The following is a 56,397-nucleotide window of genomic DNA, read 5'->3' on the forward strand; positions in this document are numbered from 1 at the left end:
TGGCGGTTTCACAATTTGATTTTGGCGGCAAAGGAGCAGGTGATTGCCCAGTATGGGCGGGATTCGGCGCAGGTGCAGGCGTTGGGTTTGCGGCGGAAGTCGGAGTATCGGGGGCGGACACGGCGCAAGGGCAATTCAGCGGCAACGTAGGTGATGTATAGTGATTAACCAGACGGCAACCGGGGGGCGAAGGTGCGTCAACGGCGGCTAGGACAGCCTTTAGACCGGGCGGCGTGGTTGGTGTTGGCAATCTTGGGTATCCTCATCGCCCTGTTGTTGGGTGGGGGGGATCATTCCCGTCCCCGGGTGCAACAGTTTTCCTGGCAGGAACGGGTGGTGGGGGCGCAGGATCAGGCGTTTTTGTTGACGTTTAACCGCCCGATGGATACCCGCACGGTGGAACAGCATTTACGCATTACGCCGGGTCTGCCGGGGAAGGTGAGTTGGGCGGGTCGCCGCTTGGCTTATACCCTGTTGGAGCCGATTCCCTATGGGCGAGAGTACCAGGTTGAACTGACGGAAGCAAAGGATAAGTACGGGCGGGGGGAGCGGATCGAGCCGTTTCAGGGGCGGTTTGCCACCCGGGACCAGGGGTTTATTTATGTGGGCACTCAGGGGGAGGAAACGGGCAGACTGGTACTGCACAATTTCACCCAGGGGACGCATCAGGTGTTGACCCCGGCGGATTTGATCGTTTTGGATGCCCAGCCCTTGCCCCAGGCGGATCGGGTGGTGTTTAGTGCCCAACGGCGGGATGACCCTCTGGCGGGTACGGAATTGTACACGGTGACGACGGGGTTGCAGTACGCTACGCCCAATGGCACGCCTCCCCGACAGGCGGCAGGACGGGTGGAAACTCTGTTGGCGAGTGAGGGGTTTCAGAATTTGAAATTTGACCTGGCTCCCAGCGGGGATAAGTTGGTGGTGGCACGGGCGAGTTTGCACAATTCGGCGCAGTCAGGGCTGTGGCAGGTGGAGTTGGGGGGCAGACGGCAGGCGTTGCATCTGGCGTTGGGTGGGGATTTTCGAGTGACCCCGGATGGGCAAAACCTGGTGATGGCCCAGGGGGAGGGGTTGGCGCTATTGCCCCTGCAACCGGAGGCGAAACCCTTGGATTTTTTGCCGAAGTTTGGGCAGTTGTTGGAGTTTGACCGGCTGGGCACCCGGGCGTTGATGGTGAAATTCAACAGCGATTTTACCCGTTCCCTGTTTTTGGTGGGGGGGGCGGGGGAGCAGGAATTATTGCGCCTGCGGGGTTCTTTGCTGAGTGCCAGTTTTGACCCCCGACGACCGTGGGTGTATGTGATTGCTACCGAGGCGGGGGAGGCGAATAATTACCAGGAACTGCCCTATTTGGCGGCGATTGCCTTGCCCACCAAGCAGGTTCTGCCCCTGGTGCAGTTTGACGACCCGGCTGTCCCCCACATGGCGCTGGCTCCCGATGGGCGGAATTTATTGTTGGAGGTGAATGGGCATCTGTGGCGGTTCCCCTTGGGGGCGAATCCGATTGCCCAACTGCCGGAGGACTTGGGGTTGTGGGGGCGGCAACCCCGCTGGTTACCCTGAGCCTTATGATGGAGGCGGTAATCGGTAATCCTCTGAGGTGGCAAGGCATGGGGCGTTGGTGGCTGGGCATCGGCGGGATTATATGGTTATTAGTCGCCTGTGCGCCGGTGGATTCCTCGTCCCGGTTGGTGGTGGCGGGCTTCAATGTGGAATCCGGGAGTGCTGATGCCAGGGTGATTGCCCAAAAACACATCCAGCCCCACCGCAACCAGGTGGATATTTGGGGGTTTGCCGAGGTGGAGAGCAACGATTGGATGGAGAAATTTCGGCAGGCGATGCAGTCCGGGTGGGGGTCGGATTACCGCTGGTTGCTGGGGCGTTCCGGGGGCAAAGACCGCTTGGGGGTGGTCTATAATGCCCGGCGGTTGACCTATCTGCGCCATGAGGAATTGGATCAGATCAACCTACGGGGGAGGCTCCGTTCCCCCTTGGTGGTGGAGTTTCGGTTTGAACCCACAGGACAACGGTTTTTGTTTATGGTCAATCACCTGCGCCGGGGGGATGCGCAAACTGCCCAAGAGCGGCATCGGCAGGCGCAACTGCTGAATGAATGGGCACGCACCCAGGATTTACCGATCATTGCGGTGGGGGATTACAACCTGGACTGGGATATTGACAGTCGGGGCGGCAAACGGGACCGGGGGTTTGATTTATTGACCCAGGATGATGTGTTTCGCTGGGTGCAACCGGAGGTTTTGGTGGACACCCAATGCAGTCCAGAATTTAATTCGGTTTTGGATTTTGTGTTTGTGGCGGGTGAAGCGAAAAACTGGTCTGCCGCCAGTGACATTCTCTATCCAGAACCGGAATACTGTAGCCCAGCCAACCACCCGACCTATAGCGACCACCGACCGGTGCGGGCGGTGTTTGAACTGGTGGTGGGACAACCCTGAGAAAAATGCCCCCCCCGGCAACCCAGACCCGATTTCTGCGTCTAAACTGGATACTAAGCATACGCCACGACTATGAAAGCTTCCACATTTCTGTTGCCTCTGCTGGGTTTGACGTTGGCTACCGCCACCCCGGTAATCTCAGTTTCCCCCAGTTGGGCGCAAACCCGCTTCCAGGGGGATGAGCAGGTCAGCATCCAGGTGTATCAAAAGGCCAGCCCTGCCGTTGTCACCATTCGGGCGGGGAATGGCAACGGTTCGGGGAGCATCATCAGCCCCGATGGGTTGGTACTGACCGGGGAACACGTCGTCAGCGGCTTTCGCACGGTACAAGTGATCACGCAGACCGGTGTCCGCTACAATGCCCGGGTGATTGCCACCGACCGGCAGAGGGATTTAGCCCTCCTGCGTCTGGAGAATGTCCAAGGCCGTTTACCCACCCTGCCCTTGGCGAGTCGGGAGGGGATTCAGGTGGGGCAGAGAGTATTTGCCATCGGCAGTCCCTTTGGTCTGTCCGGCACCTACACCACCGGCATTCTCAGCCGGATCGCTCCCAATGGGGATTTGCAAACGGATGCGGCGATTAATCCGGGCAACTCCGGCGGTCCCCTGCTCAATTCCCGGGGGGAGTTGATTGGGGTCAATCGGGCGATTTTGAGTCCCGGCAGTGTGGGTGGCAATATCGGCATTGGGTTTGCCACCAGCATCCTGAATGCCCAGGCATTTATCGCCCAAAACCGCAATAATCCCGGCCCGGCGGTGGCCAGCCGACCGGAAGCCCGCCCCAATCTCCCCAATGCCCAGGGGGTGCGCTTGGGGGTGGCTCTGGACCCGGAAACCCTGACCGTGCGGGATGTGGAACCCAACTCTCCGGCAGAGGCGATTGGTCTGCGCCCGGGGGACCGTTTGCTGGCGGTGAATGGCTGGCCCCTGGAGAACCCGGAAGAATTGCGGGCGTTTCTTGATCGCCGACCCAGGGCGATGGTGCTGACCGTGGCCCGGCGGGGACGGGTGGCAAACGTACTGGTGCGGTTTTAGGTGATGCAGGCGACCCCGATCCGGGAACTACTCCACCAGACCGCCCCGGATACCCCGGTGTTGGCTCAGGGCTGGGTGCGTACCCGCCGGGAGTTGAAGGAGCTATGTTTCCTGGAACTCAACGATGGCAGTTGTCTGGCCAATTTACAGATTCTCGTCCCCAGGGAATCGCCCGCCTATGACCTGGCCGCTGGCTTGCACACGGGGGCGGCCATTGGGGTGACAGGGCTGTTGGTCGCTTCTCCCGCCCAAGGGCAACGGGTCGAATTGCAGGCGCAAGCGATTACCCTGTACGGAGATGCGGACCCGGACAGCTATCCCCTGCAAAAGAAACGCCATTCCTTTGAGTTTTTACGCACGATTGCCCATTTGCGCCCCCGCACCAATACTTTTGGGGCCGTCCTGCGGATTCGCAACCACTGTGCGGTCGCCATCCATCGGTTTTTCCAGGAGCGGGGATTTGTGTGGGCGCACACCCCTATTTTGACCGCCAGCGACTGTGAGGGGGCGGGGGAATTGTTTACCGTCACCCAGTTTGACCTGCGTCACCCCAACCGCATTCCCCAAAATCCGCAGGGGGAGGGGGATTTTTCCCAGGACTTTTTTGGTCGTCCGGCCTATCTCACGGTCAGCGGTCAATTGGAGGCGGAAATCCTGGCGACCGCCCTGACCAAGGTTTATACCTTTGGGCCAACCTTTCGGGCGGAAAACTCGAATACATCCCGGCATTTGGCGGAATTTTGGATGATTGAGCCGGAGATGGCTTTTTGCGATTTGCAGGGGGATATGGATTTGGCGGAAGCCTTTTTGCAATATGTATTTCGTTATGTTTTGGAACAGGGGATCAGCGACCTGGAATTTTTCCAACAACGGATTGATAGCACGGTTTTGGACACGGCACAGAATATCATCCAACAACCCTTTGCCCGGTTGAGCTATACGGAAGCGATTGAGCAATTACAAAAATCAGGAAAATCTTTTGAGTATCCGGTAAAATGGGGGATGGATTTACAATCAGAACATGAGCGATATTTGGCGGAAGAATTGTACAAAAAACCGGTGATTGTGTATAACTATCCGATGGAAATCAAAGCCTTTTATATGCGGTTGAATGAGGATGAAAAAACCGTTGCCGCTATGGATGTTTTGGTTCCCAGGGTTGGGGAATTGATTGGGGGTTCCCAACGGGAAGAACGCTACGATGTATTATTAAAACGGTTAGAAAATCAGGGTTTAGACCCCCAGACCTATTGGTGGTATTTGGATTTACGCCGTTATGGTACGGTGCCCCATGCGGGCTTTGGTTTGGGGTTTGAGCGGTTGATTCAATTTATGACGGGGATGGGTAATATTCGGGATGTGATTCCCTTCCCTCGCACGCCGGATGGGATTGATTTTTAGCAGGTTTTTAATTAATCCGTGGTCAAGGCTAAAACGGACACTCGCGCCGCCACCCGCCCCGCCAGTTCCCGCAGAGCCACCGCTGAGGCTAATTCCGGTTGGGCAACCACCACTGGCATTCCCGCATCCCCCCCCGTGCGTACCGGCAGTTCCAGGGGAATTTGCCCCAACAGGGGTACCCCCAAACTTTGTGCCAACTGGGTGCCGCCGCCTTCCCCAAAAATGGCATAGCGTCGCTCCGGGGCATCGGGCGGGATAAAGTAGCTCATGTTTTCCACCACCCCCAGGATGGGTACCCCCAACTGGCGGAACATTTCCAACCCCCGGCGGGCATCGGCGACCGATACGGTTTGGGGTGTCGTGACAATGACTGCCCCCGCCATCGGCACCGCCTGCGCCAAGGTCAACTGGGCATCCCCGGTACCGGGGGGTAAATCCACCAGCAAGTAATCCAATTCCCCCCACTGCACCTGGTAAAGGAATTGGCGAATCACCCCGTTGAGCATCGGTCCCCGCCAAATGATGGGTTGCGCCGGAGTGACCAAAAAAGCCATAGACACCAGCTTGACCCCATGATTTTCCGCCGGGGTGAGTACCTCCCCCTGGGGACTGTCCGCCACCACCAGCCGCTGTTGACTGACGCCCAACATGAGCGGGTCATTGGGACCATAAATATCCGCATCCAATAACCCCACCCTCGCCCCGGTTTGCGCCAAGGCTACCGCCACATTCACCGCCACAGTGCTTTTGCCGACCCCGCCCTTACCGCTGGCAATCGCCACGATATTCCGTACCCCCGGTACCCCCTGGCGCTGGGGAAGGGACTTTTGCTGGGGGGTTTCCGCCGTCGTGACAATTTCCACCTGCTTGATCCCCGGCAAGCTCAAGACTGCCTGACGACAGTCATCCTCGATCAATTGGCGCAGGGGACACGCTGGGGTGGTCAAAACCAGATTAAACGACACCCGCCCCGCCTGTATCTGCACCTGGCGGATCATATTCAGTTCCACCAAACTCCGGCGCAGTTCCGGGTCTTGCACCGGGCGCAACACATCCAACACCTGCTGGGGGGTGACCGTCTGGCTCATAAAGTTCTCTCGTTCTCTCTCCATTGGGCATGGTAACTCACTTATCCCGTCGGTGCAGGCTAAATTGGGCACGGGCTTGTACCACCGGGTCACTATCCTGGGTGAAATGTTGCAGCAGGGCATCCAAACGAGGGCGCAAAGGTGCAGGTACATTCCCCGATTGCCACCACAATTCCACAGCCACAATCACCGCATACCGAATCCCCCAGTCCCCATCCCGGCTCACTGCCTCTAGGGTCTGTAGCACCTGGGTTTGCGCCGCCTCCGGTTGGGGGAGACTATCCCAAACCATGCTCCCCAATCCCCGCAAAGCCGCCCGCCGTACACTGGGGGCAAAATCCGCACGGGCCGCCTCCTCCAGCACATCCAACGCCCGGGGGTCGCCAATCTGCGCCAAAACCCGTATGGCATAGGCTCGTGCCCCGTAGTTGTACCCATCCAACCGTTGCAGCAGCTCCGGCACCGCCCGCCGTCCCGCCCGCAGTAACCCCCCCATCGCCACCTGCGCCACCCTGGGGTTGTTGTACCCCAAGACCCCGATCAGCAGGGGAATCACCTCCGGTTGGTCGCCGTATGCGCTCAACCCCTGCACCGCCGCCAACAGTTCCCCCGGTTCAGCCGCCCGGTTCAGCCGTTGTTTTAACTGTTCTAGGGATTCTGGTTCGGGAACATCCATCGCTGATTGTGCGGTGTCATGGGTATTTTTAGGGATAACCAGGGACTAGATTCTCCCCCAGCCAGGGATGGTTTAAGATCAGCCGTGGGGGTTCGGGAAAATGCAGATGCCAGTGGGAACAACTAATATCTCTATCTTGATTGTGGATGATGACCCCATCACCCTGAATTTGTTACAAAAATATCTTAGCGGGCAGGGGTATCATGTCCGTACCTGTACCGACCCGGAAACTGCCCTGACCGTCCTCGGGGAACAGGTTTGGGACATGGTGCTTCTGGACTGGCTACTGCCCAGCATGACCGGCTTACAACTGTTGCAACGCCTGCGCCAAACCTACCCACCGGGGGTACTACCAGTGATGATGATTACCGCCCGGGAGGACACGGGGGATATGGTCACGGCACTCCAGGCAGGGGCGAACGACTACATCACCAAACCCTTGAATTTGCCAGTCGTGGTGGCACGCATCCAAGCCCAACTCGCCACCGTGCGGAGTCTTGTCCCTCGCACTGCTGACCTGTTGGGGGGGCGTTACCAGTTGCAAGAGGTCCTGGGGGAAGGGGGGTTTGGGCGCACCTATCTTGCCCAGGATTGGCACCGTCCAGGCGCACCCTTGTGTGTGGTGAAAAAACTACTCTCCATTCCGGCGCACGAACCGGAAAAACTCCTGCGGGCGAGGCACCTGTTTCAACGGGAAGCGCAGGCATTGGAAACCCTGGGGCACCACAAACATATCCCCCGGTTATTGGCTTATTTTGAGCAGGACGGGGAATTTTATTTAGTGGAAGAATTTATCCCAGGTCCCTCCCTCAAGGAACAATTTGCCAATGGTCAACCCTGGCGACCGAAAGAGGTATTTAGCTTGCTCAAACATCTGTTGAAAACCCTCAAATTTATCCACCGTCATCTGGTCATTCATCGGGATATTAAACCGGATAATATTATTTTTTCCCCAGTCAGAAAAGACTATATTTTGATTGATTTTGGAGCCGTGCGGGAAGTTCTCCCCCAGGCAGACCCTTTGGTCGCCACCCTCTCCATTGGCACCCGTGGCTATGCGCCCCTGGAACAGTTGATGGGTTATCCCGAATTTAGTAGCGACCTCTACGCCCTGGGCATGGTGGCACTGCAAGCCCTGACCGGCTTACCCCCGACGGAACTGCCCTGGGATCACAACACGGGGGAATTGGATTGTAGCACTTGGCTGACCCCCCAAACCACCCATCTCTTGTCCATCCTCACCGGCATGACCCGTTATTACCCCCAAGACCGCTATCCCTCGGCGGCGGCAGTGTTGAAGGATTTACAAAAACTAGAGCCAGTCATCCTCAGTTTAATAGAGTAGGGCATCCCCATCCAGCGGGTCAGGATTCATAGTAAATTGCCGATTCAGGACGCAGTTTGGGGGGTCGCCGTCGCCTGGTTCACCCACAGCCGCACCCGTTGCGCCACCAGTTCCGGGTACTCCAACATGGCAAAATGACCGCAATTGGGCAATTCCCAGACAATCTCCTCCCCAGCGCGAAACCGGGGATGGAAACTCGCCAAATGCCGCACATACAAACAGGGCATGATCTCATCCCGTTGCCCCCCCACCAGGTACAAAGGTTGGGACAAATTACTGACAATTTGCGGCAAACGATGCACTTCTGCCTCCGTGGTCGAGGTGAGCAAGGTGCCCTGAGCCGCCTGGGGACAAGCATTCAGCCAATCCTGCAAGCGTTGTTTGCCCCACTTTATCTCCAAGGGCTTGACCACACTACTGCGGGCAAAGAGCCAACTCCAAAAGGGCAAAAATTGTAACCACCGGGGACGCAACCGCACCAACTGCACTCCCACCTGGCGAAATCGGTCAAATTCTGGCTGGAGATAAATGCCCCCGCCCGCATTCACCCCAATCACCCCCGCCACCCGATCCGGCAATTGCGCCGCCGCCAGCAGCGCCAAACTCCCCCCCAAGGAATGCCCCACCAACCAACAGTGATTGATCCCCAAATGGGTTAATAATTCTGCCAAATCTTCCACATAGCTATCCAGGGTAAATTCAGCCGTTTTAATGGTGGGTTGGGATGCACCAAAGCCCCGTAAATCATAACTTAAACAAGTAAAATCAGTTTTTAATAAATCAATCAAGGGTTGCCAATAATGACGGCTCAAAAGCCAGCCGTGTAGAAATACCAAAACCGTACCCTCACCCACTAAATCATACTGATGAGGCACGCCTCGAATGCTAATAATTGGCATGGGAACAGGATTTACCAAATTACATTTAGGACAGCTCTGTTTATTCAGAACCAGAGACGAAGGCTCAACCCCTGCAATCTCCTATTCAATGAATAGAGGTGCCCTTTAGTATCATGATCCAGTTTATCCCATAGCAATCGCTTTCAATACTACTGGTGGCGAAACGATTAAGCGAACAAAGATTTAGAAAAACTAAATTTTGAAATTGTGCGCCTGGGATCGCCTATCAATTGATAGATGTACTAACAAAGCTATTGTCCCTAAATCCTACCAACTGGACTTGGTAATCCCAGGGAGCAAGCCCTGATGCGCCATTTCCCGCAGGGCATTCCGGCACAGACCAAAATCCCGGAAATAGCCCCGGGGACGACCGGTTGCCCAACAGCGATTCCGCAGACGGTTGGGGGCACTGTTGCGGGGCAGGCGTTGCAGTTGGCGGTGCAGTTCTAGCCGCTCTTCCCAGGTTTCCGCTACGGTAAACTCAAATTTGAGTTGTTCCCGCCGCTCCCGGTACTTATCTACCAGCTTTTGCCGCCGCTTTTCCCGCTCGACCATGCTTTTTTTTGCCATAACCCCGCCGTTATTATCAAAATCACATTTTTCAATCTTATATAAACTAATTGCTTACCGTCAAGAGTCTGAGTGAGGCGGAAATGGTTGTACCCTAGATTAGAGAGTGGAACGACCTGATTCATGGCGACGTTTCGGACTGGTCAACGGGTGCGGATTGTGCGTTTGCCTGCCTATGTGAAAACGGCGGAACCCATGCCCATGTTGCGTCCACCCAGCGTGATTGCCTTGGGGGAGGAGGGGGTGATTTTGGCGTACAACCCCGGTGGGGATTGGAGTGTGCGGTGTCAGCGGGGTGCCTTTTTGCTGGGAGAAGCCTATCTGGAGGCGGTGGAACCATGAATGCGGGGAAAGACCAAAGCCATCCGCTTTACCATACGGATCGGCAGGTGGTGGATCAATTGCTAATCAGCGAACCCAGCGACCACGCCCTCGCCGAGTGGGCACGCCTGCAAATTCGTTACCAACATTTCCCCGGTGCCCGGGACATTCAGCGGGATTTGACCGCCACTTTGACTCGGTGGGGACTCTCTCAGGAGGAGGTATTTCAACGTACCCGTGCCATTCACCGCCAGGGCAAGGTCTATCGCAGTCGCGTCGTCAGCCAAGAGGACTGGAATTAGGTCCTATGACGTGGGCTTACGTTACCGCCGGGATTCCTGATGATGCCTTCGAGCGACTTCCAGGGATTCCCATGAGCAAACGGGAGTCCCGTGTCCTGATTTTGTCCCAACTTTGTCTGAAAAAAAACTCGATTCTCTGGGACATTGGGGCGGGTACAGGTACGGTGGCGGTGGAGTCAGCATTATTTTGTACAGAAGGTCAAGTCATTGCCATCGAGCGGGATGAGGAGGTGGTGGGCTTAATTCAGCGCAATGGCGAGCGATTTGCGGTCAAGAATATGTCCATTATTGCCGGTCATGCGCCGGACTGTTTGCCAGGGATTATGCCCCGTCCGGATCGGATTTTTTTGGAGGGGGGGCGACCGGTGGAGGTGGTACTGCGAGCCGCTTGGGATTGCCTGCAGGATGGGGGTCGGTTGGTGACGGCGACCAATAGTTTGGAAAATTTTTATGGAATGATCCAAACCTTGGGGGCACTGCAAGCCCGCAAAATTGAGGTGATTCAATCGGCGGTCAATCGGTTAGAAACCCGTGGGATGCAACAGGTTTTGGTGGCACTTGACCCGATTTTTATCCTCAGTGGTGAAAAACCATGAATGGGCGGGATAAAATTCAGGCTCTACTTACAAAAATCAGCCGTCTGCAATACCCGGAACGATACGAGTTAAACACCTGGCAAATCGCCCCTGAAGACCAACCAGGTAATTTGCAAGATATAACAATACCCACAGCTTGGGGCGGCTATGATCAAACCATTTGGTGGTATAAAAAAGTAACTTTGCCACAAACCTGGACGAATCAAAAAATCGCACTCCGTATGGATATACCGGAAGGTTTAGTATTCATCAATAATCGAGCATATCATGGAATTGATATAAATCATCCAGAAATTATTTTACCTACAGAGATTTTCCCGGAATTTACCATCCAAATTCAAGCCTATAGCGGGCGCAAACAGGAGCCAAATTTATGCCAGTTTAGCGAATTGGTCAGAGTCTGTCCAGAAGCTGAAAAAATTTATACCTGGTTAGAACATTTACTTACCATGAGTGATGAGCATACCTGGGTGGAAAAGGGGTTAGAAAATTTAGCCAATTGTAACCCTGAGAAGGAATTAAATCTCTCGGAATTAAGTGCCCAATTATGCCATAATTTACGCATCAATTCAGGACCAGAACCTACACCACAAATTTATTTAATAGGACATTCGCATATTGATATTGTTTGGTTGTGGACGCTCAAAGAAACCCGCCGTAAACTCGCTCGCACCTTCACAACTGCACTGCATCTGATCCAGGAGTTCCCTGATTTTAGTTTCATGCAAGGGCAAGTCCAACTCTATGTTTATCTTAAACAAGATTATCCTGAACTTTATCAACACATTCAAACCCAAGTAAGATTAAAAAAATGGCACATTGAAGGAGCCGTATGGGTTGAACCAGATGGTAATTTAATCAATGGGGAATCTTGGGTCAGACAACTTGTTTATGGTAAAAGATTTTTTCAGCAGGAATTTAATACCAATTGCCAAATTCTTTGGTTGCCCGATACCTTTGGCTATCAGGGTAATTTACCTCAAATACTACAACAAGCGGGAGTAAATTACTTTTTTACAACCAAACTGAATTGGAATGATACGGGTGAATTTCCCTTGGATTCTTTTTGGTGGGAAGGTATTGACGGTACGCAAGTGTTAGCCCATCAACCGCCCGTAGGACTAGAAGGGTTATTGAGTATCAAAGATTTGGATAAAATGGGTCGTCAATATCAACAAAAAAGTGTAGCACCGGTGGTTTTACAAACCTTTGGCTATGGGGATGGCGGTGGCGGTGTCACTCGTAAACATCTGCAAATTTATGAATTAACTCAACCATTAAATCTACCATTTCCCCACCATATTTCTCACCCAATCGAATTTTTTCAGGCATTAGAGCAATATGGGGAGCATTTGCCAATTTGGCGGGGAGAACTATACTTAGAAAAACATCGGGGTACTTATACTACTCATAGTCGAACTAAGCAACTCCACCGGCAAGCTGAACGGGAGTTATATATCACTGAATTACTGGCAACATTAAGCTGGTTGCGTGGTGAACCATATCCTCGTGAATTGCTGGAAGATACTTGGAAATTGCTACTCCTGCAACAGTTCCATGATATTTTGCCTGGTACATTTATCCCAGATGCCTATCCCCAAATTCTTCGGGATTTTGAGCGGATTTTTGAGCAGTTATCATTGATTCGTGAAGAGGTTTGGAAGCACTTAAAAATTCACCCATCCCAACCCAATACATGGACAGTTTTTAATCCCATTCATGCCCAGGAAAATGTTTATGTGATTTTAACCTTACCGGAATCGGATTTAGAACCTATCGTCAATCAAATTTTATTGAAGATCGATGGTCAAGCAATTCCCCATCAACTATTACATGAATCGAGTCCAATTCCCAGTTTATATTCAAAGGGTAATCAAGCTAGAAATATACTATGTTGCCTACCTAGATTAGAGGCGTTTAGCTTTGCAGAAATTAAACTTGAAGTTACCCATCAATTAGCCATTAATCATGGGGAATTACAAGTACAACTGAATAAGCTAGAAAATAATTCCCTAAAATTAGTTTTAGATTCCCAAGGTAATTTGACTGAACTATGGGATAAACGTTTAGAAAAAAATCTTTTATCTCCAGAGCAAACAGGTGGGGAACTAAAGATATTTCTTGACCGACCAAAACAATGGGAAGCCTGGGATATAGATGCGAATTACGCTACCTATCCATCCCCGGATATAAAATTAGTTTCTACCCAAATTATTGAACAAGGTATATTACGCTGTGGCATTGAGTTTAGTTACACAGTTCAGAATGACATAGGTTTATCATGCCAGATTAGCAAATCCATTTATTTATATCACGATTCCCCATTTGTAGAATTTTTTATTGATGTGGATTTAACGAATAACCAATACGCTCCATTTATCATGAAAATTTTATTTCCCTTAGCATTAAACTGCGAACAAGCCAGGTTTGATATTCCCTTTGGACTGATTCAACGTTCGACCAGTAACCCCGTTCAATTTGAAGTTCCCGCACTCAGTTGGGCAGATTTATCTATCAATGACTGGGGGGTGAGTTTACTAAGTCGTGATAAATATGGGTTTAACGTTACTTCTAATACGCTGGGGTTAACCTTACTGCGAGTCGCCCATTATCCTCATCCCATTGAGCCTTGGCATTTAACTGATACCGAGATTACTGATGTGGGCATTCATCAATTTTGTTTCCGTTTGTACCCTCATCCTGGTGGTATTAATACTGCTCAAACGATACATAAAGCTCAAGAATTTCTCTATCCGCCCCTAGTCTTTCCAGGTAGTTTACAGCAAAGCATTCCCCAAATCATTCGCTTTAATGCCCCTAATCTAGTAGTTGGTTGTGTGAAAAAAGCGATGGATTGTGATGGTATGATTATCCGTATTTATGAAGCGTATGGGGAGGCAGTTCGTGCAGAAATTCAACCCCAATTCCGTGTACGAGAAACTTGGGAATGTGACCTACTCGAAAATCGTTTAAATTTGCTACCAAATCCTGAATTATTTACAGTAAATTTCACACCCTTTATGCTCAAGACTTTTTTACTCATTCCCTGAATTTGGCTCAGTTAAAATGGTCAACATTTGGGGGGGCGTGGCATCGGGGGGATAGAGTAAACTCACCTGCACGAGACGTTTCTGCCCCGGAGCGATATTCATGGTTACCAAAGGTTCCGCCTTTTGCCCTCGCTGTAAAACCAAGTGACTATCCCGTACTCTCGGCAGTCCCGTATCGTCAATGTAGCGCACTCGTACTGTACCCCGAAAAAAAATCTGGCGAGCCGGTGGTTGCCAAAACCGTAACCCGCCCTCATTGACATCCGTTTTTAGGGGGGATTCCAACCCCACCACGACCCGTTGGGTTGCTGACTGGCGATTCACCAGCGGCAAGGTTAAACTGTACTGTATAATGTAATTACCATGACTGCGGTAAGCAGTGTCGGGATAGCGCACCAGCATGGGGGCGGTTTGGTCTTGTCCTGTGCCCATACGTCCCCGTACCAGCAAGCTGATCCCATAGGAAATTGCCCTGCCCGGTGCCGGAATTGCCAGGGTATTTTGAGCAGGGTCGGTTAAATTTGCCTGCCAACGGGTGCCCAACGCTACCCCACTCACCCGCCCGTAGCGGAACTGTCCAGGGGGGACATCGAGGGGAGTCGGAGCCAAATCCCGAGGACCAGCCAAATTGCCTTGCCGCAGTATATTTTGCCAACGTTGTAAGCTGGGGGGTGTCTCGGTACCATCCGGCTCAAGGGTGGCGAACAAGCCCAAGCTGGCGGCATAAACTGGTTGATCCGCATACAAACGCAGGACAACGGAGCGGGCATTGCGGGTCACTCCTACCTTTTGGGTGGGAATGGGTTGGTTCAGCAGTACCCGTTCGGTGCCGGGGGGAATGGTCAGGGAGGTCAGCCCCAAATCTTGCCGCCCACCCCGGAGCAGGAAATCCGTCAGACGACTACCGGGACCGCTATACACCCAGCCCAGGGGATTGGGCACCAGGTCGGGGAGGGTGATGAATCCGGCATCGGGACGGGTCAAAAAACTAGCGGCTTGGCGTACCGTTACAGTGGCAGGGCGCTTGCCGGGATTGCCAACGATAAAACCTAAATAAAATGTGCGGTCATCTTTGGCACCGATGGAATCAGCCAAATGGTGCAAAAAAACAGCAAATTCCCCATGAAACTGATAATTCAAATGCGCCTGGGGGTTTTGCATCCCTTGGGGTGGAAATGTGGATAATAAAATACCTTCAGTAAAGACCAATTCCGGGCTATTGCTATTAAATAAAGGCACTTGGTTTAATCGTCCAGGTAAGGGTCGCACTTCCTGGGGACGGAATAATTCCTGTACCGTTGGGGCTTGGGCAATGATCGGCAAAAACAACGCAACCACTCCAGGATGTCTCTATGAATTTAGAATATAACAATCTCAGACGATTTATGTAAATAATGGATACAAGACCCCTCAGAACTAATGCGGGGCAGGGTTCTTTCAAGATTATATAGCAAGCCTAAATGAGAATGGGATAGAGGTCGCAGGGGCACCGCCCCCGTACTTGGTTCTGGGGAATTTTTGTATGTCCACGGAACGCAAGTTAACGTTAATCAAGTAGGATTGCCATAGCCTATTTATGAAATCAAAACAATTTACCTCTGGCTGTCAAGGGATAAAAGCGAACTACGGATAACAACATAGCCCATAAGGTTTGAATTTCGGGAACTTTTACTTCCTGCCATTGATACGGCTGGCAATATAAGTAGGGGATTAACCAGCGCATGGTTGCAATATCCCACTGGGTAAATTTTAGACCTATTTTAGCTCTGCCTTCATGGTCGTGATAAATACGTGTGGGTTTAGCCATGAAGCTGAGACCGGCAATGGGGCTAGGCTGAATAAACTCCAATCTTCCAGAGGAGAAATAACGATAGGGAAAATGCTCTACAAAAATTAAAGCTCCACCTTCAGAAATATTCATCGTCATGCCTAAAAATATTTCATCGTTGATGATTAACCGACAAGGCTCTTGCCGAGGGAAACGAACATGACCTCTTTGGGGAACATCAATAGCTGACATAATACAAATCATTAATAGTATTGAGTTATATGTAACCCAAACAATATTAATCGCTAAACTGTCTGGATTAACATTGGTATCTCTAAAATTCATGATATGTCTAAGCAGACCCAGAACCGATAGAATGATTACGGCTAGAAGAGGACGGATCAAAATCCAGTTAATGCGTATTTTATTGGGATCAGTATTGCCTTTTGGGGTCACCTTGAACGGCTTATTATAGGGATTGATTAAAGTCGTAACAATAGTAATTGCTAAGGGCAGACATATTAAGGTTTCATAGACATCTGACCAGAACACAGACCGGCGATTTTCAGTCAGCCAAGAAAAACACATCACCCCGCTAATCCAGTAGGGTAAATAAAAGAACAAAATTTCATTAATCGTAGCCCGTAGAGGGGCAATATCAAATAATAAGTAAGCTAAAGGGAAAAAGAGAAACATCACCCGGGGGATGGAGAGTAACCAATAGATAATGCCCAGGGAGTGGGAGATTCTTTGCCACCATTTTAGGTTGGGAATTGTAAAAAAATTCCACCGAGAAAATACCAACTGCAAAGTGCCCTGACACCAGCGCAATCTCTGACTAACAAATGCCCCAATTGTTTCAGGAGCTAAACCTGCCGAAAGAGCTTCATTCAAGTACTTTACTTTGTACCCAAGTGCCTGCATTTTCAAACCCGTGAAATAATCCTCGGTAATGCTATCCGTAGGAATGCCACCAATTTCATCCAAAGCAGAGCGACGTACTACAAAGCAACTGCCACAGCAAACCACAGAATCAAGAAAATCTCGACTGGGTTGGATATACCGAAAAAATAAGGTTTGTTCATTGTTGACAATTCCCTCTAAGCCGAGATTGACCGAAATGGGGTCTTCATTAAAAAAATTCTGGGGAGTTTGTAACAAGGCGGTCTTGGGGTCTTGGAAAAAGCCAACAGTGCGTTGTAAAAAATTCGTACAAGGCACAAAATCCGCATCAAATACAGCGACTAGCTCACCATGAACACTCGGAAGTGCATGATTGATATTGCCAGCTTTGGCATGACGATTATCAGGGCGGTCACGATACCCGCAACCTAAATCCTTAGCCAATTGCCGAACCTCTGGTCGCCTGGTATCATCAAGTAAATAAATTTTTTTATTCGGATAATCCATTGCCTGACAACCAATCACGGTTCTTCTTAAAATTTCTACCCCTTCATTATAAGTGGGGATCAATACATCCACTGAAGGTAAATAACGACCTTCTAAAACGGCTTTGCTCCACTGATCGGCTTCCTGGGAGCGGTCAATTTGGAAAATGTTGTGTAGGTAAAAAAAGATGGAATTGAGCAGTGATAAACATTCACCAAAAAATAGAGTAATGGAGAGGGATGTGGTCAGAGCATCATCCAGATTCAAGCTCCCAAAGAATCGCCAGAGTAAGTAACGTAAGCCCCAAAAAGCTGTTACCAAACTAACGATGGCTCTACTGAGAGTATTGGGCTTAGGAAATAGCTCTTTTAATAAAAAAGTAAAAGATAGCCATACTAGAGCGGGCAGTAATAGTGATTCCAAAGCAGAGCTACTTGGACGAAAAATGATCATCCCTCCCTGCCAAATATCAAGCCATTTTGATAAAAGGATATTGAAGTCAAAACTGAAAAGTAATACGGCTACCAGACTGATAAAACCGAGAAGTAGTAAATAACTATCCAACTTATCTAAATTAAAGATATTTTTCATGGTCGCTAAGGGAAAATCACCTCAACACTCTGCCCCACACTACAAAACCTCCCTCCGGCAAGTGCCTCACCATGGTCATCTAAAGTGACTTGTACTTCTAGCTCATTTCTCACGAATTCGTCTGGCGGTACAGCCACATCCGCACCTGCCGTAATCCTGCCGACCCCGCCCCGAATCGAGCGCACCCATCCCCGATAAATCCTATTGGAACCATCCAAAAGTCTTACTTCTGCGGGCTGTCCTAAGCGTAGTTTGCGATTCGCTCGTTCTGAAACCAAGGCAGTTGCCCAAACCTCATGACAATCGAGCAATTGCAAAATAGCCGTTCCCGTATTGACAGGCACGCCCAATTCTCCGGTACGAATATTTACAGACCAAACAACTGCCCTAACTGGGCTTTCCAATTTGGCTGACCGTTGCAAATTTAATTGCAGTTGAGCCTTGCGTAATTCTTGCTCCAAAGTCAGGACAGAAACTTCTAGTTGACGCTTTTCTTGGATTAAATCCGTAATTTCCTGTTGCAGGTCTAATAAGCGAATCTGGGGAAAACTAAACGTGCGGGCGGAATCGAGTTGTAAACCCTGCTGTATTGCGGTGAGGGCACTTAGGCTTCGATCTACCTCAGCTTGGCGACTGGCGACTAGGGCTGAGGCAGCTTTCATTTCGGCAAGGGCTTGATCGGCTCTCTGCTGGGAAACCGCCCCTTCTTCAGCCAGACGGGTAAATCTTTGGGCTTCTTTACGGGCTAGTTCTAAATTAGCCTGCGCTTGCTTTAGTTCACTACGGGCACGCTCTACATTGGCACGAAAAAAATCAATATCTAAGCTGATTTGACTCTGAGTTTTTTTAGTTAAAAAATCAGCAAGTCTTTGGCGGGCGTTCAGGCGCTCATTCACAGATTTCAGTTGATTTTGAGTGAGTCGTAATCTGCTGTTTAAGTTCTCCACATCAATGGCGATTTGGGGATTCCGTTCATTGGTAATTGAGCCAATTAAGAAACCCTTGGGTAGTACACTACCTACATTAATTCGCTCTAAATGGAGGGTGCCAGTAATCGGTGCATAGATGGTAATCAGTTCAGCGTTGATATAACCGACACGACTAATGACTCTGGTTTGTCTCTGCCAGAATAAATAACCGGCAAATATCATCAGTCCTGCACCAAAGAGAATGCGAAACCAACGAAAAAATTTACGCCGTAGATTGTTTTCGACAGCAGTTTCTTGCGGTTTATTCTGAAACAGGGTTGGTGGCATCTGATGTTAATAGTTTTGGAGAGGACACAATCGAAGCGATGAAAACAAAACTCTGGAACTGTGGCTCAGTACAGGACCAAAAATAAGCGAACCGCTGATCAATTTGTTTATACTAGCCCATTTCGCTCAAGGTGACAACCCGTATAGGGATTACAGATGATTCATGTGATTCAAAGGGTTATTAACAACCAGAATAAAGTTATTATTCCCCTAACCAATAACTCCTTAAACATAAAGTTTTTCTCACAATTCATATAAAAATTTAATGACTAACTTGAAGGAAGTATGGCAATTGCATCAATTTCGACCCGGGCATCTTTAGGCAAACGGGCGACCTGCACACAGGCTCTGGCGGGGGCATATCCATCAGAAAAATATTCCCCGTACACTTGATTCACGGCACTAAAATCCCCTAAATCTACTAAATAAATCGTGGTTTTTACCACCTGTTGCCAACCACAACCCGCCGCTTTCAAGACCGCCCCTAAATTTTCCATCACCTGTCGGGTTTGCAGGGTAATCTCATCCCCCACCATTTGCCCCTGGCTATTGAGGGGAATTTGCCCGGATAGAAATACGAATGTTCCCTGGGCTTGAATCGCTTGCCGATAGGGACCAATGGGAAGGGGGGCAGTAGGGGTTTGAATGGGTTGGGGGTTCATGGTTGGGGGGCAATACCGTAGTAACGAAATTGGTAATAATCGTGCAGGATTTGGCTGTGGTCAAAGCAGAGGGGATGGGGTAGTTCCCAGGGTAAAAAAATCCCCACGTTTTTGGCATCGTCTCCCGCTTGGGGCGCACCGGTGGCAGTGGCAATAAATACGGTGGCAATCGTGTGTTGGCGGGGGTCCCGTTGGGGGTCCGAATAGGTGTGAAATTGGCGAACCAACTGCACCGTTAAACCCGTTTCTTCCTGGGCTTCCCGCCGAGCCGCCTGCGCTAGGGTTTCCCCGTAGTCCACAAATCCGCCGGGGATGGCCCAACCCAAGGGTTCGTAGTGTCGTTCCACCAAGACGAGGGGGCGGTGGGGACGGTCCAGCAATTCGATCAGGATGTCCACCGTGGGGGCGGGGTTGCGGGGCGGGGTCACGCCTATTCCTCCTGCATATCCACATAAAGTTGGCGCAGTTGGTCGGTCAATTCTTGCCCCATCTGGTCAATAAATTCCCCGGCTTGGTTTTCGTCCATCCCATACCGTTCGCTCACATCCGGGTCGAGGAGATAGTCCCGCAGGCTTTCTAGCATAATTTCCGCCATTTCCTCCGCAAATTGATCCGCTGTGTTGGTATAGGGTGCCATACAGTAGAAGGAGTAAACATCATCTTTTTATTGTTACCATGCCCCAGCAGTTCCGCCTATCCTTGGATGTGATTAAGTTTAATGAACAGGGCTTGGTGCCAGCGATTATCCAGGACTACTTGGACGGGGTGGTGCTGATGTTTGCCTGGATGAACCGGGAATCTCTGCAAAAAACCCTGGAAACCGGGCGCACTTGGTTCTACAGCCGTTCCCGCCAAGCCCTCTGGCCCAAGGGGGAAACCTCCGGTCACGTCCAATGGGTGCGGTGGTGGCGCTATGACTGTGACCACGATGCCCTGTTAATCGGTGTCGAACAGGTGGGGGATATTGCATGCCACAAGGGGGAACGCAGTTGTTTCCATCTGATTGACGAACCCCATGCGCCTGCCCATCTACCGCCGGGGGATATGGTTGCCCAACTGTACGAGGTGATTTGCCAGCGCCGGGATCAACCCCAGGAGGGTTCCTACACCAGCCATCTGTTCACGGGGGGGGACAACCGGATTTTGAAAAAATTGGGGGAAGAAACCGCCGAATTGATCATGGCGTGTAAAGACCGGGAACCAGAAGCGATTGCCAGTGAATGTGCGGATGTGCTGTACCATACCCTGGTGGCTTTGGCGGCGTATCAGGTGCCCTGGCGGGCGGTTTTGCAGGAGTTGCAGCGGCGCCGTCGGTGATACAGTAGGCAAGTAATTTCCCTTTTTTCTGAGGAGTGTCCCATGTTGCGTCATCTGCTTCCCTTCCTGCCGGTTGTTTTCACGAGTACCGTGGCTGTTGCCCAACCCCGTACCTTCAATGTGCCGGTGCAACGGGGCATCACGGTGAGCCTGACGAATAATACGGGTCAGCCGGTGAGCATCGAGGTGCCTGGGCGGATTGGTGCCCGTACGTTACCAAACCGTGCCGCCCTCACCCTGCTTCTTAAACCCAATGAGAGTGTGCTTTACACAACCACGGGGAATTTCCTGATCCGTGCCGCCGCCAGTTTCAATGCTCCCCGCAACACGTTGAATTTGGTTCTAACCGAAACCCGCTCGATTGGGCAGGACACCCGCAGTGTGTTCATTGACCCCAGGAACCAGATATTGATTTTCTAAATTTGCTAATGGGCGCTTCTAAAAATAGGTCGCAGGGGTGTAGCCCCCGTCGGGTATGCCAGCGAGATAAACTTCAATGGGTGCCAATCAATAGAGGTACCCTTAATCTAATCCCACAACCAACGCCCGGGGTTGAACCGATGCTGGGGGTCTAATTGGTCTTTGACCCGGCGCATTAACGCCAAACTATTGCCCCGCACATCCCAACGGTTGGGAATCGCTGGACCGCACACCACACTCACAAAGCCTTCAGGGTAAACAAATTGCCGGATTTTGGTGACCAGGGCTTCCACATCGGCGGGTAGTGGTGTTAGGACAGCCCACCCCAACCCCACCCCACTGTGCATTTGTACCCAGGCGTGGGGGGCAATCTGCTGGAGATAAGTCACCAGGGCAACGGTACGGGTGGGCAATACGCCAATTTTTAGTAAAAGCTGGGGTTGCGTCCCCGGCAGGCTGAGATGACGGGTTAACTGTTCCCCCGTCGCCGGGTCAAGTTCCTGCACCGCCGCCCCGGTCAACACCTGGGGCAATCGTGCCACCTGTTCCGCCACCGCCACGGCTGTCCCCCGCAGTTCCAACCACAAACCCATCTGCGCCGGATAGCCCAATTGCGCCACCAGAGGGGCGGAGAGCACATCCCAAGCCGTGGGTTGCAACGCCGAGTCCAACAGCCCCTGCCGCCATTGCTCCAAGTCCTCCCCCTGGATGAGAAAACTCCGGGTCACGGGGGGAAGGGGATACAGACGCAAGGTCGCCTGGGTAATACAGCCCAAGGTGCCCCAGGAGCCGGTCAGCAGTTTCATCAGGTCGTAACCCGCCACATTTTTCACCACCTGCCCCCCCGCTTTGGTCTGGGCACCGTCCGGGCGCACCCAGCGAATCCCCAATACCCCATCCCGCACCCCGCCATACCGTTGCCGCCACGCCCCCGCATCCGCCGTCGCCATAATGCCCCCAACCGTCGCCTGGTCTGGGTACAGGGGTTGCACCGCCCAAAACTGCCCCTGCGCCGCCAACACGCTCCGTAAATCTACCCACTTCACCCCCACTTCCACCGTCACGACCAAATCCGCCACCTCGTAATTTAGAATACGATTTAATGCGGCTGTACTAATGGTTATCCCCACCGAATCTCGCTGATTACCCCAATGGGCTTTGCTGTTTTGCCCTGCCAAGTGTACCGCCTGCGCCCCGGATTGCCGCAAAATTTCCCCCAGTTCCGCCCCGCTCGCCGGTCGCATCGTCACACGAATTGTAATAATTTTTCACATTTTGCCCAGGTTATCCCCAGGTTATCCCCAGTTATCCCCAAGTTATCCACAGGTTGTCCCCAGTTATCCACAGGCTCTAGCGTTATTATCCCCATTCCAGCCCCCCCTGTGGATAACTTTTCCCTGTAACGGAATGTAACAAAAATCCGCCTCAAACCCCGTGTTCTCGTTAAGCATTGAGAATTATTACAAAACCGGATGATTGAGCGAATTTGACAGCCTGGCTTGGTTTCGGCTGAAATAGCTTCAGGTAAGAGCCGTCGAATTTGTAAAAAATTTGTAACGTTACGGGGCAAAGAATTATGAGTGGTCGGGTGGTGGTGCGGGCGGAGATTCCGGGGGAATTGCATGAGAGTTTGGAGGGGTATTTAGCCAAGCATCCCGATTGGGATGTGCATCGGGTGTGCAGTGCGGCATTGTCCCTGTTTTTACTTCAGAATGCGGAGAGTGACCGGCGGGTGGCGCGGGTTTATTTGGATACCCTATTTCGGGTGCCCCGGTAGGCGGGGTATAACTGGAGTGGTGTCTGCGGAGCCTAAAGACCATGTTGCGATTTCTGGTATTATCGCCGGGTACGAGCGTTGAGCAGTTGTGGCTGTTTCCCCTGTTACGCAGTTTGAGTCAAACCCCGGCGCAGGTGGATGTGGTGGTGGCTCCGGCGGTCATGTCCCTGTACCAGCTTTGCCCTTGGGTGACCCGGGGGTTGCCCTACGAGTACGGTAGCCGCAACAGTCTCACCGAGTGGGTGAATTTGTTGGGGATGGTGCGGGATGGTTATTACGATGGGGTGGTGCTGACCCGTCCCAGTGCCAATTTGAGTTTTTTGCTGTGGCTGAGTGGGGTGCGGGAGCGGGTGGGGTTTGCCGGGGCGGGACAACGGTGGTTGACCCAGGTGGTGACCCCGAAGCCGGAGCAATATCCCCCGGAGTATTACCACGATTTGACGAGGGGGTTGGGGTTGCAGGTGTCCTGTGGGGAACTGGCGGTACAAATTCCCGGGGCGGCGGTGGCTTGGGCGGAACAGCAACAGCGGCAGTTGGGTATCGAAGCCGGGTATGTCCTGCTGGTGGCGGACTCTGCCTATCCCCATTGGGGGCAGGTGGCGGCGCAGTTGCAACAGCAACAACCGGATTTACCCCTGGTGGCGTTGGGGGGGGCGATGGATATTCCCACCCTGGTGCCAGAGGATGAGAGCCAACAAGCCGCCCTTTTGGCGGGGGCAACCCTGGTGCTGGTCAGCGAAGCCCAACCCCTGCTTTTGCAATTGGCGGTGGCGGTGCAAACCCCGGTGGTGGCTTTGTTATCGGCGGCAACACCCGAGCGGTTTTTGCCAACCTCGGAACTGTGTATTCCCCTGCGGGCGGGCACTTTGGCGGCAATTTCCCCGCAACAGGTGGTGCAGGCGTTGGGATAGATTTTTATAAATCAAAGGGTCCATCCACAATCACCGTCCCATCCCCACAGGCAATTTGCCCCTTGCGGGTGGTGGGGTCCGCCCCGGGACGAAAGACTGGGTCGGCGGGGCGAAAACGCCCTGGGGTGCGGGCTTCACAGACCACCATCGTCATATTGTTGGGACCAGCGGCGGCTTGGTCAATAAAAATGGCACTCACCAGGGGACGGCGGGCTGGGGTCGTGGGAATGCCGTAAATAAACGCCCCCCGCACCGTTGTCCGAATCGCATAGGTGTACCCGGATACCAAGCGCACCCCCGCAATCTGCTCCAGGGGGGAAAACGCCGCCGTAAACCTGCCATTACGCTGGTGATAGGTCTTTTGCGCCCGGGTGATGGCACTCAGGGGTCGCCAAGGGACGGGTTGCGCCTGAACCGCACCAGCAATCACCGCACTGCCCATGATGCCCCACACCACTCCGATTTTCATCAGCCTGTCCCCTTGACCGCTTGCACCCCCAGTAAATCACAGGCAATGCCCCCAACACCAGAAGTCATGTGGCAAAAATGCGCCGCTCATATTAAAAGGTAAATGGCAGGTCACTAAAAATCACGGAGGTAACGGTCATGGCAGCATTGCTCACCCCAGAAGAGATCAATACCCAGGCGGCGGAGTTAACCGGCTGGACCGTCGAAGGCAAGACCCTCAAGTGGGAACATCGGTTTGTGGATTTCTTGGCGGCGATGAAATTTGTCAATTCCCTGGTCGAACCGGCGGAACAAATGGGGCATCACCCCGATATTTTCATCTCCTACAACCGGGTGGTCATCACCCTCACCACCCACGACGCTGGCGGCTTGACCCAAAAAGATTTTGATCTGGCAAAACAAATTAGCCAATTACTTTGAAAGTGGCAAGCTTTTGGCGAAAATGTATCGGATTTTACCATTTTAACCTATTGTCAAGGGGGATAAACTTGTCTTAAACTAATGTCTATGCTGTTCATGCGTTGTTCCGTCCAAGGTTCAGCATTGACCTGTGGTTCATCTATCGTTTGTTCTGGTGTGAGGGTAAACCATGTCTCAGAAATTGCTGTTCAAGTTGTTGGCGACGGGTTCCCTGGCGATGGGGGTTTCTTTAGCGATGGCTGGGGAAGCACAAGCCCAAACCGCCACGAGAAGTTCTCGGGAGTCGATCAATCAAGTCCGGGAGTACATTCGGGAACTCAAGGAAGATAACGAGTTAGGGCAAGTCACTTCGGTTTCCGAGTTTGTGGATGTGAAGCCGACGGATTGGGCGTTTTTGGCGTTGCAATCCTTGGTGGAACGGTATGGCTGTATCGTCGGTCTGCCCACCAATCCCCCCACGTATCAAGGGCGCAGGGCGACGACCCGTTATGAGTTTGCCGCCGGTTTGAATGCCTGCTTAGACCGGATTAATGAATTGATTGCCGCCTCGGTGGAAAACCTGGTCACCAAGGAGGATATGAGGCTCATCCAACGCCTGCAAGAGGAATTTGCCGCCGAACTGGCACTGTTGCGGGGACGGGTGGACACCTTGGAAGCTCGCACAGCCACCTTGGAAGCGCAACAATTTTCCACCACGACCAAGTTGACGGGTCAGGTGATCTTGGCGGCACAAGGAGCCTTTGGGGCGGCGAATCAAGCAGTACCCAAGGGGACACCTCAAGGAACTTTTGGGAACATCCAGGATGCCACCACCTTCGGCTATCGGGTTAACTTGAACTTCAACACCAGCTTTACGGGTAAAGACCTGTTGTTGACCACGATCCAGATGGATGATGTGACCCTGGGGGCGGGGGCGGCGGCGGTGACAGGCACCAATAGTTCCGCTTTGAGCTACAGCTTTTTGAACCGGGCGGGCGGGGGAACTGCGGGTCTCTGGTACCTCAGCTATAGTTTCCCGGTGTTGGCGGACAAGGGCAAAATCTTCATCACGGGCTATGGCGGTGGGGTGAATGATTATGTGGATACCCTCAGCCCCTTGAATGATGACGGTCAGGGTGCCCTGTCTGCCTTTGGTCTGCGCAACCCGTTGTACAACCAAAACTTGGCTTTGGGGGTAGGGGCTGGCTTTGGTTATGACTTCTTTGATGGCAAACTCAATTTCTCCATCGGTTATTTAGCCAATGGTAATGCGGGTTTGGGAGCCTTCACTCCGGCGGCGGGTGGGGGTACCGAGGGGCTGTTTGGTTCCTCCTTCAATGCCTATGCCCAGTTGACCGGTTATCCTCTGGAGAATCTGGGCTTGAGCTTGCTGTACATTCGCAGTGGGAGTGATATAGACTCCGGGTTGCCACTGAACTTCGGCGGTGGTGTTGGTACTGCCTCTGTGGATGCCTTGAATGGGGTAGTAGCTACTGAAGCGGATAACCTCGGTTTTCAATTCAAATGGCAACCCTTCAAAAACTTCATCCTGGGGGGGTGGTTTGGGGTGACTTGGTTCAATGACGTGGTGGCGGGGCTGAATGCTTCCGGTACGGCGTTGAACTATGCCCTGGTGTTTGCTTTCCCGGATGTGGGGACGAAAGGTTCCCAAGCGCAAATTGTGGTGGGTGCGCCCCCCTACTTGAGTAGTAGTACCGGATTGGTGGCAAATGGCTTGACGGGTGCGGCGGCAGATGATGTCCCCATCCTCGTGGAGGCTTCCTACCGGTTCAAATTCACTGAATACCTCTCCATTACTCCTGGCGTGATTGCCATCTTTAACCCGGAAGGTAACAGTGCCAATAATACGGTGTTTGTGGGTGTCATCCGTTCCACCTTTAGCTTTTAACTTCTCAACCTGAACTCCATGTGTCTTTGCCCCTCGTTCTGAGGGGTTTTTTATTGCCTTTGAATTTGACCCATAAACCAAGTGGTAACGGCGGCTTGATGTTCGGTGCGACTCCGTTGCAAAGCCTGTTCCAGTAAATTTAATCCCAATCCGGGCAATACCTGGGAGGTACGAATACGGCGACTACTGCCATCCGGGCTAATGGCAAAACCAAAAATTTGCTGAATTTCCACCGCCACAATCCAATACTCAGGAATCCCCAAATCCTCGTACTGCAAGCGTTTGGCACCCAGGTCATCCCCCAGGGACGTATCGCTGATTTCAATGACTAAATCGGGTAGGGGATAGGTGTCCACATCCACCACCCGTGTCCCCCAGGGAATCCGATTGGCATTTTCCCCCACATAAACGGAAATATCCGGTTGGAATTCATTGCGCCCCGCTTGCCGATAGGAACAGGCATCCTTGACCGTGGCTAATAGGTGCCTTTGCCCGACCCAAAACGTGAGCATAAATAAAAGCAGGGCATGGTCATTGGCATGGTCAGAGCCGGTGGACATGGGTTCAAAACGATAGTGCCCTTGGTAATAATACCCCTTGAGTTTGCTATTTTTGGGGTCGTCACTCATGGACACAAATTCATCCCAATTGGCTCTTTGCCAAGTATTTAAGGGGGTTTGGGTCACACTCAAAGTCATGGGTTTTAGGGGTGATTCAATTGATGTTTTACCTGTTCCATAAACCAAGCAGTAACGGCGGCTTGATGTTCGGTGCGACTCCGTTGCAAAGCCTGTTCCAGTAAATTTAACGCTAATCCGGGCAATACCTGGGAGGTACGAATACGGCGACTACTGCCATCGGGGCTAATGGCAAAACCAAAAATTTGCTGAATTTCCACCGCCACAATCCAATACTCAGGAATCCCCAAATCCTCATACTGCAAGCGTTTGGCGCCCAGGTCATCCCCCAGGGACGTATCGCTGATTTCAATGACTAAATCGGGCAGGGGATAGGTGTCCACATCCACCACCCGTGTCCCCCAGGGAATCCGATTGGCATTTTCCCCCACATAAACGGAAATATCCGGTTGGAATTCATTGCGCCCCAACTGCCGATAGGAACAGGCATCATGGGCATTCATGGCAATACCCCGCAGGGCGGCAAAGAGACCGACCAAAACGCTAATCGTCATGTGGTCTTTAGAATGGTCGGAGCCGGTGGACATGGGTTCAAAACGGTAGTGCCCTTGGTAATAATACCCCTTGAGTTTGCTATTTTTGGAGTCGTCGCTCATGGACACAAATTCATCCCAATTGGCTCTTTGCCAAGTATTTAAGGGGGGTTGGGTCACACTCAAAGTCATGGGAATTATGCCAATCGCTATCGCAATTTTAACCGATGAGCAAACCGCTATTCAAAATAATTAAGGATGGGAACCATATAGCAGTCCTATTTGATTTACAAACAAAAATTTTCCAGAACCAAGGACGGGGGCGGTGCCCCTGCGACCCCTATTCTATTCTCATTTAGGATTGCTATAACAACTGTCATCGAATTGTAGGCACTCCCCTGCGACCGCTAACTTTGAATTGATAGAGGTGCCCTAATGTGACTAATTCTAACGAACGAATTTACTGCTAATTTATTGAGAATGCCGGGGTTGCCAGCCGGGTTGCCAAAGTTCCCGATCCGCCAGTTGCTGGGCATTCAGCCAAAAACGTACCTTGGGGTCACACACCGCCACCAATTCCACAAAGGTAAACTGCGCCTGACGTTTGATATTTTTGACCTGAAAGTGCCGCCACCCCCAGGTAGTCTGCCGGGCTGTCCACTGGGAACCCAGGCGAGGGATTAACCGCTTGGGCATGGGGAACCCCAACCGCTGAGCAGTCGTTCCATGTCCAGGTATTGCGCCATCATCTGTTGCACGTATTGAATTTTCACCGGCTCCCGCAGTCGTACCTGCTCAAAGGTGCGTTCGATGGTTTCCACCGCCGTCAGCGTGTCCATGTCCACCATCAGGATGGGAATTTCCATTTCCTCGGCACGGCTCAAAACCATGGGGCTGGGGGGATTCGGACCAGTTAACACCAGGCATTGGGTCGAGGCTTCCAGGGCGGCGAGTTGAATGTCCGTGCGACCACTGCCGGTGATCACCACCATATTCACCCCCTGGCGGAAGTAATCCAGGGCGGCATTGACGCTCATGGCACCGATGGAGAGATGTTCGACCAGTAAATCCATCCGTTCGGGACAACAGACCACCTGCGCCTGCAAATGGTGCGCCAATTCCCCCACCGGCACACTGCGTAAGAGGCGACTGCGGGGCAAAACCCCCAATACCGGTATCCCCCGTTGTTCCAGCATGGGCACCAGAATTTCCTGCACCGGTTGGTCCGCCGGTACCGCATTCAGCAAAACCCCCCGCAACCGTTCCCCCAGATGCGCCTGCGCCATGAGCAATTCATCCAGCACCAGCAGGGACTGGCACCGCACCACCAGGACAACGCCCGCCTCCAGAACCGCCGCCATGTGCGCCAACCCCAAACCAAACAAATGCCCCTCGGAGAGATTGGCGGGGGCTTCCAAAAGCATCAGGTCGGGAACGGTGAGATTTCTATACGACTCCAATGCCGCCGTCAGGGGGGTCGCCTGGGGCAATAAATCCGGTTGTTTCAGCCAATCTTCCCAAAAAACCAGGGTGGGGGCGAGGCAGTCTGGCGGTAATTTCAACACCTGCGCCGCCAATTGCCCATCCGCATCCAGGGGCACGGGGTCGCTGGTGACCCGCTCGGTGCCTACGGGTTTCCCATAACCAATGCGGTAGTGACGGGCTTGGAGTTGTTGGGCAATCCCCAGGGTGGCGGTGGACTTGCCACTATACGCCTGGGTGGAACCGATAAACAAAAAACGGCTGGTCACTGCCTCACCTGTTGGACGTGGGAAGAAATCCGCCCCATAATTTCATCATACCAGTCCTCCCCTGGCTCTGGGCGCACCCACCCCTGTCCCCGCAGAAAGCCCGTATTGGCACCGGGGCAAAAATAGGTGACCGGGCGTTCCCCCAGCCAGGTTTTGAGCCATGCCATACTGCGTTGTTGCCGCAACCAATGGAAAGTCTTGCGGGTGGCGAGTAGGCTGAGTTTCCCTTGGGGGTTGGGGAGCAAATGCCGCCCGGTGAACAGCACCCCCCCCCACCGTTCCAGGTAGATGCAACTACTGCCGGGGCTATACCCTGGGGTCCAAATCATGGTCACGCCTGGCACCACGGTCAGGGTTTGGGCGAAGGGATGCACCCACACCCCCGGATAGAGGTAGGCTTCCTGTTGCTGGGTGACAATGGGGCAGTCAAATGCTTGTTGCCATTGGGGAATGCGGTCGGCACCGTCCCGGTGGGTCAGGAGTAACTGCTGGATGCCTCCTTGGCTGTGACACCAGGGGTGAAAGTCCCAGGCGGGGCAGTCAATGAGGAGATTCCCCGCCAGCCCCAGGGTCTCCCCTACAATGAAATAGCTGGTACCGCCCAGGGTGTGCCGTTGGGGGGGAAAGGCAAAAATTCCGTCCAGTATGGGTTTCGGGGCTAGGGATGACATGGGTGACGTTGGGGGTATTGGCGTTGACCACCTTTCTTCTAGTGTGGCATCATGCCCGCTATCTGAGCCGCACCCCTTGGTGGTTGCTGTGGTTGGTGCTGATGTTGCCGGGGTTGGTGGTGGGGGTATGGGTGTGGTTCCACGGGGAAGAACAGGCGATGCCTGCGGTGCTGGTGGTGATGCCCTTCCTGTTGAGTGGCGTGTTTTATTTCCTGCTGGTACGGCAAGGGGGGGGCGTACCCCGGCTGTTGACCGAAACTTTACCGGCTCCTCTGACCCCGGCGGAAATGACCCACCTGCACCAATGCTTTCCCTGGGAACTTTATGCCCTGCAAAGGATTGACCAACGGGAAGGGGTGGTGGTCTGTGCGGGTCGGTTACGGGGGAATGCCGCAACAGCCTACCAGGTGGTGGCGCAAAACATCCAGGCCCAATTGGGGCAACGGTTTTGGCTGATCCTGGCACCGAACGCTGACCAAAAACCCTATTTTGCCCTGGTGCCCCGGCGGATGCCTGCCCCCCGTCCCGATGGCTGGGTGATTGGGGTCACCAGTCTGGGGCTGGGGTTGTGGATCACCCGGACGGTCACGGCACCCTACCTGGGCATTGCCCAACCCCTGGGCTGGGGGTATGGGGTGGGGGTGTTGGCGATTCTGCTGGCACGGGAGGTGGGACAACGGTGGGGTCTGCGTTCCTGGGGGGGCAAAAGCGGCTGGCCGTGGCTGATTCCATTGCCCTGCTGGCCGGGGGTCTTGGGCACCTACAGCGGGATCACCGAACCGCTACCGGATCGGCGGGCGTTGGTGGATCGCACCTGGCTCGGTGTGGGGTTGGCCTTGGCGGTGACCCTGGGTCTGTTGCTGTGGGGGTTGGGGCATTCGCCGCTCACCCCTGGGGGATTTTTGCCCCACCATTCCTACCTGCTGTGGGTGGTCAGCCGTTGGGTGTGGGGGGATGCAATGACGGCGGGCATGGGGTTGCACCTGCATCCGGTGGCGTGGGCGGGGGTTGTGGGTTTGGGACTGCTGGGGATACAGTTGACCCCGGTAGGGCGGTTGGATGGGGGATGCCTATTGCACGCCCTGGTGGGACGGCGGGGGGCGCAACGATGGGGCTGGGTGACCAAAGCCCTGGTTCTCCTGCTGGGTTGGCAGGTACAACCCTGGTTGCGGGGGTGGGGGGTTTTGTTGTTGTTCATCCCGACTATGCCGCCGCTGGTGCTGAATGAGGTGACGGAACTGGACTCTAAACGGGATGGGTTGGGACTGCTGGGTTTGGGCTTGTTCCTGGCAATTATCCTGCCCGCACCTGGTTTTTTGCCCAGGGTTGGGTAGTGGTTTGCATGGCCGCTAGGACTGCGGTGGGGGTCACCGGAAAGGGCAAACGGTGGATGTCACTCCCAGGGCGGCAGATCACCTCCGCCAGTTGGGCTAATTCTGCGGCGGGCAATCCCCCCAACCCCAAATCAGCTAGGGTGCAAGGCAAATGAATCTGTTGATACAACGTGAGTAACTGCGCCCGGGCCACTCCCGCCAAGGGATACCCCTGGGCTTCCTCTAAGCGCAACTGCACCAAAATCCCAAACGCCACCTTTTCCCCGTGGAGCCACGCATGGGTCTGGGGCCAATGGGTGAGGCCATTATGCACCGCATGGGCGGCCACCGTCCGGCATTGGGCACCCCCCACCCCACCAATCAACCCCGCCATCAAGACCGTGGCATCCACCACCTCCTGCCAAGTCAGACTCCCCGGTGTCGCCAGGGCTGGTACCGCTTTTTGCAGTAAAATGTCCCGCAAAATTCTGGCCTGTTGCACCGCCATCACCACGGGGGTATCCGTGGATTCACCATTGCTAATAGCGGCTTCGTACCATTTGGCCAAGGCATCCCCAATCCCTGATGCGAGGGTGCGGGGAGGGGCGGTTTGCACCAGGTCATAGTCCAAAAGTAATAATTCCGGGCAGTGGCGCAGGGGTACATCGTACTGAAAGGCCCCCGCCGGGGAATAGATATTGCTCAAGGCCGTCCAAGCGGCACAGGTCGCACCGGTGGTGGGAATGGTGATCACTGGTAACTGGGCATCATGGGCGGCGAGTTTTCCCGCATCCAGGGCTTTGCCTCCCCCACAGGCCAGCACCCCGCCGACCCGGTGGGCACGCATCGCCTCGCTAAGTTCCTGGCGCAGGGCTGTCGTACATTCCCGCAGGGGTACCACCTGCACCGGCTCAATTCCCACCGCCCGCAGTCGGGGCAACACCAAATCACTACTTGTCTGCCCCCCCACCAACAGCCAACGTTGGGTGATGGCGGTCAACCGTTCCGGGTACTGGGAAATTAAATCCCGCCCCCGCAGTACCGACTGGGGGCTAATCACCAACTCGGACATGAACTGAATCACCGGGTTAATTTTTTTCTGAATCAGGGGATGCCCGTTCTAAGCGAGCCAACGCCTGGGAATCCAATTCTACCACCATCCCAGGGTCTTGCCGCTGGCGCAGGGAACGGCGCACCTGTCCCAGATAGAGGGGTTCTGTCACCCCCGGTTCCGGGTGGAGCAACGTGCGGGCCCGTACCGTCAACACCGCATCCCCCGTCGCCAAACGACCATAGGAAAATAAATCATTCGCCGCCTGTTGCAGGGTCGCCGTCAGTTGTTCTGGGGTGAGATGCCCCGACACGGCAATCACCGCCTGGGTGCCCCCCCCATCGTACACGGTGGTATAACGGCTGGCATTGGGCAGAACCGTGCGGGTCACAGGGGTCAATCCCAGGGCAAACAAGCCCCCGGTGAGAACCGCCATAAAGCCGGTAATCCCCACCAACCGGAAGCGGATGCCCCAGCGCCAGCCAAAGCCCACCAGCGTCACCAGGGCACACAGGAGCGTCAAGCCCCCCATCACCCGCGCCGCCTGGGCAAATTCCGCCACACTGGGAACCGCCAGGAAAACGGGGCTGGTCAGGAGTAAATGCGAAACCTCAGGAACAGTCATGCTCATTGCACAAATTGTTGGACCACGGACACCAATTCCTTGGGGGCAAAAGGCTTGGTGATGTAGGCATTTCCCCCCTGGCGCATCGCCCAAAACCGGTCAAATTCTTGATTTTTGGAGGTGCAAAAGACAATCGGTATCTGGCTAAATTCTGGGCGGGCCCGGATCATCCGGCAGAGGTCCAACCCACTTTGCCCCGACATGACAATATCCAACAACACCAACGCCGGGGTATGCTCCAACAACCACGCCCAGGCGGGTTCCACCCCCTCAAAGGCTACCACCTCAAACCCCATCTGGGAGAGCAAACCCGTGATCAATTGTTTTTCGGCTCGCCCATCTTCTACCAAGAGGATCGTCTTTGTGGCGGTCAATTCAGCCATTCCTTGCCCTTTGAAAATTTCCACTACGAGCTTATCCCATTTGCGGAGGGGGAGGGGCGCAATTTCTGCACCGCCTGGGTCAATTGCTCCGGGGCAAAGGGTTTCGTCAGATAGGAATTTGCCCCCACCAACTGCGCCCGCAGGCGGTCAATCAACCCATCTCGCCCGGTCAACATCACAATCGGCACATCCTGCAACTGGCGGGACTGACGCAACATCCGGCACAACTCATACCCATCGATATCCGGCATATTAATATCCAACAAAATCACCTCCGGGCGGCGGCGTACCAGAGTAGTCAAGGCCCGTGCCGGTTCCGTAATCGCCACAATGTCATAACCCTCCAACTCCAGGGTCATCTGCACCTGCCGCTGTACCGCCTTGCTGTCATCAATACAGGCAATCACCGGTTTGGGTTGGGGGGGATGCTCGGGAGCCGCCACCGGCGCCGCAAAGGGTAAACTCACCAACGTGCCCGCCCCCACCAAGCCCCGCACCCGAGTCGCCAATTCCAAAGGGGCAACCCGCACCCGGGACGCAAATTCATAAACACAAAGTTTTTGCCCAAACATCTGAATCCAGGTTGCCAAGGTTTGCCGTCCCCAGAATTTCTCGTACTCCGGCGTGCCCTGAATCTGCTCCCAAAAATCGCAAAACGCCCCCACCTGCCCCATATCCAGGTACAGGCGACTCAGGGGGGACAAACCCTGCCCCCGCACCAACTGCCACCCATACACCTGTTGCCGCACCGCCGCCAGCAAATCCTGCCAAGGGGGCGTGATCAAAATCGGGTCAGGTTGCACATTGCGCTGAAAATGCATCGGAGCCTTGGGAATCGCCACCGCCTGTACCAGGGCTTCCTGGCTCAACCGGGTCACCACCTGGCGCAACTCCCCCAAGGGCAATGCCTGTCTCTGCCACCACTCCCGCAACCACGCCGGTTCCGACTCTAAAGCCCCCAGGGAAGGCCACTCCAAATCCGGGCGCAGACGGGACAAAATGCTGGTGAGCCGTTCCCTCTGTCCTGCAATACTACTGGCATAGTACAGCCGTTGCCCACCCAGATACACGCACCAACCCGCTCCCTCCACCTGGGGGTCATAGATGGTCAGAGAACCGGTTAAATCCCGGGCGGCTAATTCTCGGAGGGCTTTGTAGGGAGAGGCGACTGTTTTCATCACCATTGTTTAACGTCATGTTAATTATGCCCACAACCTCTCCAAACCCAGATGTAGCCTATGTAACCAAAATCCCCCGTTGGGCATCCTGGTGGGGCTAGTAGCGGATTTCCAGCTTCACTTGGGCTTGGACGGTCTGGTCGCCGCCGAGGATGGGGGTACTGGCACGGACTTCCGCCAATGCAAAACTGCGGGGAATTGGGGTACTGCTTCCTAAAATGGTGACCCCCACCACCTCCTTGGGGGTGAGTTGGAGGGCTTGGAGAACTATCTGGGCTTGTTTTTGGGCATCCTGCACCGCCGCTTGCAGTGCTTGTATCCGTCCTTGTTCCAGAGCCGATTCAGTGGCGACAAAACTGAGGCGGTTAATCTGATTTGCCCCTTGGCTGACCAATTGATCCAGCACCGCCCCGGTTTGGCTGATGGGCAGTTGAAACCGCACCGTATTCCGCCCCGTAAACCCGAGCAATTGTTGCCGTTCCCCGTAGATGGGAAAAAGCTGTACCCCAGTGGTGGTGAGTTTTTCGGCGGATTTTTGCCGCAGGGTGCTGATGATTTTATCCAGCCGTTGGGCAATTTCCATCTGTACTTGGTTGGCGTTGTTGCCCCGGATTTCCACCCCAACTTCCACCTCAGCCAATTGGGCGGGTAGGGTAATCACGCCCTGACCAGTGACCTGGAGTACCCGTTCTGACCCCCGTTCTTGGGCAAGGGCAACGGGCATGACTGACCACCAACTGACGACCACCAATACCCCGACCCACCCACGGGCTTTTCGGATTTGACCCATACCGCCTCACACCTCAATTTTCATCAGTTCCCAAGTAAGATGGCACAATTCCCCCAGAGGTTCCCGCATGGGGAGCGTGTTTAACCAGGGCATCCCCACACCAGTTGAGTTAAGGGCATCTCTATTTATTTGAGCCAGTCATAAATCTCATCGTTGGCATACTAAATATTACCCAGAACCAAGGGCGGGGGATACCCCCTGCGACCGCTAACTTTGAATTTATAGAAGTGCCCTTAAATCGTTCCGTAATCATCTAAAATTTTAGTAAAGCCCAGCGCAAAACCTATGGTTTCGATTATTCAGCCCCCCGTTGAACCCGCCGTTCCGGTACCATTACCCCCGGATAACCTGATTTTTGATGATGGAGAACCCTTGGAAAGTAATCGCCATCGCATTGCCATGAATGTGCTGATTCGTTCCGCCCAGCAGGCACTTTCGCACCGCTCGGATGTGTTTATCGGCGGCAATATGTTTGTGTACTTCAGCCGGGAACAGGCGATGAATCGGAATGTGCGTGGCCCCGATGTTCTGATGGTGTTGGGGGTTCCCCCTCGCCCACGGCAAGGTTGGGTGGTCTGGGAGGAAGGGGGGCGGTATCCCGATGTGATTGTAGAATTACTTTCCCCCAGTACGGCGGCTTTTGACCGAGGCGCCAAAAAAGATTTGTATGAGCAGGTTTTTCGCACCCCCTACTATTTTGTGTTTGACCCGTTTGCACCGGAGTCGTTGGCGGGGTGGCGGTTGAACGCCAGTGAGGGTTATCAGCCCTTAGTGGCGAATGAACGGGGGTGGCTGTGGTGCGACTTGTTGGGCTTGTGGTTGGGAGTGTGGGAGGGAGTGATTGACCGCGAAGGTCCCTGCAGTTGGCTAAGGTTGTACACGCCCGCAGGAGATTTGGCACTGTTACCGGAGGAAGCGGCGCAACAACGAGCCGAACAGGAAAAACAACGAGCCGAGCAGGAAAAACAACGGGCTGACCGATTGGCGGCTAAACTGCGGGAGTTAGGTGTGGAGGTAGAAGATTAAATCAGCACCTGATTCAAATTTGCATCTTACCCACCCCGCTCCTGCTAATTTTTTGCCGTTGGGGCATTCTGATTCATTAGTTCTAAATAAATATGTTCTAGGCGCACGGGTTGGCGGGCAATGGAGGTGAGGGAAATCCCGGAAAACAGGTTCATAATTTGGTTTAATTCTAGTGCTTCCGGCACCCAGAATAGTAAATCCTGATTGTAGTTGCGAATCGCCCAACCCAATGTCTGCGCCCGTTGCATTGCGATTTCCGGGGTAGGGGTTTGAATCGTTAAAACTTCCGCCGCCGGAATCAGGGTTTTCAGAGAATCTAAAGTCCCTTCAGCAACTAACCTTCCCTGTTTTAAGATACCAATTCGGTCGCACATCCGTTCCGCCTCTTCCAGTAAATGGGTGGTGAGTAATAGGGTCATGCCCTGCCGTTGACATTGGCGAATCAACTGCCACACTTCAAAGCGAGATTCAATATCCAAACTCGCAGTCGGTTCATCCAAAATTAACAGTTTTGGTTGATGAATTAAGGCAATGGCAATGTTCAACCGCCTTTGCATCCCCCCGCTGAGATTTTCAGCCAGACTATCCGCCCGCAATTCCAATCCCACCAGCCGGAGACATTGCTGGACTCGCTGAGCCAATTCCCGCTCCGCCACCCCATAAATACGCCCAAAAAAATACAGATGTTCCGCACAGGTTAAACTCTGATAGAGTAAATCTTTTTGCGGGGCAACCCCCAGGAGATAACGGTGGCTCGGTCGCCAGGATTGACCAGCAATATATACCTGCCCTTGGTCAGGATTCAAGAGGTGGCAAATGATATTAATTAAAGTGGTTTTACCCGCCCCATTGGGTCCCAGGAGTCCATAAATTTCTCCCGATTTGATCTCTAAATTAATTCCCTGGAGAACCGGGCGGTTGGGATAACTCTTGTATAGCTGTTCAACTTTTAGCACAGGACACGGGGGAAAATGAATTTACATAGCCATCTTAGTGGAATTTAGATGGAATTTAGAAAACCATGATCCCAGCGACATCGCCAACAGATTTACTTTCCTAATCTTGAGGTCGCTTCCTGTTCCAATTCCTGCACCAATTGTTCCAGGTGATTGCGTTGGGCACGAAACACGGAACTACAAAAATGGCAGGTGATTTCCGCCCCGTCATCTTGGTGAATCATGCTTTGCAATTCCCCAACCCCCAACATTTTCAACGCCCCCAAAACCCGGTCAAAATTGCACCCACAATGGAATCGCACCAACTGGGTTTCGGGAAACACCGTTAAATCCATATCCCCCAGCAACTCTTGAAACATATCCCCCAACTGCCGACCTGCCAATAGCAACGGGGTAAACCCGGACAGTGCCGACACCCGAGATTCCAACACGCTGATCAATTCCTCGTCCGCCGCCGCCTTGGGCAAAATCTGTAATAACAAACCACCCGCCGCCTGCACCTGCCCCCCTTCCAGATAAACCCCCAAAGCCAATGCCGATGGGGTCTGTTCCGAAGTGCTCAAGTAATAGGTGATGTCTTCCCCCACCTCCCCGGACACCAGTTCCACTGTACTGGCATAGGGATAGCCGTAACCGTTGTCCCGCAGGACATAGAGATACCCCTGGGAACCCACCGCCTGACTCACATCCAATTTGCCCCGGGCATTGGGCGGCAATTCCACCCCCGGCTGGTCCACATAACCCCGCACGGTGCCGTCCCGTCCCGCATCCACAAATACGGTACCCAAGGGACCATTGCCCTGAAACCGGATATTCACCCGTGCCGATTGGCGTTTCATGTTGGACGCCAGCAGTAACCCAGCACTCATGGTGCGCCCCAAAGCCGCCGTTGCCACATAGGATAACCCGTGCCGCTGTCGAGCCTCCGCCACCAATCGGGTCGTGATCACCCCCACCGCCCGAATCGCTCCACCCGCCGCCGTTGCCCGCACCAACTGGTCCACCATACCCATTTCCCGAACAATATCTCTATGATGGTATCGTGTTTCTCCCAGAACCGATGCCCTCCCCCTTGCCCGACATTGCCACCGTGATTGAACACGCCCTTTTGCAACCGGGGATCACTCCTGATGCCGTCCAACAGGGTTGTTACGAAGCAGACCGGTATCAATTTCCGGTGGTCTGTGTCTATCCAAGCGCAGTACAACAATGCGTGGAACTCCTGCATCAATCTCCCTGTCGGGTCTGTGCCGTGATTGGTTTTCCCAGTGGTGCTACAACTTCAGCAGTGAAATACTACGAAGCGATGGAAGCGGTAGAATCTGGTGCTAAAGAGTTGGATGTGGTCATTAATTTGGGTTGGCTCAAAGGGGGTAAAACCAAAGCAGTCTATGAAGAAATTGCCCAGATTGTCAGTGAAACCAAACAAACCGTTAAAGCCATTTTAGAAATGAATATCCTCACCCAAGAGGAACAGAAATTAGCCGCTGAAATCTGTTTAGATGCGGGTGTACATTATCTCAAAACTGGTACCGGCTGGTTCGGGGGAGCAACGGTAGAACAGGTCAGCTTTTTACAAAAAATTGGCAATAATCGGGTGGGGATCAAAGCCTCCGGTGGAATTAAAACCATCACTCAAGCTCAGGAATTACTGTTAGCCGGAGCCACCCGCATCGGCACTTCCCGAGGGGTAGATTTGGTCAAACAACAGGCGGAATTAAATGCCTAACCCAGGGGATTTTTGGCAGGAATTTCAACCCATTGCTTGGATTGCCACCACACCGGTTAGTCAAAACCGTTTGTTACCCCTCGCCCAAAGTTCCCAGAGCATTTTATGGTGTTCCCCTCACTTAGAAACTCATCCTCATTGCCAAAGATATAACAATTCCTTGCGAGAACATTTAACCGCCATTTGGTCAGATCAAAAAGCACTCATTTTTAGTTTAACTTTGGGGGCAGTGGTACGTTTGATCGCCCCTTTTTTAAGCGATAAATACCGTGACCCAATTGTGCTGTGCATCCCGGAATCAGGGGAATATGTGATTACTGTTTGCGGCGGACATCAGCATCAGGGCGACCGACTTTGTGAACAGATTGCCCATTTATTGGGAATGAAACCGGTGATTACCGATGCCGCTACTGCCCACGAGATGCCTGGGGTAGATACCTGGGGAATGCCCTGGGGTTGGCGCAAAGGGGCGGGGGACTGGACGGGTATAGCGAGTGCGGTGATTCGGGGAGAACCCGTTGCAATTATTCAAGAATCAGGAACTACCCTATGGCGGCAAACCATTACATCAAAAACCAATTTAATTTTCACCGATAAACCGGATGCTCATGCTCAAACCATCTGGATTACCCATCGGGAACTTACACCCTCCCAACCGGGTCAGATTGTTTGGCATCCCCGCACACTTTGGGTAGGCATTGGTTGTGAACGGGGCACTTCTGAAACTAAACTATATGAGGCGATTCAAACGGTTTTTAATGCCCACCAATTATCCTTAAACGCCATCGCCGGGATTGCCAGTTTAGATATTAAAAAAAATGAAATTGGCTTAGTCAATTTAGCCCAATCGCAAGGGTGGCAGTTGGTGACTTTTTCGGCGGAAACTTTGCGGGCAATTCCAGTTCCCAATCCATCCCCGATTGTCGCCCAAACGGTGGGAACCGCCAGCGTTGCCGAAGCCAGTGCCATTCAAGCGTCCCAAGGCACTTTATTAGTTCCCAAACACATCCTGGGTGCCGTGACCGTAGCGGTAGCCCTATCCCCGCAGGAATGGCTGGATCGGTCGGGAACCCTGTACTTGGTGGGCATGGGACCGGGGGATTTAGCCCATCTGACCCCTGCCGCTCGCAATGCCATCAGACAGGCAGATGTGGTCATTGGCTATAATTTATACTTACAACTACTTAACGGGATCAAACATCCCAGTCAGATTTGGGAACCTTACCCGATTGGCGAGGAAACCCGGCGGGCAGAACGGGCGATTGAATTAGCTCGCTGGGGGTTAACCGTAGCGGTGGTATCCTCTGGGGATTGTGGCATTTATGGCATGGCGGGTGTGGTGATGGAACTGTTACAAAAACAAAGTAATATCCACCCAGAATTTAATGTACAAATCATCCCTGGCATTTCCGCTTTGCAGTCTGCCGCGAGTCGGGTGGGAGTGCCCTTGATGCAGGATTTTTGTGCGATTAGTTTAAGTGATTTACACGTGCCTTGGGAGATCATTACCCAACGGGTTACGCACGCCGCCCAAGGGGATTTTGTCACCATTTTTTACAATCCTTGTTCCCAACAACGAACTTGGCAATTGCCCACAGCCCAGGCGATTTTCTTGCAATATCGTGACCCGCAAACCCCGGTAGCAATTGTGCGGCAAGCCTACCGTAAAGATGAACAGATTTGGTACACTAATTTAGAGAATTTAACCAAACAACCCATTGATATGTTTTGCACAATTATCATTGGCAATTCTCGCACTTATCCAACTAAATATGGTCTAATTACCCCTCGGAATTACCCACTAAAATCGCCCCATTTTGACCCCCAAAACCAAAACTTAAATTCAGAATAGAGCGAAGTTTTTTATCCTGCTTAACCCGTACAAAATTTGCTGAAAAATCCGGTTCAGTCAACCCCACACAAGGGGGTAAAACCTGGTCTTTTATGGCTAATAAAGAAAAAATGATATTAACAATCCCGGAGGCTCCTAAACTGTGCCCCGTTGCCCCTTTGGTTGCCAAAATTGGTATATCATCAGGGAATAAACGCTGTATGATCCGAATTTCTCGTTCATCATTGCGTAGGGTTCCTGTGCCGTGCGTGTGGATAGCGGAACATTGATTGAAGGTTAAATTATTCGCTTTGAAACAGTTATCAATCGCCGTAATTGCCGCCTCTATATCCCGACTGGGTAGCACAGGATTATCCGCATCACACGTGCATCCCCAACCCAGGATCGAACCATATTTTGATTGAGCATGATTTGGCTTTTCCAGTAATAGCACTCCTGCCGCTTCTCCTAATACAAACCCTTGCCGTTTTTGATCAAAAGGGAAACAGCCCTGTTTGGCTAAAGCACCCATCTGGCTAAATCCCGCCAGGGTCAAGGGCGTAATCGGCGCATCCACCGCCCCTACAATCACCTGCGAGCATTGTCCTTGGCGTAGCCACTCCACCCCCGTCGCCACCGCCCATGCCCCAGTTGCACACGCCGCCATCGGTGCTGATACTAAACTTTTTGTGCCTACTTTAGCGGCAACTACACGGGCAAAACTACCCGGCAAATGTTCTAACCATGTATGGTAATCATCCCGCTGATGGGTTAACCATTGTTCCCATAGATATTGCGCTCCCCGGCTCGAACCAATGACCACACCGCAATTGGGTAAAGGTAATTCCCATCCGGCATCCTGTAATGCTTCTGTCAAGGCAGTAAGTAATAACATTGTCGGATCGCTAGGTACGGATGCGATCATGGCGAGAGGTATGGGGGATACATGGGCAAAAGGTTGCTGTATTTTGATAGGACAATGACCCGCCAATAAATTTTGCCAACACGTCTGTTTATCCTTACCCAATGGGGATACCAGCCCCATACCTACCACATGAACCATTGTCAATCTGCCCGTCGCCGCAGGAAAAAACGATAGACTGGCAAGCCCCGTCGGAGCACAGACTGTTCACGCTCGGTGGGAATGCCCAAGGGATTTTCTGCTAAAAATTCACCTTGCGTTTGAAACTGAGGATGACGTTGAAAATGGTGATACATATCGAGGGCAACATCCAAAACATCAGATTGTAAAAACACGTCTCCTCCTGGTTGCAAATAATCTGCAATCACTGCTACTAAATCCGGTTTTACTACTCGTCGTTTCTGCTGTTTTCGTTTGAACCAGGGGTCAGGAAATTGGATTGTGACCCGTTGTAAGACTTGAATAGGAAAACTAGCAAGAATTCCAGCGAGGTGTACATTCGCCTGTGCCAGGAGAAAGTAAAGATTGCTCAAATTATGATTGATTCTCAATGCGTTGGCTTGATGGACAAGTGGCTCTCGAATTTCTAACCCCAAAAAGTTCCAATTGGGTAACTGCTCAGCCATTCTCAATAAAAACTGTCCCCTAGCAGAACCAATATCTAAATGTAAAGGCTGTTGTACCTGCCCATAAATTAACTGCCAATCCGGGAGTTGCAAGGGTTGGGCAAACTGGTGACTGAGGGGATTAACGTGTTGTCGCACCCGCATTGGTAACCTGTTCAATCGGAGACGCTAATGCTAATATAAAAGACTACCGGGACGCATAGCTCAGTTGGTTAGAGCACCACGTTGACATCGTGGGGGTCACTGGTTCGAGTCCAGTTGTGTCCATGCCGATTACAAGCCCCTTTCCCCCGCTACATCACGCATTCCACCGTTTCCCCCATTAGTACACATCGTCTAAGTTAGTATCAGTTTGGGTGGTGTTAGGGTATCTTGGAAGTGTAAAAACTGGCTAAAAACTGGATCAGGGAAATGGAGTTAGTACAGGCGGGCGGCAAGGGTAAGGTGGCGATATATAGCAATCCTACTTGATTTATAAACAAAAAGTTTCCAGAACCAAGTACGGGGGCGGTGCCCCTGCGACCTATTTTTAGAAGTGCCCTTAAGACATTTCCTTCACCCCTTAATCCTATCCCGGAGGGTTAAGACAACCCCAAAAGTGTCTCCTTTTTTTCTCTGAAATGACTACAATAGATATAATATACTTATAAATTAAGGGATGCAAAAAGCCTTGATTATTCTAAAAGCTCAACTTGATGAGCCTACGGCAAGTGGAATTCTAACTGTTTCCTATAATAACACAAAAGACTGTAACTGCTATGGTAGAAATTAGGGCTTGACAATGGTTGGAAAAAAGCAATATTCTAGTTAGCTAATCTACCCTAAAAAACTAATGCAATTCTCAACGTTATGAAGGGTTGGGTAACGAAAAATTACGGAGATAGGGTGTGAAAGGCGTAATTTTGTCCGGGGGGCTAGGCACAAGACTCTACCCGGTGACTATTCCCGTGAATAAGCAACTGCTTCCAATTTATGATAAGCCTATGGTTTATTATCCACTTTCCGTATTAATGTTAGGTGGAATTGTAGAGATATTGTTAATTTCGTCGGCAGAATACCTGCCCCTATATCAAAAAGTTTTGCAAGACGGTCAGCAATGGGGCATCCGGATCGAGTATGCTGTGCAATCAGAGCCGAAAGGTATTGCCCAGGCATTAACTATAGCCGAAAATTTTATTGCCGGTGATGCAGTTTGCTTGATCTTAGGGGATAATTTCTTTTATGGTCACGGTTTGGTTGATATTTTAACTGAATGTACGAAGTTACAACAGGGGGCTAAAATTTTTGCTTATAGGGTAGCGGAGCCTCAGCACTATGGTGTTGTAGAGTTTGATGGGAATCAGCGGGTAATTTCTATAGAAGAAAAGCCAAGACATCCCAAGTCAAACTATGCTATTCCCGGTATTTATTTTTTTGATAATTGTGCGGTAGAAATTGCGAAAAAAATTGCCCCCTCTAACCGGGGTGAACTGGAAATCACAGATGTACTCAAATACTACTTACTCCATCAAAATTTATCCGTAGAGGTTTTAGGAAGAGGTTTTGCGTGGTTAGATACAGGCACCCATGATACCCTATTGCAGGCCGCTAACTTTGTCCAAGCGATGGAGGTAAGACAGGGGTTAAAAATTGCTTGCATCGAAGAAATTGCCTACAGGAATGGCTATATTAATGCGGAACAATTAAAGAATCTAGCCCAAAGGTTAGGCAAAAGTAACTACGGCAAATACCTTGAGGATATTCTCCATGAAAGTCATCCCTACTAAAATTCCTGATGTATGGGTAATTGAGCCAACGGTCTATTCTGACCATCGGGGGTGGTTTTATGAAAGTTTTAATCATCAGAAATTTTCTGAATTGCTTAGCCTTGATGTTCTATTTGTGCAGGATAACCATTCCCTATCGCACAGAAATACGCTGAGAGGGCTACATTATCAGTTAATCCGTCCCCAAGGAAAATTAGTTAGAGTTTTGGCAGGGGAAATACTTGATGTAGCTGTTGATATTCGCAGAAGTTCATCTTACTTTGGACAATATGTGGCATATAAACTCAGTGCAGAAAATAAACATCAATTATGGATTCCAGTTGGATTCGCCCACGGGTTCTTGACACTAACTGAAACCGCCGAAGTGATGTATAAAACTACGGATTATTACTATCCCCAAGGAGATAGAACCATTTTATGGTGTGATCAAGACTTAGCTATTGATTGGCAACTTGATTCAGAGCCAATTTTGTCTGAGAAGGACAGATTTGCTAAACCTCTGAAGGATGCGGAGTTATTTGCATGACCAAAATTCTTTTACTGGGGGCAAACGGACAGGTTGGGTGGGAGTTACACCGGTGTTTGATGACGATAGGGGAGGTGATTCCTACAACTCGTAAGGAAATTGATTTAGCTAATGACCAAAACATCGTTGATGCGATTTCAGCCATCCGTCCAGACCTGCTGATCAATGCCGCCGCCTATACGGCTGTGGAAAAAGCAGAAGATGAACCAGAACTGGCTAATCAAGTCAATGGCTACGCTTTGGAAGCGATTAGTCAATGTGCTAAGAAGTATCATTTCCCCCTGATTCACTACTCTACGGATTATGTATTTGATGGTACAAAAGGGGAGCCTTACACCGAAAAAGATACACCAAATCCGATTAACGCCTACGGGCGGAGTAAACTATTGGGTGAACAAATTCTCCAAGTTAGTGGTGTGCCCTATCTCATTTTTCGGACAAGTTGGATTTATGGCATGAGGGGTAAAAATTTTCTGCTCACGATGTTAAAATTAGCACAAGAATGCACGGAAATTAAAGTAGTAAATGATCAGTATGGCATACCAACATGGAGTAGGTTTGTGGCACAGGTTACGGCTGATGTATTAGTGAGAGGGATTGACGACTTAAACAATTATTTTGAGTCCCATGCCGGGGTGTACCACCTCACGCCATCTGGAGCCACGACTTGGTATGAATTCGCAAAGGCGATCTTTGCTGTTGCTCGTCATAATTTAATTCAGGTATTGCCAATATCCTCAGATGAATATCCTACCAAAGCAAAGCGACCGAAATTTTCCGTGCTAAAACCTAATTTTCAGAAGCTATATTCAGGTGGAGATTGTCTTGACTGGTTAGCAGTTGTTAAGCTGGTTATAGAAGCTTAGTGATCTGTTTTTCTCATTACAGGATATAAGTATTCCAGAGGCAGTAGAGAGGGATATGCCAACTCATTCGTGGGCACCTCTATCAATTCAAAGTTAGCGGTCGCAGGGGGGTATCTGGGTAATAGGGGCATTCCCACGATGGGATTGATGATTGGTTCAAAAGTTGCATTCTCTAATTAGAAAAAATTATCACTCTAAATCTAGGAGAGCCATTGAGTTTATAAAAGTATAGCTAAACATACAAAGGTTGACATGATATGGGTCGCTGGGCGTAGCCCCACATTGGTTTCCCATAGCTTGCGTGGCGTAGCCATGAATCTTAAGGCGACAACCTTAACCTACCTAGCTATAGGAGAGCCATTGAGTTTATAAGTTTATAAAAGTAGTCGCAGGGCACCGCCCCGTCCTTGGTTCTTAGTTCACATAAATAGATGATTTGAAATTACTACCTACATGATGCCAAACCCATTCAACTTTATCTATTTGTTCTCTAATTTTTTTCTACTTTTATTGTTGGTTATTGTGGTGATAAACCCTAGTTAGCGTTGAGAATATTCCTCAAAGCTGGTGCCAAAGTGGGGTATTGGTACGAAAAACCCATCGCCTCCACCCGTCGGGGCAACACCTGCTGACCCGTGAGAATTACCTGCGCCGCATCCCCCAAAAGCAGTTCCAACACCATCCCCGGCACCGGCAACCAGGACGGTCGGTCAAGTACCTGCCCCAGGGTGCTACACAGTTCCGCCATCCGCACTGGCTGGGGCGCCGTAGCATTGTACACCCCAACCCAAGCGGGATCGGTCAAAGCCGTAAGAATCAGATGAACCATATCCTCCTGGTGAATCCAGGCAAACCACTGGCGACCGGAACCAATTGGTCCACCGAGAAACACCCGAAACGGGGGCAAAATCCGCTCCAGTGCGCCCCCCCGACCCAACACAATCCCAATCCGAAAAATCACCAGGCGTACCCCCAAGTCCTGCACCGGTTGCGCCGCCTGCTCCCAATCCCGACACACCTGAGCGAGGAAATCCGTTCCCGGTGGACTCTCTTCCGTAAACACCGCCGTTTCACTCGCCCCGTAATACCCAATCGCCGAAGCATTCACCAGCACCTGGGGACGCACCTGCGCCTGGGCAATCGCTTGCACCAACCGTTCCGTTCCCCCCGCCCGGCTGGCTTGAATCATCTGCTTGCGCTGGGCAGTCCACCGCCCAATAATCGGCTCCCCCGCCAGATTCACCACCCCGGTACAGCCTTCAACCGCCTCCGCCAGAGCCACCACCGGGAAAACCTGCGCCTGGGGAAACCTTTGCCTTGCCCGTTGGGGGTTACGGGTCACAATCCGCACCCGCTCCCCCCGCTCCTGCAAGCCAGCCACCAGTCGGGAGCCAATAAATCCCGTCGCCCCCGTGACCAATACCTCCATCTAGCGACCCAGACCGCCCCCGAGGATTTTTTGGATGTCAAAGCCCTGTTGTCCCAACCGCAACATCGCCGGTACATCCATATTCATCTCCGCCGCTGGGTAGGCTTCCAGGATATTCACCAACCCAAACCCATCCTTGTCCCGAAAGCCCCCTTTGTCCCGGGGAATGGAGGCGAGAATTACCGCCCCTTTCATCCCTGGCAGTACCGAAGGCGCTTGGTTCGGCAAAAATAAGGGGGGAATCTGTCCCAACGCCGCTTCCACCGCCGGGGAATCCACCAACCGCACCACTCGGCGGGTATCCAAAGGCAGTTTGAACCGTAAAACCTGCTCAAACCCCTGCCGGTCTTTTTCCGGTAAAAGGCGCAGGGTTCTTTGTAAACGGGGTGAAACCTCATTTTTATCCACAAACCGCCGCAAATCCGGCACGGAAATGTTCACCACTTCCAGGATATTGAACCAAAAATTGACCGAACGTGCCGCCTGGGCTGGTTGTGCCATGCCTAAGCTCAACGCCAGGAACCCCCATCCCCACACCCATGATTTGCTCCGCATCATTTACCTCACTCCACTGAAATTAACTGGATAGTTACCCATACCTCACACCGTAGGTAAATTCATCATACCCTACAATTATCCTACCCGCTGGGGAAATTAATGCTTAACGCAAGTAAAAAGGTGGGCACACCCCGGCGATGGCTCATTGTTACATGAATTTCTAGCCGGTGTTGGGCGGCAAGGCATTAATTGACCGAAGAATTGCTCGTGCAATTGCCTCTCTTTTGTGAAGGTCCGCCATTCTTTTGGGTGTATCAATATTCAATGCAAAAAAAACTGGACCTGTCGGCTACTCAACCCAGCCGACCCACCAGCCAATGCGACCTTCCCATCCGGTTTTGGCACGCAATATCCAGTCACGCCCAGCTTCAACAATCATTAGGTCTTTAACCAAACGCTGGTGTTCTACATGAAATGGGAGTTCATTTCGTTGACACTCCCCGACCTAAAGGTGCGGGGATTCTTGGTTCAACGAGATGACTTGCTTCAAGCAATTCTCATTGCTCAAAGTAGCGGTCAAGCTCTCCCCAAGCGTTAAGTTTCCCACTGCCCGTGGGTACTTTTCAGAGGCTAATTTCAATCCCTTTTGCAAGATTACTCGGGCGGCATTAACATCGCGACATTCAGAATAGCCGCATTTAGGACAAGTATGAGTACGGGTGCTTAAAGTCTTTGGAACTCGATACCCGCAGTTTGCACAGTCTTGGCTAGTATATTGCGGTGGTACAGGCACAACGATTTTGCCAGATACCTGCCCAAAATATTTCAGCCACTCTACAAACACACTCCAACTTGCATCAGAAATTGATTTAGCTAATGAATGATTCTTAACCATGTTCCGCACTTGCAAATCTTCATAGGCAATCAGGTCGTGAGACAAGATTAGCGTTCTTGCAGTTTTTACTGCAAAATCTTTCCGCCGCCTACTTACTTGCAAGTGCTTTTTCGCTAGTCGCTTCCTAGCTTTGATGCGGTTCTTTGACCCTTTTTGCTTGCGGGATACTCGCCGCTGTAAACGTTTGATTGCTTGCTCAGACTTCTGCAAACATCGAGGATTTTCGACCGTTTGCCCATCCGAACTAGCCAGAAAGTATTTTAATCCCAAGTCTATTCCTATGGCTTTGCCTGTTGGCTCAGTGACAATATTACGCTCAACAGCAATGCAAAATTGGCAGTAGTAGCCATCTGCCCGTTTCACAATCCGCACCCGCTTAATTTGATTGGGCGAATAGAAGTTAAGGTCACGACTGCCAATGAGCTTAAAACTGCCTATCCCAAAACCATCGGTAAAGGTAATTACCTTACGGTCTGGAGAGAGTTTCCATCCAGAGGTTTTATACTCTACGGAACGATTATCTTTTTGAAACTTGGGGTATCCTTTTTTGCCAGAAATAGCCTTTTTGCAATTTTCAAAGAACTTAGCAATTGCTGTCCATGCCCTTTCTGCCGCCGCTTGCCTTGCTTGAGAATTGAGCTTTTTCGCCCACTCAAACTCTTTGGCTAAGACTGCACAGTACTTGTTCAAGTCGTATTGCGATTTGCCCTGCCCGTCCGCCCAAAACCGCAAGGCTTTATTCCGCACAAACTGAACGGTACGGATGGCTTCATCCACCAACCGAAATTGTTCGTCTTTCCCTTTTAGTTTGGCTGATACAATTAGCATACTCTTATGTTATAGCTAGGTAGGTTAAGGTTGTCGCCTTAAGATTCATGGCTACGCCACGCAAGCTATGGGGAACCAATGTGGGGCTACGCCCAGCGACCCATATCATGTCAACCTTTGTATGCTTAGCTATAGCAGTCCTACTTAATTAGTGAGCAGAAATTCCCCAGAACCAAATACGGGGGCGGTGCCCCTGCGACCCCTATTCTATTCTCATTTAGTGTTGCTGTATAGCAATACTACTTGATTAACCAACACAAATTCTCCAGAACCAAATACGGGGGCGGTGCCCCTGTGACCCCTATTCTATTCTTACTTAGTGTTGGAATATAATTCACAATAATTGAGAACATCCCCCGGATGACTGACAATTGATAGGCAAATAAATGGGGCTTTTAGATGCTCCGTGTAAGTGCAAAAATTCATAAAATGAACGGTTCTAAATTCAGTGGGAATTGCCCTATTTGCCCCCTTAACTAAGGTGCCATAATCTGCTCATCAAGCGCATAAAAACGGGCTGGTTCAGGGGAACCAACCCGCAACACCATTGGGAACGCAAAAGGTGTTTACTTTTGCACCACCAGTTTCACATTGGCGTTTTGCAGACCAGGCCGCTTCACTTCCGCCAGGGTTTTGTTGATGGCGTACTTCTGGTTGATGGAATTGATCAACTCAGTTTGGTTGTACTTTTTGGCCACCCCCCACAGGTCAGCGATCAGGTCGAAGCTCCCGTCGGCGTTGCGAGACCAGCCCAGGTCGTATTCACCTTCCAGAACGGCCACGATGTCAGCCCGCACGCGTTGCCCGTTGTAGCCACGCACATCGGCGTTGGTCTTGACTTGCAAGCCCAGGTCGCGCAGGGAGTTTTTCAGAACTTCGGCTTCGGTAACCTTGGTCCGCAGGGTGCTGAAGTGAGACATGAGATTATCCTCCTGAGAGTGTCTTGGTTTGAGATGAACTGCTCGTTAGAAACGAGCCTTCTGACCCGGTGAGGTCAAAAGCCTGTTAAAACTCCAGCCGCTGATATTCAGCCACTGAAGCCGCCGCCGGCCGCGCCCGCTGTTTCGCCCAATCCCGCAGAGCCGTCACCTGCTCCGTCATCGTCCGGGACAAGGGTAGGGTCGCCTTCACCGCCGCAATAATGTCCAACTGGGTAAATTCCCGGTCTTGGGCAAAGGCATCGTACATCGCCGCAATCACCGCCTGCTCAATCTCCGCCCCGGAAAACCCATCGGAAACCTTCGCCAATTGCTCCAAATCAAACCGGTCAATGTCAGGACGACGGCGGGTCAAATGGATGCGGAAAATTTCCCGCCGTTCCTCTAGGTTGGGCAAATCCACAAAGAAAATTTCATCAAACCGACCTTTCCGCAGAAATTCCCCCGGCAATTTGTCCACCCGGTTCGCCGTCGCCATCACAAACACCGGCGAGGTTTTATCCTGCATCCAGGTCAAGAAACTGCCAAAAATCCGGGAAGACGTACCCCCATCACTATCCGCCGACCCCGCCGACCCGGCAAACGCCTTGTCCAATTCATCAATAAATAAAATCACCGGGGCAATGGACTCCGCCGTCTTCAGGGCACTGCGTAAATTCGCCTCCGACCGCCCCACCGTCGAACCGTCATAAATCCGCCCCATATCCAACCGCAACAGGGGCAACTCCCACAACCGGGACGTGGTTTTGGCAATCAGGGATTTCCCACACCCCGGCACCCCCAGGATCAACATCCCCTTCGGCTGGGGCAATCCGTACTGCCGCGCCCGCTCCGTAAACGCCTGGGAACGTTGCCGCAACCAGCGTTTCAACTCCTCCAACCCCCCCACCTGCTCCAGGGTGGCTTCCTCCTCGATGTACTCCAAAATGCCATTGCGCCGGATGAGTTGCTTTTTCTCCGCAGTCACCACCGCCACTTCCGCCTCCGTCAACCGCCCGGAGAGCACCTGCGCCTTGCGAAAGACCTTTTCCGCCTCATCCTGAGTTAACCCTTGGGCGGCGGCAATCAATTTTTCCCGCACACTGCGCTCCAAGCGGGTCTGCTTCACCTGCGCCAACTGCTGATTCAAAACTTCCCCCAGCTGTGCCGCCGAAGGTAGGGCAAAATCCAACACCACCACCTCTTTTTCCAACTCCACCGGCACCTGCAACACCGGCGAGAGCAAAATAATCGTCTTGCGGGTGCCCCGGAAACTCGCCACCGCATCCCGCAACCAACGATTCACCGCCGGGGAGTCCGTAAACGGGTGCAAGTCCTTGAAAATAAAGACCCCAGGCTCCTTGTGCCGAATCACCCAGTCCAACGCCGTCTCCGGGGAAACCGTGTTGTGGTGCTGGCTGTGGTTGCGGGGATGCCCGTACTCCAACAGTCCGTGGGTCACCGTCCAGGTAAAGACTCGGGGCGCCACCCGGGATTCCTGAGCGGATTGCACAATCCATTGCTCCGCCCGCTCCTCCTCCGGGGTGACCACGTAGATCAACGGGTACTGCGCCTTAATTAATGTGACCAACTCATCGGACATGACACCAGCCTCGCACGAGCGAACTTAACAGGGAATCAACACTTCACGGGGGGCAAAATTCGGCACCGGGTCGGGTAAAACCGCCTCCGTAGCATCCCGCAAAGAGACTAACTGCCCTTCACGCAACACCACCGCTGTTTCACACTCGGGACAGTGATGCACCACATGGGTGTGACCACATTGCCCTGCCACCACCTGGGGATGGGAGAGATAAAACGCCACCGCTTGCTCCACCATCGCCGACATGGGTTCCGACTCCACCGCCGACCGAATCTTTAATTGGCGGTGCAACTCTGGAGATAGATAAATCGTAACCTTGTGTTTGTCTGACATAGGGAACTCATACCCGGGTGACCCTACTGTAATCAACCGTTCCCCCCACCGTCAAGCTGGTATGCTGGTTTGACGCTATTTTTGTTACAAAACTTTATTTTCTGGCGGAGTGGGGGCGTTGGGAGGCGAGTTTATGGGCCCAGCGGGTGGTTTCCGGCAGGCGGTAACGGCGGGTGCAATTCAAAACATAGGCGAGGCTCGTTTCTAAGCTGACCCGGTGACCGGGGGAAATGTAGAGTAGGTTGGTGCCGGGACGGGTACGCAGGGCGGCGCCGATAGTTTCGTTTTTATCCCGCAAGGGTTGCCAGTCGCCCCGGTTTTCTCCTACAGGGGCATGGTGGCCGACCAGACGGGATTTGGCGACCCCAATGGTGGGAATGCCGGTTAATAATCCCAAATGGCAGGCAATGCCACAGCGGCGGGGATGCGCCAGTCCCTGCCCGTCACACAGGAGCAAATCTGGCAGGTGGTGTAGTTGGTTGAGGGCGTGCAGGAGCACGGGGATTTCCCGAAAGGAGAGCAAACCGGGGACATAGGGAAAGGTGACGGGCAGGTAGGCAACGCTTTGGTCGTGCAGGCGCAACTCCGGGTAACTCAGAACCGCAATCGCCGCCCGAGCCACCCGATTGCCCTCAATCAAGCCCACATCCACCCCAGCGACATAGTGAATGGGGGGCAGGTCGTCAATGGTTTGCACCTGGGTTGCTAACTGGGCTTGCAGGGCTTGGGCGGCGGGGATGGTGGTTGGCCAGTCCGCTGGTAGGGAAAACGAGGGCATGGTTTCTCTACAATCAAATCCAACGGCAACAGAATGACACAATTATTTTTATTTTCAAGATGAAATGGTCGGGAATCTAACCGAGCATCTGACCCACTGGGTTGAGCAAACGGGAACCTGGGGGGCGGGGCTGTATATCCTCGTGTACCTGGTCACGACCTTAGCCCTGTTGCCGACCACACCCTTGAATCTGACCGCTGGGTTGCTGTTTGGGCCGGGCTGGGGATTGCTCTGGAGCGTGGTGGGGGCTATGTTGGCGGCGGTGGTGGGGTTTGCCCTGGCACGGGGGGTGGGGCAGGGTTGGGTAAAACGGCGGTTGGGACGGCACTGGGGTCGTTTACAAAAGCATTTGCACCGGCGGGGGGGGTGGGTGCTCTTTTGGGTACGCCTCCTGCCGATTTTCCCCTACGGCTTGGTGAACTACGGGGCGGGGCTGGTGGGCATCTCCTGGCGGGATTATCTTTTAACTTTGGTGCCGGGAACGGTGGTGGGGGTGGCACCGGTGGTGTGGCTGGGGAGTGGCCTCCAAACCGGGGGCAGTGGGTGGCTGGGGCTGGGTTTGGCCTTGGCAGGACTGCTCTGGTGGGGGGGGCGGGCATGGTCACGCCGTTAAATCCCGGGCGGGGGGCTTTACAGCATCCGCACGTTTGGTGTAATAATAAAGCTAATTTCAGTCGTTCCTAAAATTTAGACCATTACCTATTGCCTGTACGCTATCCGGTGGGCAGTGCAAATGTGGGCGGTAGCACAATGCCCTAGGTTCCTAACCTCACACAGCGTGGATGTTAAATTATTAACGATACCTAAGGCTGAGGCTTATGACAGGGTTTTTTCAAGGGGGTGCCCAGGGGGTGGGGATAGAATTGACCCCCATGCGGTTGCAGGTTGCCCAGATTCAAAAAAAGAAGCAGAATCTTAGATTGGTCGCCCTGGCCTCGGCGGAGATGCCAGAGGGTTTGGTGGAGGATGGTCAAATCCTTGACCGGGATGGGGTCGCAGAGCTGATCAAAAATTTAATGCAGGAGCATAAAATCAAGGCCAAGCGGGCGGCGTTGGCGATTCCTTCCCATCGGGCGGTGACCCGGTTGGTGAAGCTCCCGGCGGAGTTGGATGATGCGGAATTGCGGGAGAACGTGGAAAATGAGCAGGCGGCCTTGTTCCTGCCCTACCCCCGGGAGGAGGCGGATTTAGATTTTCAAAAATTGGGGCTGTCCCGGGGTGACGACGACCAGGAGCAGATTGAGGTGCTGTTGGCCGCCACCCGTAAGGAGACTACGGACAGTTACATTGAAATGGCCCAAAAGGCGGGTTTAACCCCTCGCAGTGTGGAAATTAGCAGTTTTGCCCTTCTGCGTACCCTGCGGGAGCAACTGCGCCAGACCTTTACGGACAGGGAAGCGGCGGCGGTGGTGGATATTGGCTATGACAACACGGAGATCAGCATTGTGGTGGATGGGATTCCCCACTTTACCCGGGATGTGCCCATCGGGGTGCTGGAGATGCAAAATGCGGTGAGTCGGGCGGCGAGTATGCCCGTGAGTCGCAATCCCAATTGGGCGCAAACCATGACGGTGCCGGAGGAGGGGGATGCCACTGCGCCCACCAACCGTCCGGGGGTGGCTCTGATCCGGGTACTGCAGGAATTGGGGGATGAACTGCGCCGCTCGATTGATTTCTATCGGGATCAGCCGGATTCGGTGGAGGTGGTGCAGATTTTGTTGGCCGGGCCGGGGGCAGGCATGGGCGGACTGGACGAATACATGAGCAATCGGCTGGGGATTGCCGCCAGTTGTGTTGACCCGGTACGGAGCCTCAACCTGGAACTCTCCCAGGATATTCCCCAGGAACAGCGCTCCGGTTTGGGGGTGGTACTTGGACTGGCATTACGGGAGGCCTAACGGTTATGTATGGGGTAGAGATTAACTTTTTACGGGATCGGGCGCCCCAGGGGCAACCCTATACGGAGGAGGAGGACAGCCCCCTTCCTTTGGTGTTGGGGATTGCGGTGGGGGTGATTGCCCTGGTCGGTGCCGGGGGGTTGTGGGGTTTTACGGCAATGCGGAAGCAAGCCTTGGAACAGGAGAAGGTGCAGGGGGAAGCCCGGTTGAATCCCCTGCGGCAGCAGTTGGCGGAACTGGACAAGCTCAAGGAGCGGGTGGCACAAATCCGCAAGGAAACTGAGGAACTCGCCAATGTGGTGGAACGGGTTACCCCTTGGTCGGCGGTGGTGCAGGATTTGGGCAACCGTACCCTGCCGGGGATTCAGTTGGGCAAGGTTGACCAGTCGGGCAGTAATTTGAAAATCACTGGGCAGGCCAATGAATTCAGCACGGTGAATGATTTTCTGCTGGTGTTGGCGCGGTCGCCATTTCTCAAGGGCACACCCCCCAGCGACCCCCGGTTGCTCGATTCTAAACGGGCGGCGATCACGGGGGAACAGGACACCCAGCCCCTGGTACAGTACGAGGTACAGGTGACCCTGGCTACGGATAAAAAACTGTCGGAAAATTTAGCCAACCTGAAGCGTACCGGGGCGGTGGGCTTGGAGACCCGGATTGAGATTTTGCGGGAATTGGGGATATTGAAAGAGCGACCCACGACCCCCCCGGCGACCAAGGATGAACCCCAGGAGAAGGAGGCAGGACAATGACCCTCAGCGGTGCGTTTGACCAACCCAAGGTGGCTGGTTCCCAAAAAATTCTTGGCATGAGTCCGTTTCTCCTCTACGGTCTCCTGGCCGGGGTGGTAGGAATCGGCGGGGCGGCGGCCATCTATTTCACCCAGGTACAGCCTACCTCCTTGCAGGTGGCGCAACTCCAGAGCGAAGTGGAGGCGATTAACAACGAAATCCGCCAGAAAGAGGCCGCCCTGCGGGACCGAGACAAGGTGGAAGCAGAACTGAAGCAGGCGGAAGAGCAACGGGCGAAGTTGGAAACCATTTTTGGGAACCAGCAGGACTTGCAAGTTGCCCTGTTGATGATTGATCAGCAAATCAGAGACAGCGGTGCCAACCTGCGCTCCTTCAAACCCGGTGCGGTGGCGACTGCGGGGCAGGTGGACGAGCAAACCCCCGGCACGGAGCAGAAAAAACCCACCCAGGCCAAGGCTCCGGCGGAGCAGACGATGGGGTTGCTGAAAAAAGTCACCTACGACGTGGAATTTCAAGGTACCTATCCCCAGACCATAGCCGTCCTGCGGAATATCGAACGCCTGCGGTTATTGCTGAATATCACCAAGTTTTCCATGTCTGCTCCCACATCTCGCAGTGAAGATGGGGAAACCCCCCGTCTGACCACTAAATTCACGCTGGAAGCCTTTGTGCCCCT

Annotated in this window: 60 protein-coding genes, 1 tRNA gene and 1 pseudogene (2 of these 62 running past the window's edge); 28 read left to right on the forward strand and 34 right to left on the reverse strand. The window is 52.6% G+C overall.

All coding sequences use genetic code 11. From position 1 onward, the window contains the following. The 5 genes from MLD66_RS00265 to asnS form a co-directional block, all read left to right on the forward strand. Nucleotides 1–150: the final stretch of a hypothetical protein gene (locus MLD66_RS00265; protein ID WP_247214953.1), read on the forward strand. Its footprint begins 222 nt before the window's first position; 150 of the gene's 372 nt are visible here — the last part of the coding sequence; the start codon falls outside the window, past its left edge; its stop codon occupies nt 148–150. A 42-nt stretch (nt 151–192) separates the two neighbouring features. After that, a complete protein-coding gene (locus tag MLD66_RS00270; protein WP_247214954.1) occupies nt 193–1,566 on the forward strand; it encodes an Ig-like domain-containing protein in 1,374 nt (457 codons plus the stop codon). Nucleotides 1,567–1,613: 47 nt separating this feature from the next. Continuing rightward, nucleotides 1,614–2,459 carry an endonuclease/exonuclease/phosphatase family protein gene (locus tag MLD66_RS00275; RefSeq protein WP_247214955.1) on the forward strand — a complete coding sequence of 282 codons (846 nt, stop codon included), beginning with the start codon at nt 1,614–1,616 and terminating at the stop codon, nt 2,457–2,459. A gap of 72 nt (nt 2,460–2,531) precedes the next feature. After that, nucleotides 2,532–3,494, forward strand: coding sequence for a trypsin-like peptidase domain-containing protein (locus MLD66_RS00280; protein WP_247214956.1), 963 nt, complete (start codon nt 2,532–2,534; stop codon nt 3,492–3,494). Nucleotides 3,495–3,497: 3 nt separating this feature from the next. Beyond that, nucleotides 3,498–4,895 (forward strand): asparagine--tRNA ligase, encoded by a 1,398-nt coding sequence (gene asnS, locus MLD66_RS00285; protein ID WP_247214957.1) that lies wholly within the window; start codon nt 3,498–3,500, stop codon nt 4,893–4,895. 11 nt (nt 4,896–4,906) lie between these two features. On the opposite strand, the gene MLD66_RS00290 is transcribed toward asnS, so the two are convergent. Both MLD66_RS00290 and MLD66_RS00295 read right to left on the reverse strand, forming a co-directional pair. Beyond that, nucleotides 4,907–5,983, reverse strand: a complete 1,077-nt coding sequence (locus MLD66_RS00290) for an Mrp/NBP35 family ATP-binding protein (RefSeq protein ID WP_247214959.1) — start codon at nt 5,981–5,983, stop codon at nt 4,907–4,909. Between the two features lie 37 nt (nt 5,984–6,020). Then, the gene (locus tag MLD66_RS00295) at nt 6,021–6,659 is read right to left on the reverse strand and encodes a HEAT repeat domain-containing protein (protein WP_247214960.1); all 639 of its coding nucleotides are present in this window, start codon (nt 6,657–6,659) and stop codon (nt 6,021–6,023) included. Between the two features lie 106 nt (nt 6,660–6,765). On the opposite strand from MLD66_RS00295, the gene MLD66_RS00300 reads away from it, so the two are divergent. Further along, nucleotides 6,766–8,004, forward strand: coding sequence for a response regulator (locus tag MLD66_RS00300; protein ID WP_247214961.1), 1,239 nt, complete (start codon nt 6,766–6,768; stop codon nt 8,002–8,004). Between the two features lie 44 nt (nt 8,005–8,048). Here MLD66_RS00300 and MLD66_RS00305 read toward each other — a convergent pair whose 3' ends face one another. Beyond that, a complete protein-coding gene (locus MLD66_RS00305) occupies nt 8,049–8,903 on the reverse strand; it encodes an alpha/beta hydrolase (RefSeq protein ID WP_247214962.1) in 855 nt (284 codons plus the stop codon). Nucleotides 8,904–9,170: 267 nt separating this feature from the next. Beyond that, nucleotides 9,171–9,473, reverse strand: coding sequence for a 30S ribosomal protein S14 (gene rpsN, locus MLD66_RS00310; RefSeq protein WP_247214964.1), 303 nt, complete (start codon nt 9,471–9,473; stop codon nt 9,171–9,173). Nucleotides 9,474–9,596: 123 nt separating this feature from the next. Between rpsN and sipA the strand changes: the two genes are divergently transcribed. Genes sipA through MLD66_RS00330 form a run of 4 tightly spaced genes read left to right on the forward strand, consistent with a single transcriptional unit; the run spans nt 9,597 to nt 13,742 of the window. Further along, nucleotides 9,597–9,815 carry a regulatory protein SipA gene (gene sipA, locus MLD66_RS00315; RefSeq protein WP_247214965.1) on the forward strand — a complete coding sequence of 73 codons (219 nt, stop codon included), beginning with the start codon at nt 9,597–9,599 and terminating at the stop codon, nt 9,813–9,815. Continuing rightward, the gene (locus MLD66_RS00320) at nt 9,812–10,096 is read left to right on the forward strand and encodes a DUF3288 family protein (RefSeq protein WP_247214967.1); all 285 of its coding nucleotides are present in this window, start codon (nt 9,812–9,814) and stop codon (nt 10,094–10,096) included. Before sipA ends, MLD66_RS00320 begins: the two co-directional genes overlap by 4 nt. A 5-nt stretch (nt 10,097–10,101) precedes the next feature. Beyond that, complete coding sequence (gene cbiT, locus MLD66_RS00325) at nt 10,102–10,692, forward strand: precorrin-6Y C5,15-methyltransferase subunit CbiT (protein ID WP_247214968.1); 591 nt, start codon at nt 10,102–10,104, stop codon at nt 10,690–10,692. Next, complete coding sequence (locus MLD66_RS00330) at nt 10,689–13,742, forward strand: glycoside hydrolase family 38 C-terminal domain-containing protein (RefSeq protein ID WP_247214969.1); 3,054 nt, start codon at nt 10,689–10,691, stop codon at nt 13,740–13,742. Before cbiT ends, MLD66_RS00330 begins: the two co-directional genes overlap by 4 nt. Here the strand turns inward: MLD66_RS00330 and MLD66_RS00335 are convergent. The 6 genes from MLD66_RS00335 to MLD66_RS00360 all read right to left on the reverse strand — a co-directional run bounded on the left by MLD66_RS00335 (nt 13,728) and on the right by MLD66_RS00360 (nt 20,045). After that, nucleotides 13,728–15,080, reverse strand: coding sequence for a DUF3370 domain-containing protein (locus MLD66_RS00335; RefSeq protein WP_247214970.1), 1,353 nt, complete (start codon nt 15,078–15,080; stop codon nt 13,728–13,730). The genes MLD66_RS00330 and MLD66_RS00335 overlap by 15 nt on opposite strands. A 244-nt stretch (nt 15,081–15,324) precedes the next feature. Then, nucleotides 15,325–17,490 carry a glycosyltransferase gene (locus tag MLD66_RS00340; protein WP_247214971.1) on the reverse strand — a complete coding sequence of 722 codons (2,166 nt, stop codon included), beginning with the start codon at nt 17,488–17,490 and terminating at the stop codon, nt 15,325–15,327. A 5-nt stretch (nt 17,491–17,495) separates the two neighbouring features. Next, the gene (locus MLD66_RS00345; protein WP_247214972.1) at nt 17,496–18,746 is read right to left on the reverse strand and encodes an HlyD family efflux transporter periplasmic adaptor subunit; all 1,251 of its coding nucleotides are present in this window, start codon (nt 18,744–18,746) and stop codon (nt 17,496–17,498) included. A 269-nt stretch (nt 18,747–19,015) separates the two neighbouring features. Then, nucleotides 19,016–19,408 carry a RidA family protein gene (locus MLD66_RS00350; protein WP_247214973.1) on the reverse strand — a complete coding sequence of 131 codons (393 nt, stop codon included), beginning with the start codon at nt 19,406–19,408 and terminating at the stop codon, nt 19,016–19,018. After that, nucleotides 19,405–19,836: an NUDIX hydrolase gene (locus tag MLD66_RS00355; RefSeq protein ID WP_247214974.1), complete on the reverse strand. Its 432-nt coding sequence runs from the start codon at nt 19,834–19,836 to the stop codon at nt 19,405–19,407. The genes MLD66_RS00350 and MLD66_RS00355 overlap by 4 nt, the downstream gene beginning before the upstream one ends. 2 nt (nt 19,837–19,838) lie before the next feature. Beyond that, the gene (locus MLD66_RS00360) at nt 19,839–20,045 is read right to left on the reverse strand and encodes a hypothetical protein (protein ID WP_247214975.1); all 207 of its coding nucleotides are present in this window, start codon (nt 20,043–20,045) and stop codon (nt 19,839–19,841) included. Between the two features lie 38 nt (nt 20,046–20,083). Between MLD66_RS00360 and hisIE the strand changes: the two genes are divergently transcribed. Both hisIE and MLD66_RS00370 read left to right on the forward strand, forming a co-directional pair. Then, a complete protein-coding gene (hisIE, locus tag MLD66_RS00365; protein WP_247214976.1) occupies nt 20,084–20,725 on the forward strand; it encodes a bifunctional phosphoribosyl-AMP cyclohydrolase/phosphoribosyl-ATP diphosphatase HisIE in 642 nt (213 codons plus the stop codon). A 42-nt stretch (nt 20,726–20,767) separates the two neighbouring features. Further along, on the forward strand, nt 20,768–21,145 hold the full coding sequence (locus tag MLD66_RS00370) for a hypothetical protein (protein ID WP_247214977.1): 378 nt from the start codon (nt 20,768–20,770) through the stop codon (nt 21,143–21,145). Between the two features lie 107 nt (nt 21,146–21,252). Here MLD66_RS00370 and MLD66_RS00375 read toward each other — a convergent pair whose 3' ends face one another. Continuing rightward, entirely contained in the window at nt 21,253–22,389 is a 1,137-nt protein-coding gene (locus MLD66_RS00375; RefSeq protein ID WP_247214978.1) for an FAD-binding oxidoreductase, read from the reverse strand. Between the two features lie 332 nt (nt 22,390–22,721). Here MLD66_RS00375 and MLD66_RS00380 point away from each other — a divergent pair, with 332 nt between their 5' ends. Next, entirely contained in the window at nt 22,722–22,922 is a 201-nt protein-coding gene (locus MLD66_RS00380) for a DUF2811 domain-containing protein (RefSeq protein ID WP_247214979.1), read from the forward strand. A 41-nt stretch (nt 22,923–22,963) separates the two neighbouring features. Further along, a complete protein-coding gene (locus MLD66_RS00385) occupies nt 22,964–23,833 on the forward strand; it encodes a hypothetical protein (RefSeq protein WP_247214980.1) in 870 nt (289 codons plus the stop codon). Nucleotides 23,834–23,837: 4 nt separating this feature from the next. On the opposite strand, the gene MLD66_RS00390 is transcribed toward MLD66_RS00385, so the two are convergent. Continuing rightward, the gene (locus MLD66_RS00390) at nt 23,838–24,302 is read right to left on the reverse strand and encodes a type IV pilin-like G/H family protein (protein WP_247214981.1); all 465 of its coding nucleotides are present in this window, start codon (nt 24,300–24,302) and stop codon (nt 23,838–23,840) included. Between the two features lie 137 nt (nt 24,303–24,439). On the opposite strand from MLD66_RS00390, the gene MLD66_RS00395 reads away from it, so the two are divergent. Beyond that, the gene (locus MLD66_RS00395; protein ID WP_247214982.1) at nt 24,440–24,721 is read left to right on the forward strand and encodes a 4a-hydroxytetrahydrobiopterin dehydratase; all 282 of its coding nucleotides are present in this window, start codon (nt 24,440–24,442) and stop codon (nt 24,719–24,721) included. 169 nt (nt 24,722–24,890) lie between these two features. Beyond that, nucleotides 24,891–26,609: an iron uptake porin gene (locus MLD66_RS00400; RefSeq protein WP_247214983.1), complete on the forward strand. Its 1,719-nt coding sequence runs from the start codon at nt 24,891–24,893 to the stop codon at nt 26,607–26,609. Nucleotides 26,610–26,659: 50 nt separating this feature from the next. Here the strand turns inward: MLD66_RS00400 and MLD66_RS00405 are convergent, their stop codons facing one another. The 5 genes from MLD66_RS00405 to MLD66_RS00425 all read right to left on the reverse strand — a co-directional run bounded on the left by MLD66_RS00405 (nt 26,660) and on the right by MLD66_RS00425 (nt 30,202). Beyond that, complete coding sequence (locus MLD66_RS00405) at nt 26,660–27,307, reverse strand: Uma2 family endonuclease (RefSeq protein WP_247214984.1); 648 nt, start codon at nt 27,305–27,307, stop codon at nt 26,660–26,662. Nucleotides 27,308–27,312: 5 nt separating this feature from the next. Then, nucleotides 27,313–27,972, reverse strand: a complete 660-nt coding sequence (locus tag MLD66_RS00410) for a Uma2 family endonuclease (protein WP_247214985.1) — start codon at nt 27,970–27,972, stop codon at nt 27,313–27,315. A gap of 279 nt (nt 27,973–28,251) precedes the next feature. After that, nucleotides 28,252–28,476: a TIGR02450 family Trp-rich protein gene (locus MLD66_RS00415; protein ID WP_247214986.1), complete on the reverse strand. Its 225-nt coding sequence runs from the start codon at nt 28,474–28,476 to the stop codon at nt 28,252–28,254. Beyond that, a complete protein-coding gene (locus tag MLD66_RS00420) occupies nt 28,461–29,531 on the reverse strand; it encodes a phosphotransacetylase family protein (protein ID WP_247214987.1) in 1,071 nt (356 codons plus the stop codon). Before MLD66_RS00420 ends, MLD66_RS00415 begins: the two co-directional genes overlap by 16 nt. Further along, on the reverse strand, nt 29,528–30,202 hold the full coding sequence (locus MLD66_RS00425) for an MBL fold metallo-hydrolase (protein WP_247214988.1): 675 nt from the start codon (nt 30,200–30,202) through the stop codon (nt 29,528–29,530). Before MLD66_RS00425 ends, MLD66_RS00420 begins: the two co-directional genes overlap by 4 nt. On the opposite strand from MLD66_RS00425, the gene MLD66_RS00430 reads away from it, so the two are divergent. Then, a complete protein-coding gene (locus tag MLD66_RS00430) occupies nt 30,196–31,536 on the forward strand; it encodes a hypothetical protein (RefSeq protein ID WP_247214989.1) in 1,341 nt (446 codons plus the stop codon). The two genes, MLD66_RS00425 and MLD66_RS00430, sit on opposite strands and share 7 nt — an antisense overlap. Here MLD66_RS00430 and MLD66_RS00435 read toward each other — a convergent pair. From MLD66_RS00435 to MLD66_RS00455, 5 genes are all read right to left on the reverse strand, one after another. Further along, nucleotides 31,496–32,620 carry an iron-containing alcohol dehydrogenase family protein gene (locus MLD66_RS00435; protein WP_247218862.1) on the reverse strand — a complete coding sequence of 375 codons (1,125 nt, stop codon included), beginning with the start codon at nt 32,618–32,620 and terminating at the stop codon, nt 31,496–31,498. The genes MLD66_RS00430 and MLD66_RS00435 overlap by 41 nt on opposite strands. Beyond that, the gene (locus tag MLD66_RS00440) at nt 32,604–33,191 is read right to left on the reverse strand and encodes a Ycf51 family protein (RefSeq protein WP_247214990.1); all 588 of its coding nucleotides are present in this window, start codon (nt 33,189–33,191) and stop codon (nt 32,604–32,606) included. The genes MLD66_RS00435 and MLD66_RS00440 overlap by 17 nt, the downstream gene beginning before the upstream one ends. A gap of 2 nt (nt 33,192–33,193) precedes the next feature. Continuing rightward, nucleotides 33,194–33,574: a response regulator gene (locus MLD66_RS00445; protein ID WP_247214991.1), complete on the reverse strand. Its 381-nt coding sequence runs from the start codon at nt 33,572–33,574 to the stop codon at nt 33,194–33,196. Between the two features lie 23 nt (nt 33,575–33,597). Then, nucleotides 33,598–34,752 (reverse strand): response regulator, encoded by a 1,155-nt coding sequence (locus MLD66_RS00450; RefSeq protein WP_247214992.1) that lies wholly within the window; start codon nt 34,750–34,752, stop codon nt 33,598–33,600. Nucleotides 34,753–34,849: 97 nt separating this feature from the next. Then, nucleotides 34,850–35,542, reverse strand: a complete 693-nt coding sequence (locus MLD66_RS00455; RefSeq protein WP_247214993.1) for an SIMPL domain-containing protein — start codon at nt 35,540–35,542, stop codon at nt 34,850–34,852. Nucleotides 35,543–35,827: 285 nt separating this feature from the next. Here MLD66_RS00455 and MLD66_RS00460 point away from each other — a divergent pair, with 285 nt between their 5' ends. After that, nucleotides 35,828–36,568 (forward strand): Uma2 family endonuclease, encoded by a 741-nt coding sequence (locus tag MLD66_RS00460; RefSeq protein ID WP_247214994.1) that lies wholly within the window; start codon nt 35,828–35,830, stop codon nt 36,566–36,568. Between the two features lie 44 nt (nt 36,569–36,612). Here the strand turns inward: MLD66_RS00460 and MLD66_RS00465 are convergent, their stop codons facing one another. Beyond that, entirely contained in the window at nt 36,613–37,524 is a 912-nt protein-coding gene (locus MLD66_RS00465) for an ABC transporter ATP-binding protein (RefSeq protein ID WP_247214995.1), read from the reverse strand. Between the two features lie 92 nt (nt 37,525–37,616). Beyond that, nucleotides 37,617–38,531 (reverse strand): Hsp33 family molecular chaperone HslO, encoded by a 915-nt coding sequence (gene hslO / locus MLD66_RS00470; RefSeq protein WP_247214996.1) that lies wholly within the window; start codon nt 38,529–38,531, stop codon nt 37,617–37,619. 53 nt (nt 38,532–38,584) lie between these two features. Here hslO and deoC point away from each other — a divergent pair, with 53 nt between their 5' ends. Beyond that, a complete protein-coding gene (gene deoC / locus MLD66_RS00475) occupies nt 38,585–39,253 on the forward strand; it encodes a deoxyribose-phosphate aldolase (protein WP_247214997.1) in 669 nt (222 codons plus the stop codon). Beyond that, entirely contained in the window at nt 39,246–41,105 is a 1,860-nt protein-coding gene (gene cobJ / locus MLD66_RS00480; RefSeq protein ID WP_247214998.1) for a precorrin-3B C(17)-methyltransferase, read from the forward strand. Before deoC ends, cobJ begins: the two co-directional genes overlap by 8 nt. On the opposite strand, the gene MLD66_RS00485 is transcribed toward cobJ, so the two are convergent. Then, complete coding sequence (locus MLD66_RS00485) at nt 41,035–42,147, reverse strand: beta-ketoacyl-ACP synthase (RefSeq protein WP_339396855.1); 1,113 nt, start codon at nt 42,145–42,147, stop codon at nt 41,035–41,037. The genes cobJ and MLD66_RS00485 overlap by 71 nt on opposite strands. Nucleotides 42,148–42,149: 2 nt before the next feature. Further along, a complete protein-coding gene (trmB, locus tag MLD66_RS00490) occupies nt 42,150–42,776 on the reverse strand; it encodes a tRNA (guanosine(46)-N7)-methyltransferase TrmB (RefSeq protein WP_247214999.1) in 627 nt (208 codons plus the stop codon). Between the two features lie 49 nt (nt 42,777–42,825). Here trmB and MLD66_RS00495 point away from each other — a divergent pair. From MLD66_RS00495 to rfbD, 4 genes are all read left to right on the forward strand, one after another. Beyond that, a tRNA-Val gene (locus MLD66_RS00495) sits at nt 42,826–42,899 on the forward strand. A 620-nt stretch (nt 42,900–43,519) separates the two neighbouring features. Next, nucleotides 43,520–44,398: a glucose-1-phosphate thymidylyltransferase RfbA gene (gene rfbA, locus MLD66_RS00500; protein ID WP_247215000.1), complete on the forward strand. Its 879-nt coding sequence runs from the start codon at nt 43,520–43,522 to the stop codon at nt 44,396–44,398. Then, nucleotides 44,379–44,924, forward strand: a complete 546-nt coding sequence (rfbC, locus tag MLD66_RS00505; protein ID WP_247215001.1) for a dTDP-4-dehydrorhamnose 3,5-epimerase — start codon at nt 44,379–44,381, stop codon at nt 44,922–44,924. Before rfbA ends, rfbC begins: the two co-directional genes overlap by 20 nt. After that, a complete protein-coding gene (gene rfbD / locus MLD66_RS00510; protein WP_247215002.1) occupies nt 44,921–45,790 on the forward strand; it encodes a dTDP-4-dehydrorhamnose reductase in 870 nt (289 codons plus the stop codon). Before rfbC ends, rfbD begins: the two co-directional genes overlap by 4 nt. Nucleotides 45,791–46,325: 535 nt before the next feature. Here rfbD and MLD66_RS00515 read toward each other — a convergent pair. The 8 genes and pseudogenes from MLD66_RS00515 to nfi all read right to left on the reverse strand — a co-directional run bounded on the left by MLD66_RS00515 (nt 46,326) and on the right by nfi (nt 53,071). Further along, on the reverse strand, nt 46,326–47,219 hold the full coding sequence (locus MLD66_RS00515; RefSeq protein ID WP_247215003.1) for a TIGR01777 family oxidoreductase: 894 nt from the start codon (nt 47,217–47,219) through the stop codon (nt 46,326–46,328). Next, nucleotides 47,220–47,777, reverse strand: coding sequence for an alpha/beta hydrolase (locus MLD66_RS00520; RefSeq protein ID WP_247215004.1), 558 nt, complete (start codon nt 47,775–47,777; stop codon nt 47,220–47,222). Nucleotides 47,778–47,937: 160 nt separating this feature from the next. Then, nucleotides 47,938–48,207 (reverse strand): annotated as a pseudogene (locus MLD66_RS00525) (penicillin-binding transpeptidase domain-containing protein); the annotation flags it as partial. Between the two features lie 15 nt (nt 48,208–48,222). Continuing rightward, on the reverse strand, nt 48,223–49,440 hold the full coding sequence (locus MLD66_RS00530; protein ID WP_281438392.1) for a transposase: 1,218 nt from the start codon (nt 49,438–49,440) through the stop codon (nt 48,223–48,225). Between the two features lie 566 nt (nt 49,441–50,006). Further along, nucleotides 50,007–50,360, reverse strand: coding sequence for a DUF1257 domain-containing protein (locus tag MLD66_RS00535; protein WP_247215006.1), 354 nt, complete (start codon nt 50,358–50,360; stop codon nt 50,007–50,009). A gap of 85 nt (nt 50,361–50,445) precedes the next feature. Next, entirely contained in the window at nt 50,446–51,960 is a 1,515-nt protein-coding gene (locus MLD66_RS00540; RefSeq protein WP_247215007.1) for an AAA family ATPase, read from the reverse strand. Nucleotides 51,961–51,984: 24 nt separating this feature from the next. Beyond that, nucleotides 51,985–52,293: a hypothetical protein gene (locus tag MLD66_RS00545; RefSeq protein ID WP_247215008.1), complete on the reverse strand. Its 309-nt coding sequence runs from the start codon at nt 52,291–52,293 to the stop codon at nt 51,985–51,987. Nucleotides 52,294–52,387: 94 nt separating this feature from the next. Continuing rightward, entirely contained in the window at nt 52,388–53,071 is a 684-nt protein-coding gene (gene nfi / locus MLD66_RS00550; RefSeq protein WP_247215009.1) for a deoxyribonuclease V, read from the reverse strand. Between the two features lie 64 nt (nt 53,072–53,135). On the opposite strand from nfi, the gene MLD66_RS00555 reads away from it, so the two are divergent. The 4 genes from MLD66_RS00555 to MLD66_RS00570 form a co-directional block, all read left to right on the forward strand. Then, entirely contained in the window at nt 53,136–53,684 is a 549-nt protein-coding gene (locus MLD66_RS00555; RefSeq protein ID WP_247215010.1) for a TVP38/TMEM64 family protein, read from the forward strand. A gap of 205 nt (nt 53,685–53,889) precedes the next feature. Further along, on the forward strand, nt 53,890–54,969 hold the full coding sequence (gene pilM / locus MLD66_RS00560; RefSeq protein ID WP_247215011.1) for a type IV pilus assembly protein PilM: 1,080 nt from the start codon (nt 53,890–53,892) through the stop codon (nt 54,967–54,969). Nucleotides 54,970–54,974: 5 nt separating this feature from the next. Beyond that, a complete protein-coding gene (locus MLD66_RS00565) occupies nt 54,975–55,721 on the forward strand; it encodes a PilN domain-containing protein (RefSeq protein WP_247215012.1) in 747 nt (248 codons plus the stop codon). After that, nucleotides 55,718–56,397, forward strand: partial view of a hypothetical protein gene (locus MLD66_RS00570; RefSeq protein WP_247215013.1) — the 5' portion only. It continues 91 nt past the right edge of the window; 680 of the gene's 771 nt are visible here — the first part of the coding sequence; it begins with the start codon at nt 55,718–55,720; the stop codon falls past the right edge of the window. The genes MLD66_RS00565 and MLD66_RS00570 overlap by 4 nt, the downstream gene beginning before the upstream one ends.

This window comes from Synechococcus sp. C9 (assembly GCF_022984075.1).
Classification (GTDB): domain Bacteria; phylum Cyanobacteriota; class Cyanobacteriia; order Gloeomargaritales; family Gloeomargaritaceae; genus Gloeomargarita.

Bases quoted from the DNA above. Each gene is read 5' to 3' on its own strand.
- MLD66_RS00320 (WP_247214967.1), top strand. From the start codon at position 9,812: ATGAATGCGGGGAAAGACCAAAGCCATCCGCTTTACCATACGGATCGG.
- rfbC (WP_247215001.1), top strand. From the start codon at position 44,379: ATGAAAGTCATCCCTACTAAAATTCCTGATGTATGGGTAATTGAGCCA.
- MLD66_RS00370 (WP_247214977.1), top strand. From the start codon at position 20,768: ATGTTGCGTCATCTGCTTCCCTTCCTGCCGGTTGTTTTCACGAGTACC.
- MLD66_RS00350 (WP_247214973.1), bottom strand. From the start codon at position 19,408: ATGAACCCCCAACCCATTCAAACCCCTACTGCCCCCCTTCCCATTGGT.
- MLD66_RS00515 (WP_247215003.1), bottom strand. From the start codon at position 47,219: ATGGAGGTATTGGTCACGGGGGCGACGGGATTTATTGGCTCCCGACTG.
- MLD66_RS00445 (WP_247214991.1), bottom strand. From the start codon at position 33,574: ATGGCTGAATTGACCGCCACAAAGACGATCCTCTTGGTAGAAGATGGG.
- MLD66_RS00405 (WP_247214984.1), bottom strand. From the start codon at position 27,307: ATGACTTTGAGTGTGACCCAAACCCCCTTAAATACTTGGCAAAGAGCC.
- MLD66_RS00340 (WP_247214971.1), bottom strand. From the start codon at position 17,490: ATGAAAAATATCTTTAATTTAGATAAGTTGGATAGTTATTTACTACTT.
- MLD66_RS00345 (WP_247214972.1), bottom strand. From the start codon at position 18,746: ATGCCACCAACCCTGTTTCAGAATAAACCGCAAGAAACTGCTGTCGAA.
- MLD66_RS00555 (WP_247215010.1), top strand. From the start codon at position 53,136: ATGGTCGGGAATCTAACCGAGCATCTGACCCACTGGGTTGAGCAAACG.
- hisIE (WP_247214976.1), top strand. From the start codon at position 20,084: ATGCCCCAGCAGTTCCGCCTATCCTTGGATGTGATTAAGTTTAATGAA.
- MLD66_RS00360 (WP_247214975.1), bottom strand. From the start codon at position 20,045: ATGGCACCCTATACCAACACAGCGGATCAATTTGCGGAGGAAATGGCG.
- MLD66_RS00390 (WP_247214981.1), bottom strand. From the start codon at position 24,302: ATGAAAATCGGAGTGGTGTGGGGCATCATGGGCAGTGCGGTGATTGCT.
- MLD66_RS00290 (WP_247214959.1), bottom strand. From the start codon at position 5,983: ATGAGCCAGACGGTCACCCCCCAGCAGGTGTTGGATGTGTTGCGCCCG.
- MLD66_RS00415 (WP_247214986.1), bottom strand. From the start codon at position 28,476: ATGCCCAAGCGGTTAATCCCTCGCCTGGGTTCCCAGTGGACAGCCCGG.
- cobJ (WP_247214998.1), top strand. From the start codon at position 39,246: ATGCCTAACCCAGGGGATTTTTGGCAGGAATTTCAACCCATTGCTTGG.
- trmB (WP_247214999.1), bottom strand. From the start codon at position 42,776: ATGCGGGTGCGACAACACGTTAATCCCCTCAGTCACCAGTTTGCCCAA.
- MLD66_RS00375 (WP_247214978.1), bottom strand. From the start codon at position 22,389: ATGCGACCGGCGAGCGGGGCGGAACTGGGGGAAATTTTGCGGCAATCC.
- rpsN (WP_247214964.1), bottom strand. From the start codon at position 9,473: ATGGCAAAAAAAAGCATGGTCGAGCGGGAAAAGCGGCGGCAAAAGCTG.
- MLD66_RS00425 (WP_247214988.1), bottom strand. From the start codon at position 30,202: ATGTCATCCCTAGCCCCGAAACCCATACTGGACGGAATTTTTGCCTTT.
- MLD66_RS00395 (WP_247214982.1), top strand. From the start codon at position 24,440: ATGGCAGCATTGCTCACCCCAGAAGAGATCAATACCCAGGCGGCGGAG.
- cbiT (WP_247214968.1), top strand. From the start codon at position 10,102: ATGACGTGGGCTTACGTTACCGCCGGGATTCCTGATGATGCCTTCGAG.
- MLD66_RS00385 (WP_247214980.1), top strand. From the start codon at position 22,964: ATGTTGCGATTTCTGGTATTATCGCCGGGTACGAGCGTTGAGCAGTTG.
- deoC (WP_247214997.1), top strand. From the start codon at position 38,585: ATGCCCTCCCCCTTGCCCGACATTGCCACCGTGATTGAACACGCCCTT.
- MLD66_RS00450 (WP_247214992.1), bottom strand. From the start codon at position 34,752: ATGAAAACAGTCGCCTCTCCCTACAAAGCCCTCCGAGAATTAGCCGCC.
- hslO (WP_247214996.1), bottom strand. From the start codon at position 38,531: ATGGTGGACCAGTTGGTGCGGGCAACGGCGGCGGGTGGAGCGATTCGG.
- MLD66_RS00330 (WP_247214969.1), top strand. From the start codon at position 10,689: ATGAATGGGCGGGATAAAATTCAGGCTCTACTTACAAAAATCAGCCGT.
- MLD66_RS00280 (WP_247214956.1), top strand. From the start codon at position 2,532: ATGAAAGCTTCCACATTTCTGTTGCCTCTGCTGGGTTTGACGTTGGCT.
- MLD66_RS00430 (WP_247214989.1), top strand. From the start codon at position 30,196: ATGACATGGGTGACGTTGGGGGTATTGGCGTTGACCACCTTTCTTCTA.
- MLD66_RS00545 (WP_247215008.1), bottom strand. From the start codon at position 52,293: ATGTCAGACAAACACAAGGTTACGATTTATCTATCTCCAGAGTTGCAC.
- MLD66_RS00410 (WP_247214985.1), bottom strand. From the start codon at position 27,972: ATGACTTTGAGTGTGACCCAACCCCCCTTAAATACTTGGCAAAGAGCC.
- rfbD (WP_247215002.1), top strand. From the start codon at position 44,921: ATGACCAAAATTCTTTTACTGGGGGCAAACGGACAGGTTGGGTGGGAG.
- MLD66_RS00400 (WP_247214983.1), top strand. From the start codon at position 24,891: ATGTCTCAGAAATTGCTGTTCAAGTTGTTGGCGACGGGTTCCCTGGCG.
- pilM (WP_247215011.1), top strand. From the start codon at position 53,890: ATGACAGGGTTTTTTCAAGGGGGTGCCCAGGGGGTGGGGATAGAATTG.
- MLD66_RS00530 (WP_281438392.1), bottom strand. From the start codon at position 49,440: ATGCTAATTGTATCAGCCAAACTAAAAGGGAAAGACGAACAATTTCGG.
- MLD66_RS00485 (WP_339396855.1), bottom strand. From the start codon at position 42,147: ATGGTTCATGTGGTAGGTATGGGGCTGGTATCCCCATTGGGTAAGGAT.
- MLD66_RS00305 (WP_247214962.1), bottom strand. From the start codon at position 8,903: ATGCCAATTATTAGCATTCGAGGCGTGCCTCATCAGTATGATTTAGTG.
- asnS (WP_247214957.1), top strand. From the start codon at position 3,498: ATGCAGGCGACCCCGATCCGGGAACTACTCCACCAGACCGCCCCGGAT.
- MLD66_RS00535 (WP_247215006.1), bottom strand. From the start codon at position 50,360: ATGTCTCACTTCAGCACCCTGCGGACCAAGGTTACCGAAGCCGAAGTT.
- nfi (WP_247215009.1), bottom strand. From the start codon at position 53,071: ATGCCCTCGTTTTCCCTACCAGCGGACTGGCCAACCACCATCCCCGCC.
- MLD66_RS00440 (WP_247214990.1), bottom strand. From the start codon at position 33,191: ATGACTGTTCCTGAGGTTTCGCATTTACTCCTGACCAGCCCCGTTTTC.
- MLD66_RS00540 (WP_247215007.1), bottom strand. From the start codon at position 51,960: ATGTCCGATGAGTTGGTCACATTAATTAAGGCGCAGTACCCGTTGATC.
- MLD66_RS00565 (WP_247215012.1), top strand. From the start codon at position 54,975: ATGTATGGGGTAGAGATTAACTTTTTACGGGATCGGGCGCCCCAGGGG.
- MLD66_RS00275 (WP_247214955.1), top strand. From the start codon at position 1,614: ATGGGGCGTTGGTGGCTGGGCATCGGCGGGATTATATGGTTATTAGTC.
- MLD66_RS00460 (WP_247214994.1), top strand. From the start codon at position 35,828: ATGGTTTCGATTATTCAGCCCCCCGTTGAACCCGCCGTTCCGGTACCA.
- MLD66_RS00300 (WP_247214961.1), top strand. From the start codon at position 6,766: ATGCCAGTGGGAACAACTAATATCTCTATCTTGATTGTGGATGATGAC.
- MLD66_RS00520 (WP_247215004.1), bottom strand. From the start codon at position 47,777: ATGATGCGGAGCAAATCATGGGTGTGGGGATGGGGGTTCCTGGCGTTG.
- MLD66_RS00455 (WP_247214993.1), bottom strand. From the start codon at position 35,542: ATGGGTCAAATCCGAAAAGCCCGTGGGTGGGTCGGGGTATTGGTGGTC.
- MLD66_RS00295 (WP_247214960.1), bottom strand. From the start codon at position 6,659: ATGGATGTTCCCGAACCAGAATCCCTAGAACAGTTAAAACAACGGCTG.
- MLD66_RS00380 (WP_247214979.1), top strand. From the start codon at position 22,722: ATGAGTGGTCGGGTGGTGGTGCGGGCGGAGATTCCGGGGGAATTGCAT.
- sipA (WP_247214965.1), top strand. From the start codon at position 9,597: ATGGCGACGTTTCGGACTGGTCAACGGGTGCGGATTGTGCGTTTGCCT.